The organism is Dyella monticola (genome assembly GCF_003363155.1).
Taxonomy (GTDB): Bacteria; Pseudomonadota; Gammaproteobacteria; order Xanthomonadales; family Rhodanobacteraceae; genus Dyella_B; species Dyella_B monticola.
This window is the reverse complement of the sequence record NZ_QRBE01000020.1, coordinates 1-53,780: the sequence shown is the minus strand read 5'-3', so window position 1 is coordinate 53,780 and position 53,780 is coordinate 1. Positions and strand designations below refer to the sequence as shown.

At 60.7% G+C, this 53,780-nt stretch carries 41 protein-coding genes and 1 pseudogene; 13 read left to right on the top strand and 29 right to left on the bottom strand.

What is annotated here, in order from left to right; translation table 11 throughout:
* From DWU98_RS20640 to phnG, 13 genes are all read right to left on the bottom strand, one after another.
* A partial coding sequence (locus tag DWU98_RS20640; RefSeq protein WP_196239555.1) for an RHS repeat domain-containing protein occupies positions 1–1,731 on the bottom strand: 1,731 nt, incomplete at its 3' end.
* Positions 1,732–2,257: 526 nt separating this feature from the next.
* Positions 2,258–4,525, bottom strand: a complete 2,268-nt coding sequence (locus DWU98_RS20635; RefSeq protein WP_158545143.1) for an RHS repeat protein — start codon at positions 4,523–4,525, stop codon at positions 2,258–2,260.
* Positions 4,526–4,823: 298 nt separating this feature from the next.
* On the bottom strand, positions 4,824–5,150 hold the full coding sequence (locus DWU98_RS20630; protein WP_158545142.1) for an RHS repeat domain-containing protein: 327 nt from the start codon (positions 5,148–5,150) through the stop codon (positions 4,824–4,826).
* Between the two features lie 268 nt (positions 5,151–5,418).
* Positions 5,419–5,766 (bottom strand): XAC0095 family protein, encoded by a 348-nt coding sequence (locus DWU98_RS20625; protein WP_115497475.1) that lies wholly within the window; start codon positions 5,764–5,766, stop codon positions 5,419–5,421.
* Positions 5,767–6,213: 447 nt separating this feature from the next.
* Positions 6,214–8,232, bottom strand: coding sequence for a tetratricopeptide repeat-containing sulfotransferase family protein (locus tag DWU98_RS20620; RefSeq protein ID WP_115497474.1), 2,019 nt, complete (start codon positions 8,230–8,232; stop codon positions 6,214–6,216).
* A 79-nt stretch (positions 8,233–8,311) separates the two neighbouring features.
* The gene (locus DWU98_RS20615; protein WP_115497473.1) at positions 8,312–10,936 is read right to left on the bottom strand and encodes a TonB-dependent receptor; all 2,625 of its coding nucleotides are present in this window, start codon (positions 10,934–10,936) and stop codon (positions 8,312–8,314) included.
* Between the two features lie 460 nt (positions 10,937–11,396).
* On the bottom strand, positions 11,397–12,539 hold the full coding sequence (locus DWU98_RS20610; RefSeq protein WP_115497479.1) for an alpha-D-ribose 1-methylphosphonate 5-triphosphate diphosphatase: 1,143 nt from the start codon (positions 12,537–12,539) through the stop codon (positions 11,397–11,399).
* A 39-nt stretch (positions 12,540–12,578) separates the two neighbouring features.
* Complete coding sequence (gene phnL, locus DWU98_RS20605; protein ID WP_115497472.1) at positions 12,579–13,280, bottom strand: phosphonate C-P lyase system protein PhnL; 702 nt, start codon at positions 13,278–13,280, stop codon at positions 12,579–12,581.
* Positions 13,277–14,047 (bottom strand): phosphonate C-P lyase system protein PhnK, encoded by a 771-nt coding sequence (gene phnK, locus DWU98_RS20600; RefSeq protein ID WP_115497471.1) that lies wholly within the window; start codon positions 14,045–14,047, stop codon positions 13,277–13,279. Before phnK ends, phnL begins: the two co-directional genes overlap by 4 nt.
* Positions 14,044–14,877, bottom strand: a complete 834-nt coding sequence (locus DWU98_RS20595) for an alpha-D-ribose 1-methylphosphonate 5-phosphate C-P-lyase PhnJ (protein WP_115497470.1) — start codon at positions 14,875–14,877, stop codon at positions 14,044–14,046. Before DWU98_RS20595 ends, phnK begins: the two co-directional genes overlap by 4 nt.
* Entirely contained in the window at positions 14,874–15,980 is a 1,107-nt protein-coding gene (locus DWU98_RS20590; protein WP_115497469.1) for a carbon-phosphorus lyase complex subunit, read from the bottom strand. Before DWU98_RS20590 ends, DWU98_RS20595 begins: the two co-directional genes overlap by 4 nt.
* On the bottom strand, positions 15,981–16,694 hold the full coding sequence (phnH, locus tag DWU98_RS20585; RefSeq protein ID WP_115497468.1) for a phosphonate C-P lyase system protein PhnH: 714 nt from the start codon (positions 16,692–16,694) through the stop codon (positions 15,981–15,983).
* Complete coding sequence (gene phnG, locus DWU98_RS20580) at positions 16,691–17,137, bottom strand: phosphonate C-P lyase system protein PhnG (protein WP_115497467.1); 447 nt, start codon at positions 17,135–17,137, stop codon at positions 16,691–16,693. The genes phnH and phnG overlap by 4 nt, the downstream gene beginning before the upstream one ends.
* A gap of 135 nt (positions 17,138–17,272) precedes the next feature.
* Between phnG and phnF the strand changes: the two genes are divergently transcribed.
* From phnF to phnN, 3 genes are read left to right on the top strand one after another with little or no spacing between them, the layout of a single operon-like run.
* Positions 17,273–18,004, top strand: coding sequence for a phosphonate metabolism transcriptional regulator PhnF (gene phnF, locus DWU98_RS20575; protein ID WP_115497466.1), 732 nt, complete (start codon positions 17,273–17,275; stop codon positions 18,002–18,004).
* Positions 18,004–18,660, top strand: coding sequence for a DUF1045 domain-containing protein (locus DWU98_RS20570; protein ID WP_115497465.1), 657 nt, complete (start codon positions 18,004–18,006; stop codon positions 18,658–18,660). The genes phnF and DWU98_RS20570 overlap by 1 nt, the downstream gene beginning before the upstream one ends.
* Positions 18,657–19,205 carry a phosphonate metabolism protein/1,5-bisphosphokinase (PRPP-forming) PhnN gene (gene phnN, locus DWU98_RS20565; protein ID WP_115497464.1) on the top strand — a complete coding sequence of 183 codons (549 nt, stop codon included), beginning with the start codon at positions 18,657–18,659 and terminating at the stop codon, positions 19,203–19,205. Before DWU98_RS20570 ends, phnN begins: the two co-directional genes overlap by 4 nt.
* A 67-nt stretch (positions 19,206–19,272) precedes the next feature.
* Here phnN and DWU98_RS20560 read toward each other — a convergent pair whose 3' ends face one another.
* Both DWU98_RS20560 and DWU98_RS20555 read right to left on the bottom strand, forming a co-directional pair.
* Positions 19,273–20,565, bottom strand: a complete 1,293-nt coding sequence (locus tag DWU98_RS20560) for a DUF5690 family protein (RefSeq protein ID WP_230474973.1) — start codon at positions 20,563–20,565, stop codon at positions 19,273–19,275.
* Between the two features lie 156 nt (positions 20,566–20,721).
* Positions 20,722–30,735, bottom strand: a complete 10,014-nt coding sequence (locus DWU98_RS20555; RefSeq protein WP_115497462.1) for an autotransporter-associated beta strand repeat-containing protein — start codon at positions 30,733–30,735, stop codon at positions 20,722–20,724.
* Between the two features lie 727 nt (positions 30,736–31,462).
* Between DWU98_RS20555 and DWU98_RS20545 the strand changes: the two genes are divergently transcribed.
* Both DWU98_RS20545 and DWU98_RS20540 read left to right on the top strand, forming a co-directional pair.
* Positions 31,463–32,110 carry a dihydrofolate reductase family protein gene (locus tag DWU98_RS20545; RefSeq protein ID WP_115497460.1) on the top strand — a complete coding sequence of 216 codons (648 nt, stop codon included), beginning with the start codon at positions 31,463–31,465 and terminating at the stop codon, positions 32,108–32,110.
* An 816-nt stretch (positions 32,111–32,926) separates the two neighbouring features.
* Positions 32,927–34,207 (top strand): hypothetical protein, encoded by a 1,281-nt coding sequence (locus DWU98_RS20540; protein WP_147293398.1) that lies wholly within the window; start codon positions 32,927–32,929, stop codon positions 34,205–34,207.
* Between the two features lie 214 nt (positions 34,208–34,421).
* Here the strand turns inward: DWU98_RS20540 and DWU98_RS20535 are convergent, their stop codons facing one another.
* From DWU98_RS20535 to DWU98_RS22120, 6 genes and pseudogenes are all read right to left on the bottom strand, one after another.
* On the bottom strand, positions 34,422–36,065 hold the full coding sequence (locus DWU98_RS20535; protein ID WP_230474972.1) for a DUF885 domain-containing protein: 1,644 nt from the start codon (positions 36,063–36,065) through the stop codon (positions 34,422–34,424).
* Positions 36,066–36,394: 329 nt separating this feature from the next.
* Positions 36,395–36,664 carry an XAC0095 family protein gene (locus tag DWU98_RS20530; RefSeq protein ID WP_115497457.1) on the bottom strand — a complete coding sequence of 90 codons (270 nt, stop codon included), beginning with the start codon at positions 36,662–36,664 and terminating at the stop codon, positions 36,395–36,397.
* 534 nt (positions 36,665–37,198) lie between these two features.
* Positions 37,199–37,840, bottom strand: coding sequence for a DUF6348 family protein (locus DWU98_RS20525; protein ID WP_115497456.1), 642 nt, complete (start codon positions 37,838–37,840; stop codon positions 37,199–37,201).
* Between the two features lie 140 nt (positions 37,841–37,980).
* Positions 37,981–38,214, bottom strand: coding sequence for a hypothetical protein (locus DWU98_RS21800; RefSeq protein ID WP_147293397.1), 234 nt, complete (start codon positions 38,212–38,214; stop codon positions 37,981–37,983).
* 783 nt (positions 38,215–38,997) lie between these two features.
* A pseudogene (locus DWU98_RS22610) lies at positions 38,998–39,489 on the bottom strand (transposase); the annotation flags it as partial.
* The gene (locus tag DWU98_RS22120) at positions 39,416–39,616 is read right to left on the bottom strand and encodes a hypothetical protein (protein WP_196239556.1); all 201 of its coding nucleotides are present in this window, start codon (positions 39,614–39,616) and stop codon (positions 39,416–39,418) included. The pseudogene DWU98_RS22610 and the gene DWU98_RS22120, both read right to left, overlap by 74 nt.
* Before the next feature lie 375 nt (positions 39,617–39,991).
* Between DWU98_RS22120 and DWU98_RS20515 the strand changes: the two genes are divergently transcribed.
* Positions 39,992–40,426 carry a VOC family protein gene (locus DWU98_RS20515; protein ID WP_115497454.1) on the top strand — a complete coding sequence of 145 codons (435 nt, stop codon included), beginning with the start codon at positions 39,992–39,994 and terminating at the stop codon, positions 40,424–40,426.
* Between the two features lie 144 nt (positions 40,427–40,570).
* Here DWU98_RS20515 and DWU98_RS20510 read toward each other — a convergent pair whose 3' ends face one another.
* On the bottom strand, positions 40,571–41,872 hold the full coding sequence (locus DWU98_RS20510; RefSeq protein WP_115497453.1) for a hypothetical protein: 1,302 nt from the start codon (positions 41,870–41,872) through the stop codon (positions 40,571–40,573).
* Positions 41,873–42,036: 164 nt separating this feature from the next.
* On the opposite strand from DWU98_RS20510, the gene DWU98_RS20505 reads away from it, so the two are divergent.
* Complete coding sequence (locus DWU98_RS20505; RefSeq protein ID WP_196239554.1) at positions 42,037–42,486, top strand: winged helix-turn-helix transcriptional regulator; 450 nt, start codon at positions 42,037–42,039, stop codon at positions 42,484–42,486.
* A 192-nt stretch (positions 42,487–42,678) separates the two neighbouring features.
* On the opposite strand, the gene DWU98_RS20500 is transcribed toward DWU98_RS20505, so the two are convergent.
* Positions 42,679–43,254 (bottom strand): TetR/AcrR family transcriptional regulator, encoded by a 576-nt coding sequence (locus DWU98_RS20500; RefSeq protein ID WP_115497451.1) that lies wholly within the window; start codon positions 43,252–43,254, stop codon positions 42,679–42,681.
* A gap of 152 nt (positions 43,255–43,406) precedes the next feature.
* On the opposite strand from DWU98_RS20500, the gene DWU98_RS20495 reads away from it, so the two are divergent.
* The 3 genes from DWU98_RS20495 (at position 43,407) to DWU98_RS20485 (ending at position 45,650) form a co-directional block, all read left to right on the top strand.
* Positions 43,407–44,141 (top strand): SDR family NAD(P)-dependent oxidoreductase, encoded by a 735-nt coding sequence (locus DWU98_RS20495; protein WP_115497450.1) that lies wholly within the window; start codon positions 43,407–43,409, stop codon positions 44,139–44,141.
* The gene (locus DWU98_RS20490; protein ID WP_425480254.1) at positions 44,138–44,803 is read left to right on the top strand and encodes an NADPH-dependent F420 reductase; all 666 of its coding nucleotides are present in this window, start codon (positions 44,138–44,140) and stop codon (positions 44,801–44,803) included. The genes DWU98_RS20495 and DWU98_RS20490 overlap by 4 nt, the downstream gene beginning before the upstream one ends.
* Before the next feature lie 313 nt (positions 44,804–45,116).
* A complete protein-coding gene (locus tag DWU98_RS20485) occupies positions 45,117–45,650 on the top strand; it encodes a dihydrofolate reductase family protein (protein ID WP_115497448.1) in 534 nt (177 codons plus the stop codon).
* Positions 45,651–45,723: 73 nt separating this feature from the next.
* Here the strand turns inward: DWU98_RS20485 and DWU98_RS20480 are convergent, their stop codons facing one another.
* The 3 genes from DWU98_RS20480 to DWU98_RS20470 all read right to left on the bottom strand — a co-directional run bounded on the left by DWU98_RS20480 (position 45,724) and on the right by DWU98_RS20470 (position 48,691).
* Positions 45,724–46,710 carry an alpha/beta fold hydrolase gene (locus DWU98_RS20480; protein ID WP_196239553.1) on the bottom strand — a complete coding sequence of 329 codons (987 nt, stop codon included), beginning with the start codon at positions 46,708–46,710 and terminating at the stop codon, positions 45,724–45,726.
* A 179-nt stretch (positions 46,711–46,889) separates the two neighbouring features.
* Complete coding sequence (locus DWU98_RS20475; RefSeq protein WP_115497447.1) at positions 46,890–47,648, bottom strand: isocitrate lyase/PEP mutase family protein; 759 nt, start codon at positions 47,646–47,648, stop codon at positions 46,890–46,892.
* 38 nt (positions 47,649–47,686) lie between these two features.
* On the bottom strand, positions 47,687–48,691 hold the full coding sequence (locus DWU98_RS20470) for an NAD(P)H-binding protein (RefSeq protein WP_115497446.1): 1,005 nt from the start codon (positions 48,689–48,691) through the stop codon (positions 47,687–47,689).
* Positions 48,692–48,788: 97 nt separating this feature from the next.
* On the opposite strand from DWU98_RS20470, the gene DWU98_RS20465 reads away from it, so the two are divergent.
* Together DWU98_RS20465 and DWU98_RS20460 are read left to right on the top strand one after the other, a co-directional pair.
* Positions 48,789–49,418: a TetR/AcrR family transcriptional regulator gene (locus DWU98_RS20465; RefSeq protein ID WP_230474971.1), complete on the top strand. Its 630-nt coding sequence runs from the start codon at positions 48,789–48,791 to the stop codon at positions 49,416–49,418.
* Between the two features lie 83 nt (positions 49,419–49,501).
* Entirely contained in the window at positions 49,502–50,437 is a 936-nt protein-coding gene (locus tag DWU98_RS20460; RefSeq protein ID WP_115497444.1) for an alpha/beta fold hydrolase, read from the top strand.
* A 146-nt stretch (positions 50,438–50,583) separates the two neighbouring features.
* On the opposite strand, the gene DWU98_RS20455 is transcribed toward DWU98_RS20460, so the two are convergent.
* From DWU98_RS20455 to DWU98_RS20445, 3 genes are all read right to left on the bottom strand, one after another.
* Positions 50,584–51,021 (bottom strand): YncE family protein, encoded by a 438-nt coding sequence (locus tag DWU98_RS20455; protein ID WP_115497443.1) that lies wholly within the window; start codon positions 51,019–51,021, stop codon positions 50,584–50,586.
* Complete coding sequence (locus DWU98_RS20450; RefSeq protein ID WP_158545140.1) at positions 51,018–51,440, bottom strand: YncE family protein; 423 nt, start codon at positions 51,438–51,440, stop codon at positions 51,018–51,020. The genes DWU98_RS20455 and DWU98_RS20450 overlap by 4 nt, the downstream gene beginning before the upstream one ends.
* A 79-nt stretch (positions 51,441–51,519) precedes the next feature.
* Positions 51,520–52,623, bottom strand: coding sequence for an FG-GAP repeat domain-containing protein (locus DWU98_RS20445; RefSeq protein WP_115497441.1), 1,104 nt, complete (start codon positions 52,621–52,623; stop codon positions 51,520–51,522).
* A 966-nt stretch (positions 52,624–53,589) separates the two neighbouring features.
* Between DWU98_RS20445 and DWU98_RS22460 the strand changes: the two genes are divergently transcribed.
* A complete protein-coding gene (locus tag DWU98_RS22460; RefSeq protein ID WP_268990251.1) occupies positions 53,590–53,721 on the top strand; it encodes a hypothetical protein in 132 nt (43 codons plus the stop codon).
* The last annotated feature ends 59 nt before the right edge of the window (positions 53,722–53,780 follow it).

Genomic DNA, 53,780 nt, shown 5'->3' with positions numbered 1-53,780 from the left:
GTCATAGCCGTAGCTGGTGGTGACACCGTCGGCATCGGTGATCGACGACACCGCCCCGTAGGGGGTGTAGCCGAAGGAGGTTTGCGCCCCGCCGACGGTGCGCGTGGATAGCCATCCGCGCGGGGTATAGGTGAGATCGGTGTTGATGCCGTTGGCGTCGGTGAGGCGCGTGATGCGGCCATCGGCGTCATAGGAGGCGATGGTGGTGACGTGGCCGGACGGATCGGTGACGGTGTGCAGGTCGCCGGCTTGGTAGCAGGCGGCACCGGGGGTGCCGCAGTTCGTGGCACTGCTGGCCATGTAATAGCTGTAGGTGGTGGTTTGCGTCACATCGGTGCGGGGGCCGGTGGCGGTCAGGAGCAAGCCGACAATCGGGCATTGCACGCTGTCGACGGTGGTGCAGTAGGTGTAGGTCGAGCGACGTACGCCGGCCGGCACCGTACCCGAGGCGCTGCAGCTGTAACCCGAGGCGGCACTATTGCTGGGATCGAGGTCGCAACGCGCTAACGTTTGGCCGGTGCTGTTGTAGACCCACTCCGTGTTGCTGATGGTGTTGCTGTTGGCGTCCTGCACCGCACGCGTCAGGGGGACGCGCAGTGTCGTGTTCCAGGTGAAGTTGGTCGTGCGTTGGCTGGTCGATCCCGATGCATCGATTTGTTGATCGAGCAGTCCACTGGCGTCATAGGCAGTCTTGGTGACATTGCCGTTGAAGTCGGTGGCTACAGCGGGATAACCGTTGGCATCCAATGTCTGCGATTGGTATTGCTGGTCACATTCAGTACCGCAGCGGGCACTCATGCTGTTGATGATCGCGACGCCTTGGGGAGCAATGAACGTCGCCGTGGCCTGCTGGCCAAGTGGATAGGTAACGATGGATGCGCTTCCGCTACTGGCGTAGCTGATCGTAAGCAGGCCGGCACCGCTGCCTTCCTGGGTGGAAGTCGCCCGGCCATCGGCCTGGTAGCCAAAGGTGTTATAGCGGGTACCGCTCTCATCGACGGTGCCCGTGAGCTTGCTTTGGTTGCTGCCGGCAGCGCTATAAGCCGACTCATCATAGAGGTACTGGCGCTGCTTGCTATCCGGGTAGGTGACGCTGATCAGGTTACCGGACGAATCATAGCCATAGCTCAGTACTCCACCGTCCGGCTCGGTCACCGATGCCAGGTTTAATTGGCTATTGTAACCGAAAGTCAAGCTGCGACCGTAGGCGTCGGTGACTTTCCACAGCAAACCGCCCGGTAACACCGAGCCCGTCGACGACTGTTGCGTGGCGCCATCGGTGTAAGTCAGCGTAAGGAGGGTGTGGGTGCCATCGCTGACCGAAAGCAATGAACCCATGGGCGAATACGTCTCGTACTGCCGCGTGTCTGTGACAAATAGGGTCCAGGACAACACATAGCCGCTACCGTCGTCCGCCTCCGTCAAAACGTTGCTGACATCCGAATCGCTTTGCCAAACTCCATTAACCTTGTTGAACGCCAACTCCTGTCCATTAGGACGTTGAACCGACACCTCTGTCGGCGAGCTCGGACGACCACTGGAGGCGTCAAACCCTGATGCCGTAAACGAAAGATTCCTGTCATAGGTCGTCAGCCAATGCACCCCATCATGACCACCACGCACATTGGGGTCGCTGTTGTAATAACGACTCAGTGCAAGGTCGCCCTGAGCGAAATCGTCTTGTTCTGTATAGGTGTCCCCGGTTGCCAGATTAATCGGATCACCACCCATGGACTTGATGGCCGTGTTAGTGCAAGTACAACCGAGACTATCTTGAGGGCTGTACTTGCCGCAGGACGCCGGCGGATTGGTCCCTGAACAGGGGACCATATATACGACACCAAACACTTGCTCCGTTACGTAGTCTGTTACCTGATACTGATTACGTGCGACCGACACGAAGATTATCGTGGGGTTCACATCCACAGCCGTGCTATTTGGGCTACCTTCTTCATCACAATATGCCCTGGCCACATAGTCCGGAGGCGGAAAGCTGCGATTGAAATATTCGATGGCGGATGGAATATTTGCCTCGCAGGCATGCAACGCTGCTGCGCGACTCGGGTAGACAGCGAACGGGTAAGGTGGTGTAACCGTTTGAGCCCGCACGGACACGCAGGAGACGGCGCACAACACGATGCACACCTTCAGCATCAAAGCGCGGATACGGCTCATTCCCTTTCTCCATCGATAGCGTTTTTCATTCCACTTTTCCCTTCCATCCGATCCGTGACGTTTGATCGACGACATACTGTCGTCAGTTCGTGCCGTTGTAGTTGTCAATGGTCTGCACCAGACGATTGAGCGCGTCGTAGCCCAGTTGGCGTTGGATGCTTAGGCCGTCGCTGCTCTGGATCAGGTTGCCGTTGGCGTCGTAGCTGCCAGCGGCACTGGCGTTGAACACGGTGCGATTCAATCCATCCACGACGGTGGTCAATTGGCCCAAGGTGTTGAAGGTGCGGGTGAGCTGTTTGTGCAGCGTGCCCGAGGCGTCGTAGACCTGTTCGGCGGTTTTATCGCCCGCCGCATCGAGCGTGTATTGGATGTAATTACCGAGGGCGTCGCTGATCTTCACCAGCCGATGGGCGGTGTCATAGCCGTAAGTGGTGGTGATGCCGTCGGCATCGGTGATGGACGACACCGCGCCGTAGGGGGTGTAGCCGAAGGCCGTTTGCGCCCCGCCGACGGTGCGCGTGGAAAGCCAGCCGCGCGGGGTATAGGTGAGATCGGTGTTGATGCCGTTGGCGTCGGTGAGGCGCGTGATGCGGCCATCGGCGTCGTAGGAGGCGATGGTGGTGACGTGGCCGGACGGATCGGTGACGGTGTGCAGGTCGCCGCCTTGGTAGCAGGCGGCGCCGGGTGTGCCGCAGTTCGTGGCACTGCTGGCCATGTAATAGCTGTAGGTGGTGGTTTGCGTGACATCGGTGCGCGGGCCAGTCACCGTCAGCAACAAGCCGACAATCGGGCATTGCACGGTGTCGATGGTGGTGCAGTAGGTGTAGGTCGAACGGCGCACGCCGGCTGGCACTGTGCCACCCACACTGCAGCTGTAACCGGAGGAGGCGCTGTTACTCGGATCGATGTCGCAACGTGCCAGTGTTTGGCCGGTGGTGTTATAGACCCATTGCGTATTGCTGACGGTGTTGCCGGAAGCGTCCTGGACCACACGCGTCAGGGGGACGCGCAGTGTCGTGTTCCAGGTGAAGTTCGTCGTGCGTTGGCTGGTCGACCCCGATGCATCGATCTGTTGGTCGAGCAGTCCATTGACGTCATAGGCAGTCTTGGTGACATTGCCGTTGAAGTCGGTGGCCGTTGCCGGATAGCCGTTGGCATCCAATGTCTGCAATTGGTATTGCTGGTCACATTCAGTACCGCAGCGTGCGCTCATCGTGCTGACAATAGCCGTGCCTTGCGGCGCAATAAAGGTAGCCGTGGCTTGTTGACCGAGTGGATAAGTGACGGTTGCAGCACTGCCATTGCTGGCGTAACTAATAGTGTGTAGATTCGCGCCGCTGCCTTCCTGAGTAGAGATAGCGCGGCCGTCCGCCTGATAACCAAATGTCGTGTAGCGCGTGTTGCTCTCGTCCACAATGCCGGTGAGCTTGCTTTGGTTACTGCCCGCCGCACTGTACGCGAGCTCGTCATAGAGATACTGACGCTCCTTGCCATCCGGGTATGTGACGCTAATTAAGTTTCCTGAACTGTCATAGCCGTACGTCAGCACCCCACCGTCGGGTTCCGTTACCGTCGTTAGGTTCTGCTGCCCGTCGTAACCGTAAGTCAGGCTACGACCATAAGCATCGATGACTTGCCAAAGCAAACCCACAGGCAATGCTGAACCGCTGGAGGAGAGCTGCGCTCCATTGGTGTAGGTCAGCGTAAGCACGACATGCGTGCCGTCGCTGACTGAAAGCAGCGCGCCCATGGGCGAATAGGTTTCGTATTGCCGCGTGGCGGCCACAAACAACGTCCAGGACAACACGTAGCCGCTGCTATTGTCCGTTTCCATGAGTACATTGCTGACGTCCGAATCGCCGTGCCAGACACCGCTAACCTTGTTGAAAGTCAACTCCTGACCATCCGGGCGCTGCACCGTCACCTGCGTTGGTGAACTTGGAAGGCCCGTGGGACCATTGAACCCAGACGATGTAAAGGAGAGACTTCGGTCGTACGTCGTCAGCCACTGCAGCCCATCATGCGCACCACGCACATTGGGATCACTATTGTAATAACGACTTAGCGACAGCTCACCCTGAGCGAAGTCGTCTTGTTCAGCGTTGGTGTTTCCCGTCGCCGCGTTGATAGGCTCACCGACGTTGGACGGATTGGCTGTTTTAGTGCAGCCGCAGCCCAGATTCTTGATTGGCGTGTAGTTGACGCATGGCGCAGACGTGGGGCGACCGGGAGTCGAGCAGTTGTAGGTGATGAAATACTCAACACCCTCTACACTTAATTGTAGATAGCTATTTGTCTGATAAATATTGCGCGCGGGCAGAAAAAAGACCGCGAAGCCGTTTACGGCCATCAGCAGATTGTTGTCAGCTACGGGACTCTCGGCACACCACTGCTCAACCGCCTGGTCAGGAGGAAGAAAGGAGTATTCGGTGTATTGCTGGACGCCCCATGGTAAATTTCCCTCGCAGGCGTGCCAGCCCGCAGCGCGACTTGAATAGGGACCGGGAGGATAAGGTGCCGATGTAGCTTGCGCATCAGCTGTTAAAATGACACCCAAACCCAGCACGCTGGTGCATAGCATCAACAGAACACGTCGAACAAAGCTCATTCCCTATCCCCTGTTACCAGCTGCATATTCAACTTCCCTATCAGTTCGTGCCGTTGTAGTTGTCGATCGTCTGCACCAGACGATTGAGCGCGTCGTAGCCCAGCTGGCATTGAATGCCTAAGCCGTCGCTGCTCTGGATCAGATTGCCGTTGGCGTCGTAGCTGGTGCTCGCGTTGGCATTGAAGACCGTGGTGTCCAGACCATCGACCACCGTGGTCGGCTTCCCGAGCATGTTCGAGGTGCGCGTGGGCTGCTTGTGCAGCGTGCCGCCGGTTTCGTAGCTGTAGGTACTTGTCACGCCATCCGGATCGATAACGGTTTGCGAGGCGCCGCAGGGCGTGTAACCGGTCGCCGTCCGTGCCCTCACCCACCTGCGAGCAATTTGTGCGCGCACATGGAAGCGCAGCCCTTGAGGGGCAGCGTGGCTCGGGCGAACAAGGGAGGCTCCAGCGAATGAACGCGGCGATATCGACTCAACGAAGTCCACTTTCGTTTCCCCTATCAAAAAATCTGCGTCAATGCGCCCTGTCATAGAGCAGCGTGCACATCGCCTTCACGCTGCCGTAAGGTTGCACAAGGTTTCGTGATGACTTTGTGATGGCTGCGGCCCGCTTGGTGAATGGAATCCAACGTCTCTACTCCTCACTTGCCCGCATGCTCAAATCAGATGTACACCCCTTGACGAATATCTGTTGACTCACGCGTTGCGGACGCCCGTCAGTGCTTCGGTGGTTGGCCCACATGTTCCGCGTAATATCCACCGCTTCCAGAACGCGGCTGAGTTGCGCGCTCAAATCGATAAAAAACTCACCGATCAACACGCGCGGCAATAGTAGAACGGCGTTGCTGTCACCCGGCGTGGATGCAGTACCCGCAAGTTGACCCATAAGCTGAAGCTTATCGCGGATCGTTTGCAGAGCTTCATAGCCGTTCTGGGACAGCAGATAGCCCGGCGGGTTGATCAGGTCATGCACGTTATTCATGGGCGTACTCCATGGCGTTAAGTCACGCCACGTATTGCACGTGGCGTGAAGGGCTGTTGCAGGAAAAATCCTGCATGTAAAAGCGGAAGGATCCGATTCCGTTTCTACGAAAGCCCTGAGTGGCCCGACGCCGCGCCGTAGGCGGGGCGGTGAAGCGGTGTAAATCTCGGCATGGTGGGAACACGCGGGTGCGTGCGTGCCGTATGATCGGGAGTAACCATGATCAACTCTCTCTCGCTTTAGTTGGTTGTGGCCAGCGGATCGTCTGAGCTGTTACTCCGGCGATCCGCGCTTCACTCATGTCGGGTGTGCCGTGTTCATCGAAGACGGATGGGCACACCCGACCACGCCACCATCGCACATCTGCGGCGTGCAAATCTGTGAGTGCAGGCGGATTTAGTTGTGACGGTAACGCTGATGCGTGCTTAAGGTCTCGCACGCGCCGCGCTATCGCGGATCGCGATAGCGCTCCAACGCATCGGCGAGTGTTTGCTTGAGCGGGCCGAGGTGCGCGGCGTAGTGCGTCCACTGGTCGATGCCATCTCGGAAGATGGGGCGGCGCACTTGTTCGGAACTGGCGGTGCGCACGCTGCGCTCGGTTTTGTGAAATTGCAGGCAACCGGGCTCAAATGGCAGGCCGCAGAAATCGAGAATGCGCCGCACGTTACCTTCCAGATCGTCCACGACGTCTTCGTGATGCACGCGCAGCACGCGACCGGGTAGCACGCGGTTCCAGTGCTGCATGAGATCAAGATAGGTGCGGTAGTAACGCGCGATGTCGTCGATGCTGTAGGTGAACTCCTGACCGGTGGCGAAGAGTTGTTTGAGGTTGCTGAAACAGCAGGCCATGGGTTCGCGGCGTGCGTCGATGATCTTCGCGTTCGGCAGCATCAGGTGAATCAATCCAAGGTGCCGGAAATTGTTCGGCATTTTGTCGATGAAATAGGGTTTGCCGCTGCGATAGATGCGCGTGTCGTGCAGGTATTTTTCACCGAGCGTGCGGAAGTCGTCCGGCTGCATGTCGGCCAGTACGCCCGGATAACGGGGATCGTCGAGATTGGGGTCGCGTCCTTGCAGGTCGAGCACGATGCGCGGGATGTCGGCCAGTTCCTGCGTACCTTCGACCTGCGAGTGGGAGGCGAGAATTTGTTCCAGCAGTGTGGAACCGGCGCGCGGCAGGCCGACGATGAAAATGGGGTCTGCGCTCGCGTCGCCCACGTCGGCGCGCTCTGCCATAAACGCGCGCGTGCAAATGTCGATTTGCCTGCGCGTATTGGTTTCGATGATCTCCGGGCGGTAGCGGCTCTCCGAACGCTTCAGCGCGTTGCCTTGTTCGTAGTAATGCCATGACTGGGCGTAATCGCCGCGATCTTCAAACGCCTTGCCGAGCGCGAAACACAGATGATAGCGATCGCCCAGCGATATGGCCGGCGATGCTTCTTCGGCCTGCATGCGGGCCACTTCATCGTCGGCGAAACGGTAGGTCTTGAGGTTGGCCAGGCTCCAGTAGGCGTCGCCGAAGTCGGGGCGTGCTGCAGTGGCGGCACGGTAGGCGTCAATGGCCTCGGCCTGCTTGCCCTGTGTCTTAAGCGAATGGGCCATCGACAAATGCACATCCGCCGCGCCGGGCAGTTCCTTCAGCAGCGCGCGGTACAGCGCAATGGCGCGATCGTGCTCGCCCAGGCCGACGCTGGCGCTGGCATACAAGGTGCGGTAATCAGGATGATGCGGATCGGCGGCCAGCAGTTGTTCGATCTGCTCGCAGGCGCGCTGGTACAGGTGTCGTTCGAACAACACGCAGGCATAGTCGTAACGCGCGGCGCGGTAGTCCGGCGCAATTTTCAGCACGGCGTCGAGCAGGATTTCGGCATCGTCGAGCACTTCGCGCGCCAGGCCGATACGCGCGAGCAGGCGCATGCCTTCCACATCGTTACCGACTTTCAGCAGATAGGGGCGGATGATCTGTTCGGCGGAATCGAATTCGCCATCGGAAAAATGACTAGTCGCTCGCACTACCTCCGGCGCGAGGCGGCCCAGCGTGGCCACGTGCGATGCGGCGGTGGCGGCGGTGGTGGCATCGCCGATCATGCGGTAGAGGCCTTGCAGCAGGTTCCAGCTGGAAGGCAACGCCGGGTTGAGGTTGACGGCGCGCAGCAACGCATCGATGGCGCGTGGCGCATCGCGCATCACTACATAGCAATGCCCGCGTTCCTCGTGCAGACGGCTGTACTGGGGGCGTTGCTGTTCCAATTGTGTCAGCGTTTTCAGTGCGGCGTCGATCTGCCCGAGATAGCGCTGGCTGCGGGCGATCACATACAGCACTTCGTAATGATCGGGCGCACTGACCAACAACGCTTCGGCCGCGTGCAGGGCATCCGCATACTGGCCCTCCGCTTGCAGTTGGCGTATGCGCCGGATGTCCTGCTCCGAGGCGTGGTTGGCGGAATCGGCTGCCACGGTATTCATGAGTGATCAACGACCTTAAAAAAGAGGGTGGGCACACGGCCCACCCTAAGTCTACGAGCCCGCCCGCGGAGTGGGCAGGTTAGAACTTGAAGCCGACCTTCAGGCCAAGCACGCGCGGACGGATCGGCACTTCGGATTCGATGAACTGGGCCGAGGAGGTGAACACGCTGGCGTGGTTGTTGGTGAGGTTGGTGCCGTACAGCGAAACGTCCCAGTTGTCCTTGGTGACGCCCACCGATGCGTCGACGGTGGTGTAGCCGGCCTGCAGGTAACGCAGCTCCACCGTGGTGATGTCGGTAACGCCAGCGCCACTCGGATAGGTGGCCGGCTGGTTGTACATCGAACCGGTGCGGTTGAAGCCGGCCTGGGCGAACGCCTTGAAGCCGCCGTTGAAGGTCCAGTCGTAACGCAAGCGCATGTTGTACTGCGAACGCGGCGAGAAGGCCGGCACACTGCCCACGGTGCCGAACGGATTGGCGAAGGACGAGACATCGCCCACGGCGCCGGTTTCGATAATGCAGGTGTTGTAGCCGGCCGAACCTGGAATATTGTTGATCAGGCACGGCGAGTTGGTCTGCTTGGCGTGGTTGAGCGAACCTGCACCAATCAGCGACAGACCATCGGTAAGCTTCGCCTGGAACTGCAGTTCGCCACCATCCACTTTGTAGTTGGGGCCGTTGACCGCGAAGGTCGTGTTGCCCAGCACCAGCGGGTTGAAGAACTGCATCTGCACGTTGTCCCAACGCATGTCGTAGAACGAACCGTTGAGCAGCAGGCGATCATCGAAGAAGGTGGTCTTGAAGCCGATTTCGTTGTTGGTGAGGGTATCGGGTGCGTAGTTGATCGGCTTCTGGTACTGCGCCTCGCCATCGAGCTTGGCCACGCCGGAGGTCGTGCGGTTGAAGCCGCCCGGACGGAAGCCCTGCGAGAAGGTGTAATACACCATCATGTCCGGCGTGATGTGCCACATCAGGTTCGCACGGCTCTTAAAGCCGTGGTACGACTGGTGGTAGTTCATCACCGTGTCGTCGCCCACGTAGGTACCGTTGGGGACATTCACCATGTTGCCTTCGGTGTAGAACTCGGTACCCGTTTCCCATTCGGAGTAATGGTAATAACGCGTACCGGCGGTGGCGGTCAGCACATCCGGGATGATGTCATAGGACATCGACGCAAACGCCGCTTCCTGCTTGTAGCCGCGCTCGGCGTTCTCGCCGAAGGCGGTGTTGTCGGCAAGATTGACGCCCGGCGAGGACTGCGCATTGGCCACGCAGGGATAACCCCCGGCGAGTGCGCTGGCAAGATTTTCCGGCGTACACGACGGAATGGTCTTGTAGTCGAAGCGCATGTGGTCGTCGATGTTGAAGTCTTCGTAATACAGACCGCCGATGACGCGGAAGCGATAGTCTTCCGGCGTACTCAGGCGCAGCTCGTGGCTCTGGTGCGTGCTGGCCACGGTGTCGTTCCAGTAACCCACCGGCGAATAGCAGATCGGCTTGCCCGCGCTGGACAGGCCTGCCGAGGTGCCGGTGCACTGGTAATACATGCCACCGGCGCTGCGCGAGTAGCCGGTGTAATCCTGCTGCTCGCTGACGTGGCGCGTGGTGTAGCCACCGGTGTAGACCAGCGACAGGTCGCCGATCTGGCCGTTCAAGGTCCAGGCGCTGTTGGCGGAGTGATCGTTGTTCCACGCCGGCACGAAGGAGGTGATCTGATTGGTGCCGAGCGTCTGGCCGTCGATGCCAATGGGGTAGGTCGAGGATTGGCCCTTGGCGTCCAGATCCTGGTAGCTCTCGGCGATCAGGAAATTCCAGTCGTCGTTGATCTTCCACAACCCGGACAGGCGCGCACCCTGCGTATCGACCGGATTCCAGTTGTTCTGCGCCACGCTGTAGTTGTTGGCGACCGGCGTCGCGCCAGCGGCCACGTACGGCGCCATCGCACCGCCGCCGTCGGTCGGCTGACGGGTATAGGTGCTCGGCACGTTGTCGATATAACCGCCATCGTGCTCGTTGTAGATCACGCCGCGCACGGCGAACGTACCCGGGATGATCGGCAGGTTGATCATCGCGTTGGCCGAATTGTTCGGCGCGCCACCGTCGGTGACGCTGGTGCTGGCTTCGGCGCTGCCGCTGACCTTCTCCAGATTCGGCTTGTTGGTGATGTAGCGGATCGCACCCGCTTCGGCGCCACCGCCGAACAGCGTGCCCTGCGGGCCTTCAAGCACTTCCACGCGCTCCATGTCGACCATGTAGACATCGAGGTTGCGCGCCGGGAACTGCATGGACTGATCGTCCAGATAGACGGCCACGTTCGGGAACGGCGCGATGGTCGCGCTGGACTGGTTGCCCAGGAAGCCAGTGCTCAGCCCGCGCATGTAGATGTTGCCCTGGCCCGGGCCGTTCGCGGCGAAGGTCACGTTGGGCAGGTATTTGATCAGGTCGTCGAACGACACAATGTTCAACTGCTGCAGCGTGTTGCCGGTGAATGCCTGCAGGGTGATCGGTACGTCTTGCATGTCTTCGGCGGTGTGCTGCGCCGTCACCGTGACGATACCGAGCGTTGCCGCGTTGGATGCGTTCGCCGGTTGCGTTGCCGCTGCAGGTTGCGTAGCCGGCGCAGGCGGGGTGGTGGTGGTGTCCGCGTAGGCGTAATTCACCGCGAGCGCGGCCAACACCGCGCAGGTGATTGGATTGATCTTCAAGATGCTATCCCCAAAGGTTGTAGTCGCCGGACGGCGCCGGCATGAATGCCTGGTACTGCGACCCTTGAAAGGCTAGACAACCGCGATGAAACGCTTATGACGTGGCCTAGCTAAGTTGGATAGCTGTCTATACGTGTTATCGATTGCTTTGTTCGTCGCCGATTATGTATGTGGCAGTGCGATGTATTTTGGACGTATGAACGATGACATGCGCGCACGAAATTGCGGTGCGCAGCGATTTGCATCGCGTGATTGCGCAACGTATACGCATGCAAATAAAACGATTAAAACTTTTGAGGTTGGATTGCTTCAACGCTTGTCACAGGCGACGAAAAATGCGCTGTGCCCTGCCCTTCCCCTGCAAAGCGGGGGAGGGTCGGGAGGGGTGATGCTCCTGCTTCGGGTGACGGCTTGACCCCACCTCAGCCCTCCCCTGCTGCACGCAAGGGAGGAAACGTGGTTAAAACGCCCACTGCCCCTTCACCCACACATTGCGCACAATCGGCAAACCACCCACATCGCGCATGCGTACCACATCCGCGCGCATACCCGCCTTGAGCGCACCACGATCATCGAAGCCCAGCGCCTTCGCAGGATTGCGGCTCACCGTCGCCATCGCCTTGGGCATCGACCAACCGGCGTGCTGGTGCAGCATGAAGGCGCCATGCAGCAAGCTCGCCGGCACGTAGTCGGACGACAGCATGTCCAGGCGATCCGTGCGCGCCAGCTCCAGTGCGGCGACGTTGCCCGAGTGCGAGCCGCCGCGCACGACGTTGGGTGCGCCCATCACGGTGCTGAGTCCACGCGCGTGCGCGGCATCGGCCGCTTCCTGCGTCGTGGGAAATTCCGAAATCGTCACGCCGATGCTCCGCGCGTGATCCACTTGCTGCGCGTCGGTATCGTCATGACTGGCCAGCACCATGTCGCGACCGTGGATCATCGCCAGCACCGCGTTTTCGTGCCTGGTGCTGTAGTGAGCCTGTTGCTCGGTACGGCGCTTCACGACCTCGGTGAATTCGTCTTCCGTCCAGGTCATGTGGTTCTTACTGTAGTACTTGCGGTATTGCTCGATGTCGCGGTACTGGCGCTGGCCTGGCGTGTGATCCATCAGCGAGATGAGCCGCACGCTGCGGTGATGCATCAGGGGTTCCAAGGTTTCGAGCAAACGCGGATACGCCAGTTCGCAACGCAAGTGAATCCAGTGATCCGCACGCAATGCGCCGGTGGCTTGGCCTTCGAGAATCGCGTCATAGGTGCTGCGCAAGGTATCGATGCGCACGCTTTCTTCTTCCACGTCGCCCACCGACAGCGCGTCGAACACGGTGGTAATGCCGGCGGCAACGACCTGCGCATCGTGCGTAAGCACTGCCGGGATCGCGGGCCACAGCACGCCGGCGCGGGGCATCAGGTGCTTTTCCAGATTATCGGTGTGCAGCTCGATAAGGCCGGGAATGATGTAATCGCCCTCGCAATCGATGGCGTTCGGCGCCCGGGTCGATCCCTCATCCACCTGTCGGATCACGCCATCGCCCACGATAAGGGTGCCGTGGATGACGCCATCGTCGAGCACGATGCGGGCGTTGGTCAAAACTAAATCGTTCATGGTCATCTCGACGGCAAAGGTGGAAGAGGTGAAACAGAATCAGGCCGCTTCGAGCGCTTGCATCGGAAACAGCCGCGTGGCGACGCGATCGCGCATGTCTTCATCGTGGAAGATACCGAGCACCGCCGAGCCGTCGGCGCGCGCTTCGGCCAGCAGCTGCGCCACGACGTTGCGGTTTTCGACATCCAGCGATGCCGTGGGTTCATCCAGCAGCAGGATCGGGCGTCGCGCGATCAGGCCGCGCGCGATATTGACGCGCTGCTGCTCGCCGCCGGAGAAGGTGCTGGGCGGCAGCGCCCACAAGCGCTCCGGTACATTCAGCCGGCGCAGCAAGTCGCCGGCGCGACGGCGTGCCTCGGGCTCGTCCACGCCCATCTGCAGCAGCGGTTCGGCCACGATATCCAGCGCCGGCACGCGCGGAATCACGCGCAGAAACTGGCTGACATAAGCCAGCGTGCGGCGGCGCACCTCCAGCACTTCGTGCGGCGTCGCTTTGGCAAGATCGATCCAGCGCTCGTCGTGGCGCACATGCACGGCGCCGAAGCTCGGGCGGTAATTGGCATAGATCACGCGTAGCAGCGTGCTTTTGCCGGCGCCGGATGGGCCGGACAACACCACGCATTCGCCCGCATGCAAGCGCAGATCGATGCCACGCAACACGTTGAGGCGCGCACCATGCTGGTGGTGCAATTCAAACGACTTGCTAAGGTCGCGCAGTTCGAGCATCAAGGCGGCGGTCATGTCGTCAGTACCGAAGAAACGAGCAATTGCGTGTACGGGTGTTGCGGGTCGTCGAGTATTTGGTCGGTGAGTCCGGTTTCGACCACACGCCCGCCCTGCATCACGAGTGTGCGCGCGGCAAGCAGGCGCGCCACGGCCAGATCATGCGTCACCATCACGGCGGCAAGGCCCAATTCGTTCACCAGCCTGCGCAGCAGATCCAGAATGCGCGCCTGCACGGAGACATCCAAGCCGGCCGTCGGCTCGTCCATGAACACCAGTCGCGGCTGGGTCACCAGCGTGCGTGCAATTTGCAGACGCTGCTGCATGCCGCCGGAAAAACTGGTCGGCGCATCGTCGATGCGGGAGGGATCGATCTCTACGCGCTCCAACCAACCGCGCGCGATGGCGCGCAGCTGGCTGTAGTTGCGCATGCCCAACGCCATCAGGCGCTCGGCGACATTCGCGCCGGCACTCACGTTGAGACGCAAGCCGTCGCGCGGATTCTGCGTGACGAAGCCCCACTCCTCGCGCGCCAGCCGCCGACGGTCTGCCTCGCTCAACGCTGCAAGATCCAGCCAGCCGCCATTGCGCTGGCGATAGCGCACCGAGCCAGCAGTTGGCGATAGCTGCGCGGCCACCGTATTGAGCAAAGTGGATTTGCCGGAACCCGATTCGCCCACGATGCATAGCAATTCGCCGGGATGCAGCTCGAAGCTCACGTCCTCGCAACCGATGCGCGGCCCGTAATGGCGGCTCACCCCGCGCACCTGCAAGAGGGCACTCATGCCTGCGCCTCCGCACGGCGACCGCTGCAGAAATCCGTGTCCGAGCACACGAACATGCGCGTGCCGCGATCGTCCACGATCACTTCGTCCAGATAACTTTCACCGGAGCCGCACAGTTCGCACTGATGCTCCCAGCGCTGAATCTCGAACGGGTGATCGTCGAAAGCCAGGCTCTCCACGTGCGTGTAAGGCGGAATCGCGTAAAGGCGTTTCTCGCGTCCTGCGCCAAACAGCATCAAGGCAGGCGAGCGATCGAGCTTGGGGTTGTCGAATTTCGGAATCGGCGAAGGCGAGGTCAGAAAACGTCCATCGACCAGCACCGGGTAGTCGTAGCTGGTGGCGATGTGGCCGTATTGGGCAATGTCTTCATACAACTTCACGTGCATCAATCCGTAATCGGCCAGGGCGTGCAAGGTGCGCGTCTCGGCTTCGCGAGGTTCCAGCGTGCGCAGCGGTTCGGGCTCGGGGACCTGGAACACAAGAATCTGATCTTCGCGTAGCGATGTTTCAGGAATGCGGTGACGTGTCTGGATCAGCGTGGCCTCGGCGGTGTGTTCCGTCGTGGCGACCGCCGCAACGCGGCTGAAGAAGCGGCGGATATTCACGGCGTTGGTGGTGTCGTCCGCGCCCTGATCGATCACCTTCAATACGTCGTCAGGACCCAGCAACGCGGCCGTAACCTGGATACCGCCGGTACCCCAGCCGTACGGCAAGGGCATTTCGCGGCTGCCGAACGGCACCTGGTAACCGGGAATCGCCACGGCTTTCAGCAGTGCACGGCGCAGCATGCGTTTGGTGTCTTCATCGAGGAACGCGAAGTTGTACGTCATGCTGTCGGCACCTCGAACGACTCCCGCCCCTGTTGCACAGGGGAGGGGGTAGCGTGCTGCGCCGCGAGTGTTCGCAACAGCGACAATTCCGCCTGGAAATCCACGTAATGCGGTAACTTCAAATGCTGCACGAAACCCGACGCTTCCACGTTGTCCGAATGCGACAGCACAAACTCCTGGTCCTGCGCGGGCGCATCGTCCGGCTCGGCCAGTTCATCGCAACGCAAGGCGCGATCGACCAGGGCCATCGACATCGCCTTGCGCTCGCCTTCGCCCATGCTCAGCCCATAACCGCGCGTGAATTGCGGCGGCACGCCGTTGCCGCCGTGAAACTGATTGATCATCTGGCATTCGGTCAGCACGATCGAACCGATCTCGATCGCGAAGCCCAGTTCTTCCGGACAGACCCGCACATCCACTTCGCCCATGCGGATTTCGCCGGCAAACGGATGGCTCTCGGCATAACCGCGCTGCGTGGAGTACGCCATGCTCAGCAGAAAACCTTCGTCGCCGCGCGACAGGTTCTGCAAACGCGTGGCGCGGTCGGCGGGAAAGGTCAGCGGTTCGCGGGTGAGGTCGACCGGCTCCGGATCGCTGCCCGGCTCGATGCGTTCGATCAACGCTTCGGCATCCAACAGATCGAGTACACGCGGCATGTCTGGCGGCAGTGGTGCATCGGCGGGCGTGACGCTGGCGACCGGCGCATGCTCGAAATCCAGCAGACGCTGCGTGTAGTCGTACGTGGGGCCCAATACCTGGCCGCCCGGAATATCCTTGAAGGTACCCGAGACGCGCCGGCGCACGCGCATAGCCGCCGTATTCAATGGCAACGTGTAGCCAAAACGCGGCAACGTCGTGCGATAGGCGCGCAGCAGGAAAATCGCCTCCAGCATGTCGCCGGCGGCCTGGCGGATGGCCAGCGCGGAAAGGTTTTCGTCGTACAGCGACCCTTCCTGCATCACGCGTGCGACACCCAGGCGCAGCTGTTCGCGGATCTGCGCAAGCTCCAGTTCCGGCACGGCGGTGTCGCCGCGCTGCGCCTGGGCCAGCAATTCCAGCGACCGCGCGATCGCCTGTTCACCGCCTTTTACGGCTACGTACATTCAGCCCTCCAGCAGGCGCGTCGTGCGCGGCAAGGCAAGCACGTGCTGCCCGGCAACGAAAAACAGATCGATACCGAGCGGCAATTGCGCGGCGAGTGCGGCACGTTGGTGCCAGAAATCGGCAGGCAATCCGTCGATGGCAACGGTTTGGGTATCGCGGATGCCAGGGCCAACAAACGTGCCCCCTCCCCTGCTCGCACAGATGTCCGCCCCCGCGAACGTGCTCCCTCCCCTGCTTGCAGGGGGGGGCTGGGGTGGGGTTGCACCATCTTGCGCTGAGGCAAGCACATGCACCCCCCTCCCAGCCTCCGCCTGCACACAGGGTAAGGAGTGAATCGCAGTGGCTTGAACGATCACGCTCGCAGACCGATCCGGATAACGCGGAGCGCCCAACGCGAAGGCCTCCAACGGCGGCATCGACATGGGATCGGTAATCAGCGCGAAATCCGCCTGCTGTGGCTGTTCCACCAACTTCAAGCCAGCATGAAAACGCACATGGTGAACCGCTTCGTCCTCCGGCTGCTGCAACCACACAGAGGTCGTTGCATCGCACAGCGTCAACACAATCGCCATCGCGGCCGGCGCAATCGGCGCCGGCGAGGGTGGCAGAACCGGCAACGCACGCGGCGCAGCCGGGCGCGCCATGGCTTGCAGCAAGGCGCGGAAGGTGCGCTGGCTGTCGAAAACCGGATCGGCAAAGGCGGCCAGCATCATTCGCCCCGCACCACGGTAAAAAATTCCACCTTGCTTGCGGCCGCCTTGCGACTCGCTTCATCGCGGCGACGGTCCAGCGCGCGGCGCAGTGGTTCGATCACGTGCAAGTGCAGCTCGCCGTGCGTGTGGGCGGCCTGCAGCATCGCATCGGCGAGCGCGGCCAATTCCGCATGGCGCGTATTGCTGCCGCGCACCCACGCATGGCCGATATGTCCGCCGGCCTGCACGCTGCAGCGCGTGACGGTGATCTCGCCGAAATTGAACTGCGGCCCAGTGCCCCCGACCCGGCCGCGCAACATGTACAGGCCCGTCTGCGCCGGACGCAGCCAGGCGGTGTCGGCGGGCGGCGCAAAGGCGTCCATCGCCTGCGAGAGCTCGGCCGGATCGGCCTGCGCCAACAGCGACATCCAGTCGGCGCGTGCCAAGTAGGGGGAGGTGTCCATCGGTGTTCCTAGGCTTGTCACAAATGTCTAGTTATCTAGACAGGCTGGGGCGCCCCGAAAGCGCTCTCCGTGGACCATTGCAGCAGCCCAGCGTGCCGCTGCCATGACGACGAATAGACAGGTTGAGGACGTGGTATGAGCGAAATCGAACGCGGGCGTGGCGTGGCGCTGTGGAGCCAGATCAGCGGCATCCTGGCGGCGGAGATTGTCAAAGGACAACCGCGCCAGGGCGAGCAGCTGCCATCGGCGCAGGCGCTGGCCGAGCGGTTCAACGTCAACCGGCATACGGTGCGACGCGCTATCGCCGCACTGGAGGAGCGCAACCTGGTTCGCACCGAACAGGGGCGCGGCACGTTCGTGCAAGAGCAAACGATGGATTACGTCATCAGCCGGCGCACGCGCTTCACGCAGAACATGCGCAATCTCAATGTCGAAGCCGATATGGAATTTGTGGAAGAGGCGCGCGAAATTCCGCCGCCGAAAATTGCCCAGGCATTGGGCCTTGATCGCCATGAATATGCCTATCGCATCGAAACGCTGGATCGCGCCGACGGCCATATCGTCGACTACAGCACCGCGTATTTTCCAGCTGCGCGCTTTCCCGAATTTCCCGCCGTGTATCGCAGGCTGCGATCGGTGACCCGCTCGCTGGCCGAGTTCGGTGTGGCCGACTACGAACGCAAACACACCCGCGTGTCCGCGCGTCTGCCCGATGCCGTCACCGCACGCCTGATGAAACAACCGGCCAATCGCCCCGTGCTTTACGTGCAATCGATCAATGCCGACACGCGCGGCGTGCCGGTGCAATATGGCATAACGCGTTTCTCTGGCGATTGGGTGCAACTTGTGCTGATGGCGGACCATTAATGCGTTATGCCGTGTATTTCTGCCCTGCCCAAGGCAGTGCGCTGGATGTTTTGGGACGCGCATGGTTATCGGCCGGACACCTGCCCGGTGTAGCAGCGGACCGTTTGCGCGCGTTGACGGTCCCCGTGCGCCGCTACGGGTGGCATGCCACGCTTTGCGCGCCGTTTGTGTTGGCCGAAGCGGCAAGCTATGACGATCTGCGCCGGGATGTCGCCGATATCGCGCAGCACGCGCGCGTTATCGAACTTCCCTTGCAGCTGGATCGGCTCGCACATTTTCTGGCGTTGCGACCGTCCGTCGATGAAGCGAGCATCAGGGCATTGTCAGAACGTTGCGTGCGCCGCCTGAATGCGCTGCGCGCAGCGAACACCGAGGCGGCATGGCAGCGGCGTGCAGCGCATCTGGACGACGTGGAGACCGCTTTGTTTCGCGAATTCGGCTATCCGTACGTGCTGGATCGGTATCGCTTCCACATGACCGTGTCCGCGCCCGCCAGCGAAGAGGAAGAGCGAGCGCTGCGCGATTGGTTTCATGCCAGGGTGGAAAGCCCCTTGATCGCACGTATCGACGCATTCACCCTCTGCCGCGAAAACGCACCCGGTGAAGCGTTCCAGCCGATCGATTGGATTCCATTTGGCGCAGGACACGCGACATGAACGCAGGATGCCTGTATTACGTGATGGGCCCCTCCGGTGTGGGCAAGGACAGCGTGCTGGCGTGGGTGCGCGAACACGGTGTGCCACATGGCGTGCTGTGCGCGCATCGCTACATCACTCGACCGGCGCACGCCGGCGGCGAAAATCATGTGGCACTTAGCGAAGCGGAGTTTCACTCGCGCGAACAGCGCGGCTTGTTCGCACTGACGTGGGCAGCGCACGGCTTGCACTACGGTATCGGCAACGAAGTGGCGCACTGGCTGGTGCGTGGCGCCGATGTACTGGTGAATGGATCGCGTACTGCATTTGCGCTGGCGTGCGAACGGTTTCCCGATGTGCGACCGGTGTTGATTACCGCGAGTGCGCAAACCATCGCAAACCGTCTTGCGATACGTGGCCGCGAATCGGAAGCGGAGATCGCTGCGCGGATTGCGCGCTTGAATGCCTATCCGATGCCGCACGACAGCATCGTGATCCATAACGATGGCTGTCTTGCGGAGGCGGGTTCAAGCTTATTACAGGCCATCCGGCCTGGTTATCACTAGAGCGGTTGCCTTCTTCGTAAGGCCCTCTCTTGCCTAGCCGTCATTCCGGCGTAGGCCGGGCGTCAAATCAAGCCGCTGCAGGCATCGCAACAAGCTCCCTCGCCCGCCGCGCCTTCTCATAAAAATAAAACGCCGACACCAAGGTAATAAACATGCCAACACCCGACAGCGTCATTACTGTATCGGCGTAGAACGACGCCCACGAAAGATGCACGCCGCCGAATTCCTTCACCAGGATCACCACCACACTACCCATATAACCGCTGCTGTCGGCGATATACATGATGAACCCAACGTTGCCTGTCACACGAAAGGTCGCCAGCATGCGTTCGAAGAATGTGGCGTTGTACGGTACATAGGCCAGATAAAGCCCGAAGCCGCTGAAACCGATCCAGCTCAGCGGATCGATCATCCCGTGGTTGTGCAGCCACGTGGAGAAAACGGCCACCGCGAAGCCGCCAAAAATCAGCACGTGATTGATCATCAGCGCCTTGAGGTTATCGCGCACGGCCATGGTGAACGCGGTGATGATCAGCACGGCGACGGCAATGGGCGCCTCCGTCTCGGTGAACACCGAGGCATCACCACCGCGGCCCAGGTCGGCCCAGATCTCCGCCGCGAAGTTGTCGCGGAAATCGCGCGTCACCGTCAGCGCCACATACGCCATCACGATCATCGCGATGCCGGGCAGAAAGCGCGCTAGAAACGCGCGCCGCGTCGTGGCATCCATGGGAATGCGCGCGCTGCGCGCGGCGATATCGGCCGCATCCGGAGGGGGCAGATGTTCGAGCACCCATGTCGCCGCGTACAGCGGCACGATGAATAAAAACCCGGCGGTGAATGGCATCCAGAATTCGCTGACGTGCCAGCGCAGCATCAGCCACATGCCCACCGTCTTCACCACGCCCGAGCCCACGATAAAGCTGGCGCACATCAATGCGCCCATGAGCTCGGTGCCGCGACGCCCTTCCAGATAACCGAAGATTACGCCCCACACCATGCCCAGCGGCAAGCCGTTGAGAAACAGAAAGGGAATATTCCACGGCGCGGGAATCAGCGCGAAGCCAAGCAGCGCGATCCACGAAAAACCGATCAACCCCGTTAACGTGCGCGCGCGACGCTGACGCTGAATTTCCGCGATCCAGGTAATGCCGCGCACCTTGCTGAGCATGTAGCCCATCACCTGCGCGATCACCAGCCACACTTTGTAATCGACGCCGGCATAGTGCATGCCTTCGAACGCGGCGGCGGTAAACGGCTTGCGAAACGCATACATCGACGCATAAGCCAGAAATGCCGCGCTGCCGGCCACCACGTTGATCGCCATGGGATGGCGGCGAACACCCGATAGAAACGACACGACAACCATCCCGAAGCAGCCGATACGGCAGTGCGGGAAGGGTGACGGCCCCAGGTTACAGTGGCGTGGCGGCGGCTAGCCGCTCGGGCGGTTTGGTCTACGTCGCGATTTCTTGCTGGATGCAGACTATGGATGCATCGCAGCGGCGCACCTGCATCAGAAGTTCACGTTCACGGACATCCGTGCGCCTTCGTCCTTCGCACTGCCGGCAAACTGGCCGTGATAGCTGGCTTCGACACTGACCTTGCTGTTGATCGCAAAGCGCATGCCGAGGTCCACTACACCGGCGCTTTTCGCCACCGGCACGCCATCGACGACGAACGTGGCATTGCCGCCGCCAGCAAAACTCTGCTGATCGGTCGAACGCAGGTCGCCCCATGCCTGTTGGTAGCCGACCGTGGCGTGCAGCTGTAAGCCCTGGCTCGGTTCGTAGATGCCGCGCAAGCCGGCCGTGCCGTAGTTCACGCTGCTGTCGCTCGCTTGAACATTGAGTGCGGCCGCATCGCCGACCTCGTCCATGGCGCCCTGATGGATCCATGCGCGCGCGACATCGACATACGGCGTCAGGCTGCCTTGTGCGAACGTGAACTGGTAACCGCCATCCAGGTAGGCTTGCGTCAGGCCGTTGCTGCTGTTCGCATCCGTGCTGCCCTGGATGCCGGTGATGCCGATCTGACGATGGCTTTGCGTGTCGTACCAGCTGTGTGCCATACCGCCCTGCAACTGCCAGGCATCCAGGCTCAGCCCGGTGTAGAGGCCGAACACCTTGTCGATGCTGTGTGCATCGCCGCCACCATTGATGTTGCTGTCGGACAACTCGCCGCTGCCTGCCACCGCACCGATGCGCCACGCATCGAGATTGCGATCGGCGCCCACCAGCACGCCGCTGCCGGTGGCACGCACGGCGGCCGCATTGCCGTCGCTGTCGTGATCGCCGCCATGGCCCCAGGTGCTTGCCCACACGCTGCCATCGGCATCGTTTTGCACGAGCTGTCCGGCACCTTGCACCTGCTGCAGATGCGTGCTGATGGCATCGCGCACGAAGTGGCTGTCATCCAGGATCGCCGTGCGCGTACTGGCGAGGCTGCCGCCGCTCAAGTCGTCGAACGCTGCTCGTGCGGGGCTCGCCGCCAGCGTCAGCACGGCGCTGTACACCGCGCTGGATGCGCTGTTGGCGACGGCGTTGCCGGTGTTGATCTGGTTGGCCGTCGTGCCGACCGATCCAAACGCCACAGTGTTGCGCGTCAGCGTCATGGTGACGTTGCTGGCGTCGTAGCTCAGCGTGGGCGTGAGGAACGCAAAGTTGGAGCTCACCCCGCCGAACGTGCCGCTGATGCTGGCGGCGGTGAGGATGGTGTAGCGCGTCGATGGGTTCCAGTTGCTGCCCGCCTCGGTCGAAACCACTGAACCGCCACCCAGCGTCGCGGTGCCGCTTGCGCGGATGAGGTCGCTGCTGCCGGTATCGCTCGCATCGAGCTGGTAGATCGAACCCGCCGCCAGGCTCACATTGCCGTTGACCTGCAGGGTGCCGATGCCTGCAACGCCGGGCGAAACCACACCACCGCTGACAACATTCAGCCCACCGATGCTGCCAGTGCCGATCAGTGCCGCACCACTGCCGACGGTGACATGACTGACCAGACTGCCGGTCACCTCCAGCGCACCCGCAGCGACGTCCGTGCTGCCGGTGTACGTGTCGGCACCGCTCAATACCAAGGTACCCGCGCCGGTCTTCACCAGATCGCCCGCTTGCGTGCCGTTGCTGATCACGCCGGCAAGCGTGGTGGTAAGACCGGCGTCCACGTCGACATCCGGATCGCCGGACAGCGTGATGGCATTGGCGAGCGTGAAGCCGCCCGTTGCATGCAGTGTGGTGCCTGCCGCCATGGCCAGCGTACCGCTGCCGATGGCGGACGCATTGTTCAACGCGAGCGTGCCTTGCTCGATCGACGTGCCGCCGGTGTAGGTATTGACGCCGCTCAGCGTCAGGTTGCCTGAACTCAGCTGCTGCACGCTGCCGCTGCCGCTGATCGCGCCGGCGAAGACAATGTCGTCGGACCGATCGAACGCCAGCTTGCCGTTATCGACCACATTGCCCGCGAGGGAACCGCCGGTACCGCCGTTGCCGAGCTGCAGTGTGCCGGACGTGATCGTGGTGGCGCCGCTATAGGTGTTCGCACCGGCGAACACTTGCGTGCCACCGCTCAAGGTCACACCGCCGCTGCCCGCGATCACGCCACTGAACGTGTCACTCGCTGCCGACAGCGTCAGCGTTTGCGCGCCGAGGATAACGCTGCCATTGCCGCTCAACGAGCGGATCGATGCACCGCTCGTCTGGCTGATGTCGAACACCGCGTTGTCGATAACATGGCTGGCGTCGGCGATGCTGCCCTGAGCCGAGAGCGCCAGCGTGCCGGCGTCGATCTCAGTGTTACCCGTATACGTATTGGCCGCGCTGAGCGTCAACGTGCCATGGCCCATCTGCACCACGTTGCCGGCGCCACTGACGACGCCTGCAAAGTTCATCGCATCGCTGCGATCGAACGCCAGGCTGCCGCTATTGGCGACATTGCCGAGGATCGAACCGCTGTTCCCGCCATTGCCGATCTGCAGCGTACCGCCACTGATCGTGGTACCCCCGGTGTACGTGTTGGCGCCAGCAAGAATCAACGTGCCGTTGTCGGTCTTGTCGATGCCTGCGCTGCCGGCCAGTACGTTGTCGATCTCCGCCACGTAGCTCGCGCCCTGCGTCGTGCCGTCACCCACGCGGATGATCGGTGCGGCGCCGGCGTTCGCCACCAGCGTCAGCGTATCGCCGTTCATCACGTAACCGTTGCTGGCGAACTGCATACCCAGCGCGCTCACGTTGCCTGCGCTGTCGCTGACCGCGACCGTGCCGGCTGTACCGCCGAACACTGCGAAGCCCGGTTGCGGCGACAGCGGTGCACTGAGGTTGCCACCGGCATTGCTGAAGTTCTGCGAGGTTGCCGACCATGTGCCGCTGCCGCCACCCATCTGCGTGGACGACGCCGCGCCGTTGCCGTTCCACATGTTGATGGTCAGACCCGTGGTGTTGACCAGGTTGATCTGATGGTCGCCGGTCAGGTTCTCGATGGTCAGTACGTCGCCCGTGGGAATCGCGCCAAGCGCGATACCGCCGCTGGTCTCGCTCAGCGTTCCGCTGTAGTTGAAGAGGGTATAGATGCCCGGCCCCATGTTGCCGGTGTCGTTGACGTTGAGCGTGACGCCATTGAGCGCAAGATTGCCGTTCACGGTGACGCTGTCGCTGCTGCCGACCGTGCCCAACGCAGCACCAGCCGCGCCGACGTCCATGGTGTAGACGCTGCCTTGCAGCATGCTCAGATTGCCGCCCACGGTGAGCGTGCCGATCGCTGCGCCGCCATTCGCATCACCCGGCGCGAGCGTGGCGCCGCCTTCGATGGTGACATTGCCGCCAAGCGTGCCCTGCCCGGCCAGCGTCGTGCCCGCCGCGGCATCGACATTGCCGCCGAGCGCGCCGTCCACCTGCAACGTGCCGCCCGTGATCTGCGTCGCGCCCGCGAAGGCGCTGCTGTTGCCGGTCAGGCTCAGTACCGCGGCGCCGGAACTGGTCAGCGTGCCGCTGCCGGAGAGCGCGCCGACATAGCTGCCATTGGCCGTCTGCTGGAAGCTGAGCGAGGCGTTGTCGACGATGTCGCCCTGCAGGCTGTTGCTGTCGCCCACCAGCGTACCGGCCGTAATGCTTGTACCGCCGCTGTAGCTGTTGCTGCCGCTGAACGTGATCGTGCCGCTGCCATTCACGCTGAGGCTACCGCTGCCGCTGATCGCGTTGGTCAACGTGCCATCGCTCGATTGCGACAGCACTAGTGAGGCATCGTCGGTGATGGCGCCGTTGCCGAAGCTGCTGGTGGTGCCGCTCAGCGTGCCGGCGTTTATCACGGTGCCGCCGGAATAAGTGTTGCTGTTGCTCAGCGTCAGCGTGCCCGTGCCGTTCTGCACCACGCTACCGCTGCCGCTGATCACGTTGCCGAACACCGCGTTGGTGTCGCTGCGATCGAAGGCCAACGTGCCGTTGTCGAGCACATCGGTAACGACCGAGCCACTGGTGCCACCGTTGCCGAGTTGCAGCGTGCCACCGTTGATGGTGGTGCTGCCGGTGTAGGTGTTGGCGCCGGTCAACACTTCCGTGCCAGCATTCAGCGCAAGGCAACCACCGTTGCCGTTGATCACGCCGCCGAACGTATCGGCGGCCTGGGTGAGCGTCAGCATCTGCCCGCCAAGGTTCACGTTGCCGCTACCGGACAATGAATTGATCGTCGCACCTGCGGCGCTGACATCGAACGTCGCGTTGTCGATCACGCTGCTGGACGCGGCGATGCTGCCGGTGCTGCTGAGCGCGAGTACGCCAGCACTGATGGTGGTGGTGCCGGAATAGGTTTCGGTGTTGGTCAGCGTCAACGTACCGGTACCCAACTGCACCAGGTTGCCGGTGCCGCTGATCGCACCATCGAACGTCACCGCATCCGTGTGCGCAAACGCCAGGTTGGCGTTGTCGACCACGTCGCCCAGCACGGAACCGCTGCTGCCGCCATTGCCGATCTGCAGCGTACCGCCGCTGATGGTAGTGCCGCCGGTGTAGGTGTTGGTGCCGCCGAGGATCAAGGTACCGTTGTCGGTCTTGTTGATGCCCGCGCTGCCGGCCAGCACGTTGTCGATTTCCGCGGTGTAGCTGGCGCCGTTAGACGTGCCATCGCCGACGCGGATCGCCGGTGCATTGCCGCTGCCGTCGGTGACCAGCGTCAACGTGTCGCCGCTCATCACATAACCGTTGACCGCGAACTGCATGCCTGTGGCGGCCACCGCACCGGCACTGTTGTCGATCGTGACCGTGCCAGCCGTGCCGCCAAAAACGGCGAAGCCCGGTTGCGGCACCATCGCCGCGCTGACGTCACCGTTCGCATCGGTCCAGTTTGACGATGTGGCCGACCACGTGCCGCTGCCGCCCCCCATTTGCGTAGCCGACGCCTGACCGTTGCCGTTCCACATGTTGAGCGCCGTACCGCCGGTGTTGACCAGGTTGATCTGGTTGGCCAGCGTCTGGAGGCTCAGCGTATCGCCGGCCGGCACCGTACCCAGCGTGATGCCACCGTTGGTTTCGGTAAGCACGCCGTTGTATTGGAACAGCGTGTAAAGGCCCTGGCCAAAGCTGGCATCGCCGTTGACGTTGAGCGTTGCGCCATTGAGCGTGAGGTTGCCGCCGACGTTGACCTGATCGCCGGTACCCGGCGTGCTGTAACCATTGCCGGGCGCGCTGAAGCCGTAATCCAGCACAGCGCCCTGCGCAACGCTGAGGTTGCCGCCAATGCTCAGTGTGCCGAAACTGCCGTTGGCACCCGGCGCCAGATGCGCGCCGCCGACCACCGTAACATTGCCGCCGATGCTGCCGACACCGCCGAGCGTCGCACCGCTGTTGACCACGACATCGCCGGCCACCTGCGCCCCGGGGTTGGCGCTGTCGCCGATCAGCAACGTGCCGTTGTTGACGGTGGTACCGCCGGTGTAGCTGTTGACGTTATCCAGCGCCAGCGTGCCGCTGCCGTTTTGCGTGACCGAACCGCTGCCGCTGATCGCGTTGGTGAAGGCCACATTATCGGAGCGGTCGAATACCAGCGCGCTGTTGTTGGTGACGTCGGTGGTGATCCAGCCACTGCTGCCGCCATTGCCGAGCTGCAAGCTGCCGCCGCTGATCGTGGTCGTACCGGTGTAGCTGTTATCGGCGGTAAAGAGGGTCGTGCCGGCCAGTACGTCGACCGTGCCGTTGCCGCTGAGGGTCGGCGCGAAGACATAACCGGTATCGGTGTGATTGAACACCAGCGCGCCCGCGCCGTTACCGAAAACGACATTAGACGTATTCAATGTGCCTGCTGCGGCCGCTGCCTCGCCAGCCGCGGCGCCGATATTCAACGTGCCGGTGCTGCCGGCGGCGGCGGCAATCTCCACCGTGGGCGCGCTCACCGATCCGCCGTCGGCGACCGTCAACGTGCCGGTGCCTGCATGGTTGCCGACCGCCACCACGCTTGTTGCGCTGGCGCTGGAGCCGCTGCCAGTCACCACGACAGTACCGTTGGAACCGGCCTGGTCGGCGATCGACAAATAGCCACCGGCGCTGACCGTGCCGCCACCGGAGACAGTCAGCGTGCCCGTGCCGTATTTGCCGACATTGATGCTGTCGGTCGCGCTCAAGCTCGATCCGCTGGCGATGGTTACGCTGCCGACGTCGCCGGCGTTCCAGCCGATTTCGAATTCACCATTACTCGCAACCCGGGCGCCGCTGCTGGCCGTCAGCGTACCGGTACCGCCGTCGCCAATCAGGAACGGCGTGCCGCCGTCCGCTGCCGTGATGGAACTTTGGCCTTGGAGCAGCAGCGTGCCGTTGTCGATCACCGTCGCGGTGTCGTCGATGTGGCCGCCACCACTGAGTGACAGCGTGCCGCCGTTGATGGTGGTGTTGCCGGTGTAGGTGTTGCTGCCGGCGAGCATTTCGGTGCCACTGTTCAACGTCAGGCTGCCGCTGCCTTCGATCCAGCCGACGAGGAGACCGCTGGCCTGGGTGAGGGTCAGCGAACGCGTGCCCAGGTTGACCACACCGTAACCGCTCAACGATTTGATCGACGTGCCGCCGGAGACATTGCTGATGTCGAACGTCGCGTTGTCGATCACGCTGGCGGAATCGGCGATGCTGCCCGAACCACTGAGTTCAAGCGTGCCGCCGCTGATCGTGGTCGTGCCGGTGTAGGTGTTGACGGCGGTGAAGACAGTGGTGCCGGCAAGCACATCGACCACGCCGTTGCCGCTGATCGTCGGCGCAAAGACATAACTGGCATTGGTGAGATTGAACACCAGCGTGCCCGTGCCATTGCCGAAGGAAACGGCATTGGTGTTCAACGTTCCCGCCGCCGCGGCAGGCTGGCCCGCTGCCGCACCGATGTTCACGGTGCCGGCGGAGCCGGCGTCTGCGGCGATCACAAAACTGGTGGCGGTCACCGAGCCGCCGCTGGCAACCGTCAACGTACCCGTGCCGCCGTGATTGCCCACCGCGATGTTCGGCGCATTGAGGCTCGAACCGCTGCCGGTGACCAGGACGGTACCGCTGGATCCACCGCCATCGCCAAGGGAGAAGAACCCGCTGGCGGTGACCCCGCCACCCGCGGACACGATGAGCGAACCGGTGCCAAGCTGGCCGATATTGATGAAGGTGTTGCTCATCAGCTGGCCGCCGCTGGTGACGGTCACCGAACCCTGATCGCCTGCGTTCTGGCCGACGTTCAACTGCCCATTGCTGACGACGGCCCCGCTGTTGCTGACGATCAGCGTACCGTTGCCGTTATCGCCGATCATCACCGGCGTGCCGCCGGCACCGAGCGTGGCGGTGATGTTCGAGCCTGTTCCGTCGACCACCACCATGCCGTTGTCGATCAACGTAGCGATGTTGGCCATGCTGCCGCCGGACGTCACCGACAGCGAGCCGCCGTTGACCGTCGTCGTGCCCGAATAAGTGTCGGCGCCGGTAAGCGTTTCGTTGCCGGCATCGAGCGTCAGTCCGCCGGTGCCGCTGATGGAACCACTGAAGGTATCGTTGGCGTCGGTCAACGTCAGCGTTTGCGCACCGAGGTTGACGGTGCCGTTTCCTGCCAGCGATGTGATGGAAGCGCCGCTGGTATTGCTGATGTCGAACGTGCCGCTATCGACCACATCGCTCGAATGGGCGATGCTGCCGGCGCCGCTGAGCATCAGCGTGCCGCCGTTGATCGCGGTCATGCCGTTGTAACTGTTGTTACCACCAAGCGTCTCGGTGCCGGCCTCCAGCGTCAGGCCGCCGCCGCCATTGATCGCGCCGCTGAAGCTGCCGCTGGCCTGCGTGAGAGTCAGCGTCTGCGTACCGAGGTTGACCGTGCCGGTGCCGCTCAACGAGGTGATCAACGCGCCGCTGGTGGTATTGCTTATGTCGAACGTTGCGTTGTCGATCACGCTGGCGGAACGGGCAATGCTGGCCGAACCACTGAGTTCAAGCGTGCCGCCGCTGATCGTGGTCGTGCCGCTGTAGGTGTTGTCGCCGATAAGGTCGGTGGTACCCGTGCCGATCTGCTGGACCACACCCGAACCCGCGATCACGCTGGCGAAGGGGGCCGTGCCGGTGCCATCGAAGCTCAGCACGCCGTTATCGGTGACATTCCCGAGAATGGCACCGGTCGCGCCACCATTGCCGATCTGCAACGTGCCGGCGTTGATCACCGTGCCGCCCGTGTACGCGTTGGTACCGGTGAGCACCAGCGTGCCACTACCGCTCTTGTCCAGCGCACCGCTGCCGATGATGTCGCCGTTTTCCACCCAGGTCACACCGGCATCGGTAAGCACGGTGCTACTGCCGATGAGCGCCACCTGGCGGCTGGAGCTGGTCGAGGCGGTCATTTCCAGCGTGCCGCCGTCGAGGGTCGCGATGCCCGAACTTGCGCCCAGGCTCGCGTCGCTGGAAATGGCCAGCGTGCCGCTAAACAACACCCATGGCGTTACCGCCGAGGTGCTGCCCGTCAGCGTCCAGGTGCTCGCGCCTTGTTTTTCGTAAAAGTCGAAGCCGCCGACGATGCTGCTCACGTCGAAGGTGGCATTGACGTTGCCATCCAGATCCAGCGTGTTGCTGTTGCCGGGCTGCGCATACACGCTGCCGCTAAAGCTGTAGCCGCTCACCAATGTCAGTACGTCGTCGCGGCCGGTGATGTCCACCGCATAGTTGCGGCTAGCGCCCGCACCATTCAGGCCTCCGCTGATGCTGCCGCTATCGGCCAGCGTGACGTTATTGCCGGATATGGCGACACCCACGCCACCGGCACCGACGCTGCCGCCACTGCCACTGGACGTGCCACCCGCGCCGCCGGTGATGCTGCCCTGATTGGTCAAAAAGGCATAGCTGCCGGACATCACCAAGCCCGTGCCACCCGCGCCACCCCTACCGCTAAGCTGGCCGCCGAGTTCGGTCGTGGCCGCCCCTGCGCCGCCCGCGCCGCCGGTGATGCTGCCCGAATTGCTCAACGAAGAAGCAGCGCCGGACATGGCCACGCCCGCGCCACCTGCGCCACCCGAGCCGCCGCCGACCAGATCGGAGGCGCCGGCGCCGCCTGCACCACCCGTGATCGTTCCGCTATTGACCACGTTCAACACGCTGCCGGAAACGCCCGCGCCGCCGGCGCCACCGCTGCCGCCGTAGCCGCCATCGGTCACCCAACTGCCGCCATTGCCGCCACTGCCACCCGTGATGGTGCCGGCCGAGGACAGGTAGAAGCCACTGCCGGTGACACCGGCGCCACCGCCGCCACCGTTGGCGCCGCGAAACCCGCTGCCACCGATACCGCCATTGCCGCCGGTGATACTGGCGCCTGACGCATTGGTGAGCTTACTTTCCGTCGCGGCATAGATACCCGCGCCGCCGCCGCCGCCGCCGCCGGCATAGGCAGAGGAGTAGTTTTGGCCCTTGTATTTGGAGTTGTAGCCGCCGTTGCCACCCTTGCCGCCGTGGCCACCCACGACGCTGCCGGGGTTGGTGAAACTTGCGCCGACCAACACGGACTGGCCCACGCCACCACCGCCGCCGCCACCACCACCGGTGGCATATGAGTTGAATCCGCCGCCGCCGCCACCGCCGCCGCCAACACCCTGCGTAGTGGCATTGCCGCCCGCTCCCGCTCCGCCCGCGCGTCCGTCATTTCTGCCGGTGCCAACGCTGCCGCCACCGCCGGCGCTGCCGTTGATGCCTTGGCCGGCCGATCCGGCACCGCTTGCCGTTCCACCCGCACCGCCCGCATTGGCGTAAGCGCCCGATGCCACGGCGCCGCTGCCGGCCGTTCCGGCCGTTCCACTTATGTTGCCGGCGCCCCCGTCGCCACCCACCGTGCCGCACAGCACCGTTGCACTGGCCGTGCAGGTCTGCGCCATCGCCGGCGCGGCGATACTCGCCAGTACCAGGCTCACCGCGAGCGCAAGCGCACGCGATTTCAACGCCGGCCTGGCGGCAGCCTCGCCCTCAACGACCCCACCCTTCGGTGCGCTCGCCAATTCCGAGGCCACCTGCATCACGCCCAAAGCGCGGTTGAACACCAGACGATAGATACGATTCACGGCAAAGGTCCCTGTTTTTTAACGTGCGATATGGATGTCGAGTGGCGATCGCGGCGTGCTGCGTAACTGAAACCAAAGCGCGCAGGCATCGATCGGAAAGGCGTTGCGCCGCGCTCTGCGCGGCACTCCATCCAGGCAGAGCGGATGGAGATGAAGAACGGGAGCGCGAGGCGCGGCATGACGTCCGCATCGCCTGCACACATCGGCGGCCACCACGCGCCAGCGCGCGCATGCAGCGCGCGACAGAGGGCACCGGCGTTCGAGCCGCGCGCAGCGGTACGAAAGCGGACGGCTGCGCTTTCACGAGGCACAAACAGGCTTAGCCCAGGCCCAAACAGGCCCAGGGTGATGTGAAACGGACGATGCATGCTTCCCCTGTGCGCAGCCTCGCGAACCGGCGGGCTACGTCAAAATGCGTGTTGTTACGTGATCCAGTTAACAGTTATCAGATGGGAGTGATGCTAACCGCGCTGGACTCGGGGGGACATGTCTGCATGTCTCATGCGTGCGACGCAGGTGCAGGTCAGGCATCCCGGCATCGATAACGCGGTGGGTGCAACGGCACATGGGCCGCGTCCGTCGAGCGCGGCGATCGGCCGTCCTTCACCACAGACGACGTCGAATATCGCGACCCCGCTTCGTCGCTTAACTAATCGGAACCCATGCAAGAATCGCCAAGGGCCACGCCTGTGCGCCCGTATCGTCAAGTCCGCTCGACGGAGGGTCTATGTCCAGGCTGGTAGTAAAAAGCTTCGCTGTATCACTCGACGGCTATGGCGCCGGCCCCGACCAGAGCCTGGAGAACCCGCTCGGCGTGCGCGGCCCGGAACTGATGAACTGGTTTTTCCACACACGCACCTGGCAATCCATGCAGGGTGACGACGGCGGCGAAACCGGTGTCGACGACCAGATCGCCCAACAAGGCTTTGCCGACGTCGGCGCATGGATCATCGGCCGCAACATGTTCGGCCCCGTGCGCGGGCCGTGGCCCGATGACAGCTGGAAAGGCTGGTGGGGCGACGAACCGCCCTATCACGTACCCGTGTTCGTGCTCACCCATCACCCACGCGAGCCGCTGGTGATGAAAGGCGGCACCACATTTTATTTCGTCACCGACGGCATCGACGCCGCCATCAAGCAAGCTACGGCAGCGGCGAATGGCAACGATGTGCGTGTCGGCGGCGGCGCAGCAACCGTACGGCAACTGCTAAGCGCAGCGCGCATCGACGAGATGCACCTTGCTGTATCACCCGTGCTGCTTGGCCGGGGCGAACACCTGTTCCACGGGATCGATATGCACGCGCTTGGTTATCGGTGCGAGAAAGTGGTTGCGGGGGAACGCGCTACGCATGTGTTTTTGTGTAGGGGGGCGTGAGGGTGGGGGTTTCGGGATTGGGGGCAGGGATGGCGAACGTATGGCCGTGACGAGGGCGACGTTCGCACTTCCACGTAACGCAAGACGTGCAATTGATCAACTTCGTAGGGAGTGTTTCTAATTTGGAAAGCACTCCGAGTCCGGAGTTTTTTTGCAGGGCGGTGACAATGGGTGAATTGCGAAGCTGCGGAGGCGTAATACGGCGAAGTCGCGCGTGGAGCGATTCGTTTCGGCCAATCTATATAGGTATATCGAACCAACGACTAGGCATCAGGGCGTCACTTATCGCGGATTGCAGAGCAACATGCTCTTGCCTTCAGGCGAGCTGCCTGTTATTCACAGCCGCCAGGGGTGGCGGGTCCAACTGCATTGTTTGGACACAGCTCAAAGATCAGCATCGCTAGCAAATAAAGCTGATCTTAAAGGGGCGAAAGATATTTTTGCCGAAGCTTGATCGGTATACTTCGGCAACGGCGGTGGCCTCAGGCAAATGCCGACAGTAATCCCGCAGCGGGCAATGCATCTTCGCTGGCATTGGTTCTTAAGGCAGGCAGTTCCTTGCAATCTAGTTGCTGCCGAAGGGCTTCCAAAGGCGAAAGGGAAAGACGTACCGACGTCGACCGAAAACCGGTCAAATGGCATGGACGCTTATGCACGCACTCGACAGCCCGAAAATCGACCATGAGATTTCGAATCCGGTAAAAGACCGGGTTCCTGCCCCCCTTCAACGCCAAAGATCAGGGCATCCCTTCGATAGGGAATGCTTTCGCATGCACGCGGAAACGTGCAAATCGTAACCAAAGGAGAAGACAAGGTATGTCATTCGTACGATCTTTGCTGATAATACTGCTAACCTTATTGCCGGCGCTTTGTTTTGCACAAACCGCCGACCAATACTTTGGCTACTACTACGACGACGCGGCGAGCTACAACAGTGGTGCGAGTGGTTTTTCCGAAAACTACAATCGCATCAATCTGTATCACATCGCCATCTGGTCAGGTAATACTACCGATGCGGGCAGGCAGGGCACTGAAGGTTATCTCCTTAGCCAGCTCCAACTCGCGCGCGCTAATGGTGTAAAAGCCATCGTCACGATTACATCGCTGGTTTTCCAGTACAACTCCGGCCAATGGCAAATCGATCCCAATGCGGGCTCAGTGTGGAACTCATTCGTGAGTCAAATGGTTGCCCAGGGCTACATTGTTCCAGGTAACCCCCAGCTAAGCACGGTGGCCGCTTTCTATCTGATCGACGAGCCGGATGGGGCGGGCTTGACCGACATCAACAATGCGGCCAATCCTGCTATCGCAAATGCTGTCACAGCATTGCGCAACAACAGCGCGACGGCGTCCATCCCAATCGCCTTTATCACTACACCGAATTTCAGCTCTGTGCGACATGCGATCTCTCTAGTCGATTGGGTTGGCTTCGATGACTACGGTGCCTCCACATCGGACTGGAATACCCTTTATGGGGAACTGGTTTCCGACCTCACAGCTGGTCAGCGAACGATCCTCGTACCGAAAGCCACAAACGGAGGGAGCGCCTGCGGTGTCGGCGGTGCGGCCACGCAATACGATAGTCCGTGGACCTTCTACTCGACGCTGACTTCCAGCTCAAGGGTGGCATGGCTAGCGCCCTTTCATTGGTTTAGTGGTTCGGCTACATGTCCTGGCGTCCGCGACATTCCCTCACTTACCACGCCGTATAACGAAATCGGCCAGACAATGAAGGATGTGACCAATCCCGTCATCGGCGAGGTGGACTCCGTTACCTCGAACTCGGATGGCTCCTCAACTATCTGGGGCTGGACTTGCACAACGGGCGTTCCCCAATCCACCAATGTGGATCTTTACCTCGGCGCGCCTTATGGCAGCGGCGGTGTCTGGATCGGGCGCTATCTGGCTAATCAAAGCAGCGAACCGGCGGTGGCCACTGCGTGTCACGTTGCATCCGGAAGTTATCGATTTACCGTTAATGTAAGTGCAGCAACGACGGCTCAGTATGCCGGCAAAAAAATTTATATGTACGGTATTGCTACTTACAACGGCAATAACAATCAGATAGGCAACTCTGGCAATCTTGCGATTCCCTGATTGTTACCACCATCGATAACGTTGAGCGGCTTGCACGTTATTGTGAGGCCGCTCTTGGTCCATCAAGTGGACCAAGGGCGGCATTTTGAGGACGCTTTACCCGCTTTTACCTATAGTCATGGTCGAAAGCTGGCGCCAAATCGAGTTGACCGATAAGTGGATTGCCCCTGCTTTGAGTCGTGCGAAGACGATACTTCATTTCCTTCTCCTGCCACTATGACGCGTCACCGATCGCCGCTTTCGCACTGCGCTGCTCGTCTATCCAGCGATTGACCCGCGTATCGAGCACATCAAGCGGTAGACTTCCCGCACTCAATATCTCGTCATGAAAGGCTCTGATATCGAAGCGGGAGCCAAGCTGCTGTTTCGCGCGTTCGCGTAACGCCAGGATGTTCAATTGGCCGATTTTGTAGCTGAGGCCTTGTGCGGGCCACGCGATATAACGATCTACTTCGGCTTGAATGGTGGGTTCGTCGGCGCAGCCGCTTTCGCGAAAATAGGCGATGGCCTGGTCGCGGGTCCAACCGTCTGCGTGGATGCCGGTGTCGACGACCAAACGGACGGCGCGCAGCAGTTCGGTGTTTAGCCGTCCATAATCGGAGGCGGGGCTTTGGTAGAAGCCGATCTCTTTGCCTAGCGCTTCGGCGTAGACGGCCCAGCCTTCGGCATAGGCGTTGTAGACCAGGTGGAGGCGGAAGGTGGGCAAGCCTCTGAGCTGCTGTTGGAGGGAGATTTGCAGGTGGTGGCCTGGAATGCCTTCGTGGTAGGCGATGGTTTCATCGCTCAGCAATTTGCGATGCGCGTAGTCGGAGGTCGCAACCACCACGCGTGCTGGCCTGCTTCCATCCGGGGTGCCGGGGATGTAATGGCTGATGTTTCCGGGCTGATCCGGCGGCATGGCTTCCACGGTGAGCGGGGCGTTGGGAATCTGCCCGAATAGCTCGGGCAGGCGCGATTGCATTTGGGTGACGTAGTGGCGGAAGTCGTCGACGATCTGTTGCGCGGAGGTGGGAACGTAACGCGGGTCGCTGTTGAGTGCCGCGCGGAAGCTTTTCAGGTCCGGGTATCCGGCTTTATGACTCAGCGCCGTGAGCAGGCCATTGATGCGCGCCACTTCGCGCAGGCCCAGCGCATGAATCTGGGCCGGCGTCATGTCGGTGGTGGTCTGTTCGCGGATGGCGTTCTGATAGAGCGCCATGCCGTTGGGCAGACTGCTCATGCCAATGGTGGTGCGGCCATGCGGTGCGTACTGCGTGGCAATGAAATCCGCAAAGTTTCGGTAGGCGGGTAGAACCTGCTCCTTCACGGTGCGTGTGATCTCGGCGGTCAATTGTTTTTGATCGTTGAAGGAGATCGAAGCGGGATAGGTCTCGGTGGGGGCTAGAAACGGATCGTCTGCAATGATGCTCGCGCATTGCGCCGGCACCTGCTTGAGCAGCACTTGCGGCGGCATCAGGCCATCGCGTTCGCCTTGACGAAGCACCTCGATGGTCTGCGCGAACGCACGCGGAATTTGCTGCAGACGGGAAAGGTAGTCCCGGTAATGCTGCAAGGTATCGAGCGGCACCGCGTTGGGAAGGTCGGCCATATCCCGCTGGATGCCATCCATCTGGGAGATGGGCATCTCGTAGGTTTTGAGCGAATAGTCGCGGAGTCGATCATCCAGCTCGCGCAGGAGAAGTTCGTGCGAAAGACGCTGCTGTTCGGTGAAGCCATCGGTTGAAATCGCGGCGAGCTTCGCACGATAAAACGTATCAACGTTATTGTGCTGTTGAGCACCCTTTAGCGAATAATCATTGAGACGGTTGTTATACCGATAATCGCCATAACCGGTGGCTGTCTCGGGCGATGCTTGCATATCCGCATTCCACTGTTCTTTAAACAGTTCGCTTTGCGCTGCGAGTCTGCGCTGAACCGATGGATTCGACGGGGCGGCCTTCACCAATGCGGGTAGCCCGGAAAGTCCGGCGCACATCACCGCAAGGCTGACACACAAAAGCCGTTGTCGGGTGCATGCGGTGACACCGGGAACGAGCCGCTTGATTACGGCAACGGTCTTTGTCGTCGTCACCCGAACTCCCCTCGGCGTCGCGTTATCGATGAGCCGAATGGTACGGTCGCGGAGAAATCCACCGCCACGTGCCAGGAGTCACGCGATGGGCTCGGCCTTATCCCTCCAGGGCCGTTTCAATGTTTCGACGAAACATCCACGCCCGTCTTGCTGCGACAAACGGCCTGCAGCACATCGCGAAGCTGGAAGCTCATTTCTCCAAAAAGCTGCCCCAGCAACACACGGCGGATAAGCAGCATGGCGCTATCCTCGTCGGTGGCCGGTGGGGTTCCGGCCAGTTGCGCCATCAGCAGAAGTTTGTCGCAGATGACGCATAGATCGTCGAACTGGTCTTGGGATAGTGCGTAGGTTTTGGGGTCAAGCACGTCGTGCAGCGTACTGGTCATGGGCGTACTCCATGGCGTTAAGTCACGCCACGTATTGCACGTGGCGTGAAGGGCTGTTGCAGGAAAAACCCTGCACGTAAAAGCGGAAGGATCCGATTCCGTTTCTACGAAAGCCCTGAGTGGCCCGACGCCGCGCAGTCTGCGGGGCGGTGAAGCGGTGTAAATCTCGGCGTGGTGGGAACACGCGGGTGCGTGCGTGCCGTATGATCGGGAGTAACCATGATCAACTCTCTCTCGCTTTAGTTGGTTGTGGCCAGCGGATCGTTTGGGCTGGTATCCCAGCGATCCGCGCTTCACTCATGTCGGGTGTGCCGTGTTCATCAATCGCCGATGGGCACACCCGACCACGACACCATCGCATATCTGCGGCATGCATATCTGTCAGTGCAGGCGGATTTGGTGGTGACGGGAAAGCTGATAGGTGGTGGCGCGCTTTGGCTACTTCGCGCTGCGAAGAGGCGGGCGACGACTGAGGTTTTCCCATGCGGCACGCTTCGCTTTTTGCGCTCACAGCATCCATGCGGATGCGCAATATCAATAATCCCGAATATCCAACGCAATAAAGCAACGCGCGCTATAACCCTGCTCCGTCGACGCCCACGATAGTTGGCTCAACAAGCGATCGCCACCCGGCCACGGCTGGTTATCCAGCAACGCCTCCGCCATCACCGAACCATCGTCGGCGCGGCGATAGAACAGGCGAATCCAATGCAGTTCGCCGCTCAGTGATTCGTTACGCAGCGCATCGTGCACACCCGACAGCAGGCCGTCAGGTGCAGCCACATCGTCACGCGTGAACGTAAGCGGGCCAACGAATACGTCCCACGTGCGCACACCCAGTTCCCAACTTTGCAGTTGAATGCGCCGATCATCGGTGACATACCAGCACGCGGCCAGCAGTACATACAGGATGTTGCGTTCGAACCCTTTCAGTGCGTCGCGTATACCAACTTCACCCACTCCGTGACCGGCAAAGCTTTCTTCGATGTGACGCTCTTCGCTGATCACCACATCCACGTCCAACCGACCCGGCGCGCCTTCCGCGCCCTCATGCCAACTGCCGCGCACAGCGGGGAAATCGCCGTCCGTCACGAGCCACTCTTCATCCAATTCCAGTGTCACGTCGTGGCGTTCGAACAGATGAAGCAGCTTGGCTTGCACGATGGTGTTGTTCATGGGGTCGCTCTCGGGGAAAGGGTCGGCGTGCTTAGTTACACGACAAAACGTATTCTACCCTCTTGCCCGCGTGCTCACCGGCATCACGCTGCGCGCGTTCGATGCTCGCAAGAAGGCGGATCACATTGGGGCGATCGCGGTTATTCCCTTCCGTGTTTTGCGCGGCGGCGCCCTTCAATAATGGCAGGCGTGGTTAAAACGGCCACCACCAGCGTGGCAAGTATGCCAATAACAATTGCAGGGAGCAGCCACGGCGGAGAATCGGAAAACTTCGGAACAGCAAACGTCACGAGGATGCCGCCCGCGATTACACCACCCAAGCCGCTGCCAGCAGCGACGACGACGCTACGGAAGGTGATATCAGATTTATTCATGCGATGCTTCCTTGCTGTTTGGCGCTAATGCCAGAATTCAGCGGTCGCGGTTTGCGGTCCGCGTGTCCGCGCTCACTTGTTGAGCGCAGCCCCCTAAGGCGCTGACTCTTTGGAACTCTACCTGCCATACGTTCGGCTAACGGTCCGAAGCAGACCAAACTTTGAACCCCTGCCGGTCATTTCGGTTTTGGGGTCGAAAGCGGACCTGACATCCTCTGCAATCGAAATATGTCGTACCAATCTTATCAGCGGGTCTTCAGCATTAAGACTGCTTCCACACACGCGCCCCAGCTATCCAGGTAGAGAAATAAATAAAAGCCCCAGATGCGTGCCTTTTTTGATGAGCCCATCGTAGACAACAAGACTTTCAATCTTCCTATAAATCAACAGGACGACCGTTATCAGTGCCAGAGCGGTTATGACGACGTCGACGTTCACCAAATGCCCTCATTAGTTGTCATCGGCCAACGACTGGATGAATAGATATTTCCCGTTGAGTGCACAATCGAGGGTGGACATCACCCTTGCAGGTTCAACAACTAATCACCCTGCTTTTGCTTTGCTAACTTTCTCTCTGGCCAGGGCCATATGAACAAAGCCAGGGCAATTATGGTCGGACCAAATACCACCGCACACGTTTGCGCGCTAGCGAGGACACCCGCAAGACCAGTGGCAACTTGCGCGACGCCATGAGTCGAACCCGGATACTTCTTGGAAAATGCATCCAACAAGACAGCGAAAACCCATAGAGCGTACGTGGCGTAAGTCGCCCAACCGAAGCGCCTCATTCCCCGGATACGTACGTTTGAGCCAGCCGGCAATCTGTTCCGGCGCCCACTGTTGCTGCAGCTTAGCCGCTACCAGGCGCGCTAGGACGCGATGTCGGGTTAACTTGCTTGCCTTAGAGCGCCGGGCGCAATCCCATGCACGTTGATCAGCGCGGCCAGCCCGGTAGCTATTCTTTCCACCATAGCGTCGGACTTCTCGGCTGATGGTCGATGGCGCTCGGTTCAAACAGGAGGCTACAGCACGGATCGATTGGCCGGCCATCAGCCCCCTCGAAATCTCCTCATGCCCAGCCAACGTCAGCACGCGCTCGGCACGGCACCGCGAGACGGGGCGAATGCCGCCCGTCTCGGCCAGAATCCGGCGCACCGAGGAATGGTGTCGATCAAATAGGCGCGCAATCTTATGAAGCGACTCACCCCGCTGCCAACATTTCCACATCAACGCCTTCTGGGAATCGCTGTAATAAATCTTTGGTCGTCGGGACATCTTGCAACACCCCCACTACTCGCGCAGTCTTTAATGTGTTGCATCGACCGGTTGAATCCGCAACCCGAAGCGGACCTTTTCCGCATTGGCTTTGAAGCAGCAGAAGAGATAAAAAATGATCGACCATGTCTACATCTCCGTCACCGACATCGACAAGTCGCTGGCGTTCTATTCGGGCCGATCGCACCTACTTTGCTCGAGGTTACTACGCAGCTAACGTCGCCGACTTCGATGGAAACCGTATTGAGTTCGTGCACAAAGCGTGGAATCCGAAGCGGTACCCGTAGCCATCGAACAAGAAGGGATCACTTCTATCTCTTTTGTGTGCGCCAGAACCGTAGCCTGTGCCAGCCAACCCTGTCTCCGAGCGACAAAAGCATCACTTACGCTCTCTTCGCTGCGCGGTAGGTAAGACCAACCCACTGGGCTATACGTTCTAGATGCACTGGTCGCTTTCGACCCCTAAGGGACAGCCGATACCACTGATGAGGGACAGAAGGACATGACGCTTAAACGGATGGACAACATCCTCGTAGTTGTCGATGACCTCGAAGCCATGAAGTCGTTCTTCCTCGAACTGGGCCTCGAACTTGAAGGCCAAACGACGGTTGAAGGGCCATCGATCGGGAGCCTGATCGGGCTCAAGGATGTCCGGGCCACCCTCGCGATGATGCGGACCCCCGATGGGCAAGGCATTGAGCTGGACAAGTTCCACACGCCCGACGCAGTTAGGTTTGGGCCCGTGGACGCGCCGGTGAACACGCTTGGGCTGCGTCGCATCATGTTTGCTGTCGACCACATCGAGGCTGTCGTTGCGCGCATGCAGGCTCATGGCGCCGAACTCATCGGCAGGATGCAATATGAGGACTCATACCGACTCGCCTACATCCGGGGGCCCGAAGGGATCATTGTCGGGCTTGCTGAGCAACTCAGCTAAGCATCGGCAGCGGGCATATCGCCCTCAGATTCCCTGCGGCGTTTATTTCGAGACCGACATGACACAGTCACATCGGCTCGAAAGGGTGCTTAGGCGGTTGGTCGTTGTGGTGCGTGCGGTTCAATTACGCTTCGAAAACGCTCGTTAATGCACGAATCGGCCGCCGGGTCCGGATTTCTTCAAAAGTCGTGTGACAGCGTCCGCTGCGGGGAAATTGGATTCCAGGCACATAGGTGCGGCCTCTGCAATCGACTCACCCATGCTTTGCTTCACCGGGGTTGCTAGAAAGGCGTGCATCTCGCCCTGGTGCGGGCCGCTGCATACGATTGCCATGCCTCCGATTTGTCCGCGGTTGTTGATTTTGGCGGCGAAGGTCGCGAACAGGTTGGAACTGGCAGGGAACAGCGTGTTGAGGTCGGTCATCACGCCGTTCTGCCAGATGAAGGCATGAGACCAGTAGAAGTTGGCGTTCCACTCGCCCCCCACGACTTGGCCCTGGTTGTTGTTGCCGAAAGCTATGCCCGCAGCATCTCCCGGCAGCAGTCCAAGCACCGTGGTGAGTTTGGTGGTGCCTGTGCCTTTGACAATCTGCCAAATCGCGCCAGTTTGGGTAGTTCCGTCAGCACTACCGACGGTTCCAACAATTTGGCCTTCGTCGCTGATGTTCTCAGCAAACCCGCCGGTTCCCAGGTCAGAAAGCGCAGACGCAGTGCGGTTTTCCCACAATATGCCGTGAATGGGTCCGCTGCAGTTTCCGGAGTAGCCGACGGCCTGACCACGATCGTTAATCCAAAATGCGAATCCGTCTGGATCATGATCTACCGTAGGAAGAGCGTGGGCGTTGCCGTTTTCCCACAACACCGGCAATTGAACCCGATTATTGATAGTGCCCGTCTGGCATGAGGAGTCCACGGCACCGTTTTCTGCCATTCCAACGATTTGTCCAAGGTTATTAATCGCGCTTGCCTCCCCGTTATTTCCGCCCAGGGTGGGGAGGGCGCTCATATGGAAGGGCTGCCAAAGAAACGGAAGACACGTAAGGTGAGTGCCGAATCCGCAAATGTCTTCGCCGTTCGGGTCTGGGGCAGCCGTTTCGGAATCACCCACTACCTGCGCGAGGTCGTTGATCTCGCCAAAGTTCATCCAGCTGTTCGGGCCGCCGAGCGTGCCGAGATCGACATAGTATCCGTCGACGTTTATCAGTGCGCGCCCGTTTAAAGGTACCCCGGATAACGAATCCCCCTGCCCCGGTAGAAAGTTCCCAGCCATGATCTCCGACCAGCCCTCATCGTTGACGGACATGATCATCGAATAATTGTCATTCTTCGGAACGCCCAGATCGGTAACTTGGTAGCTCACCTGAGCGAAGGCATTGCCAAAGCAAGTCAGAGCAAACACCGTAGCGCAAGGTATCCAGAGATTGCGCAGCTGCTTGAACATGTTCATATTTTTGCCTCCCACGAAGTTTCGGTCCCAATCCCCAGGTTCCTGACAACGCAGCCTTCCACGCGAGCGTCCAGCTGGACTGGAGCTCGATCCGTGACGAGTAGTTCAATATCACAACCAGTTATGTGTTGCAACCAGTTTTGGTATCGTAGAATGGAGCTGGAATGTCCATTCGAGTTGGAAGCAGCGTGCGCACGAGTCATAGATCCGAATGCGTCATCAACCAAACGGTCGAAGTGCTTGGCGATCAATGGACTTTGCTTGTCATCCGCGACATCGTTTTCGTCAATCGAAGGCATTTCCGCGAACTCCTGACCCAATCTTTGGAGGGTGTCGCATCGAATATCCTCGCCGATCGACTTCGAAAGCTTGTGGAACAAGGGATCATTACCAAGTCCGATGACCCGACCCATAAACAGAAAGCGATTTATAGCCTTACGGAGAAAGGCATCGCACTGGTTCCTCTTCTGTTGGAAATGGCTGCATGGGGGCATGAGTATTTGCCCACTTCTAAGTTGCAGGGTCTGGCTCGCACCTTGAAAGAAGGTGGGCCTGAACTGCGCGCAGAATTTATGAATGAACTTCGGAAAGCACATCTTCCGGCATCAGGATGAGCTGCTGAGCTATTGCCGGCTTCACAGACACCGAGTTCAGGTGTGATGGTGAGCCGGCCGGAAGTGGTCAATGGGAACGAGACGGACGTTCAGTCGGGAGTTCAAGCTTGAAGCGGTGAATCTGCTGGTCAGGGCTCACGGGATGAGCATGGCGGTCGACTGTGCTCCCGAGCATCCAATCGCCGACTCGATTCAACACGTTGCCTTGTCATCGTTGCTCGGCGGGCTTGTCAGGATGGCGCTCGCGATTAGGTGAAAGAGATGATCGGCCCGCGGCGCGAACGCGGATTGGCCGACGAGCCAACCGAGCGCCGACATCAGGGCGAACAAGTCGTCTCCATTCATATCGGCGCGCGCCGTTCCTTCGGCCTGAGCACGGAGCAGCAGTCGCGCCCCCACTGAGTGCACCGTCGCGCATGAAGCGTAAAGCGCGGAGTCCGGGTCCTCGTGGGCGCTCGCCATCAACTCGGCAACACCGCGATAGCTATGGACGAATGCCACCCCTTCGCGGAACCAGGACACGAGTGCTTCGCCAGGTGGCTTCGATGTTTCGGCTTCGGCTGCCTTCTGCGCCAGTGCATCCAGATTCGTACACAGCAATGCTTCGAACAAGGCTTCTCGCGTTGGGAAATGACGAAGCAACGTGGCCAACCCGACGTCGGCCCGGCGGGCGATATCGCGCATGGACGCATCGACACCATGCTCGGTGACGACGTCTCGCGCGACGGCAAGTAGGTGGCTGTAATTTTTTCTGGCGTCGGCTCGCATGGATTGCCTTGACAAACGGATCAGTGATCCATATATTCGGATCAGTGGTCCGTTTCTGTAACTCGGGATCTGGATCGGTGATCCACAAGATACAGCGCCCTCGTCCCAATGGGAACAGAGACGTTGTCCGACGCGATAAAAGGTGAAAAGTCATGGGAAAGCTTCAAGGTAAGGTGGCAGTCATCACGGGCGGATCGAGCGGCATGGCCCTGGCAAGCGCCAAGCGGTTCGTCGAGGAAGGCGCCTACGTTTTCATCACAGGCCGGCGGCAGGAGACGCTTGATGAGGCCGTCAAGCTGATTGGCCGAAACGTGACCGGCGTGCGCGGCGACGCGTCCAATCTCGACGACCTCGACCGCCTGTTCGACACAGTCAAGCGGGAAAAAGGCAAGATCGACGTCCTCTACGCGAGCGCGGGCATCGGCGAAGCCGTCCCACTGGGCGAAATTACCGAGCAGCACTTCGACGCGACCTTCGACCTGAATACGCGCGGCACGCTGTTTACGGTTCAGAAGGCGTTGCCGCTGTTCAACGATGGCGGATCGATCTTCATGACCGGGTCTGTTGCGTCGGTGAAAGGGTTTCCTGGTTACGGCGTGTATGCGGCGAGCAAGGCGGCGTTGCGCTCATTCGCACGCACGTGGCTCAACGAACTGAAGGGCAGGAATATCCGGGTGAACGTGCTGAGCCCGGGGCCGATCGCCACACCGATGCAGGATCAGGTTCTCACCGAGGAGGCGAAGCAGATGTTCGAATCCTTGATCCCACGGGGAAAGATGGGCCTTCCTGAGGAAATTGCGGGGGCCGCCCTGTTTCTTGCTTCAGACGATTCGAACTTCGTCAATGGCGTCGACTTGTCTGTCGACGGCGGCTTCTCGGCCATCTGATATCGCGCCGAAAAGCGCGTGGTTGCCTGGCCCTCCGGGCAACCCACTTCAACACCGATCGGAAAGGCAACATGAGCTACGCAATTATAGGTTTCGGTGCGATCGGCCAGGCACTGGCCCGCATGTTCGCCCGCAAGGGCATCGAAGTGGCGGTAGCAAGCAGGCATCCGCCTGAAGCGCTCGCGCCGCAGGCAACCGCGATCGGCCCGACGATCGTTCCCAAGACTTTGAAGGACGCGCTCGAGGCCGACATCGTTCTACTGGCTGTCCCGTACTGGCAGCACCAAGAGGTCGCAAAGACACGTGCAAGCTGGAAGGGCAAGATCGTGATCGATGTAACGAACACGCTCGACGATTTGGGCGCACTTCCTTCCTCTTCGGTCATAGCCCGGGCCCTGCCCGGCGCTCAGTTGGTCAAAGCGTTTAACCATCTGCCCGCCCGCGTCCTCGCGGAAGACCCGGCCGTCAACGGCGGACGACGGGTTGTGTTCCTGTCCAGCGACGATGAAAGCCCGATCGCAACCGTCGCCGCCCTGGTCGAGCAGCTCGGCTATGCGCCAGTTAATCTCGGCAAGATCGCCGAAGGCGGTCAGCTTGTGCAGGCGCGGAACGGAGTCTGGGGGCCCCTGATCTTCCAGGACCTGTTCAAGAACGGGCAGTAATTGATGCACGACCCTGTGATGTGCGTGCTTGGGCATTCTGGCTTTCCAAGGACTCCGGTCCCAGAAAAAATCCAAAGATGATCGCAAGAAGTGTTCACTTGCATCCGCCCCCTCCTCGCTAAGCAGCGTAAAGATGGATGGCCCAAAGCCCGTAAGCCCTCTTGCAGTCTTATTATTGCCGATGTGCCGAAGAGCAAATTTTTCCCGGCACCTTGTCGAGCTCCGCGTTCGCCACTCGTCGTCGTAGTGAATAGACCCGTTCTAAGGCACTCGCGCCACGACGATCCTGAAGACTCTTAAGCGGAGATTTTCCATGGCAAAGCTTGTGTTCGGATTGATGCAGTCCCTGGATGGCTATGTCGACCATCAGGAATTGGGGCCTCCCGGGCCATCGGTCTCTCGCCACTTCATCGAGCACGTGCGCAACCTGACGGGTCTGGTGTACGGGCGCCGTACGTACGAGATCATGCGTTACTGGGACGATGACCAGCCTGATTGGGACACGGGAGATCACGACTTTGCAGCGGTGTGGCGAAGCCTGCCAAAGTGGGTCGTGTCGCGCTCGCTGACATCAGTCGGCCCCAACGCCTTCGTTGTTGCCGATGGCATCGAGGCGGCGATACGGGAACTGAAGGCCGCGCGCGCCGGGGAGATTGATGTCGCCGGCCCGGACCTGGCACGAAGCCTGACCGACCTTGGTCTTATCGACGAATATCGACTCTACCTCCGCCCTGTCGTGCTTGGTCATGGCAAGCCCTTCTTCGCGGGCCCTCGGCCGCCGCTGCGCCTGGTGGCCAGCGATGTAATCGGCGAGGACGTGATCAGATTGACGTACGCGCCTGCATAATGGCGCGACGCGAAAACGGACGTTTTGAATCAACGCCGCGTTGGCTTCCCGGTGACTCTGGGAATATGGCCGTCTATACAGACCAAAGCGTGCGCGCTTCCTCTGCGATGACGTCAGGAAACTCCTCCGGGAAAAACAGTTTTGCGCCTTCAATTCGACGCACGCCCTGTGAACGCGGCAGCGCATGGTCGAGGTAAGCTGCATCGGCCTGCGAGAAAATGGTGTCGCCTGTGCCCCAGATAATGCGCGCAGGTACTTGGCTTTGCTTGAGCAACGATGCCGTGCCGGCCAGTGGATTGGGTGCGAGGCCCACCGCGTAAGCGTTGGTCAGTGCTTTGCGCTGCGGCGATTGGACCAACGGACGCAGATACATATCGATGGTTTCATCGGCAAGGCGCTGCGGATAGGTGAAGGTCATGCCACCGAGGCCTTTGTCCGAGCGCGCCAGCGTCTTGTCGGCGACCCATGGAGCAAGCCATTCGTCGGCAAATCGGCCCTTCTTTGCCAATTCGATGACCGGAACGACCGCCGGCGGCGGACAGTCGCTTTCCACGTCGCAGTTAGTGAGCAGCACCGTGCGCACGCGATCAGGATGATGCGTAAGAAAGAGCTGCGCGACCGCACCCCCGCTGTCACTGGCGATGAGATCGACATCGCGAATGGAAAGCGCGTCCAAGAATGCCGTGAGCATCTGAACCTGAGTGGCCGGCGTGATGTTTACGCCTTGGGCGACGTGGGTGTACCCCAGGCCGAGCGAATCGGGTGCGATACAACGGCGATGCGGTGACAAGCGATCAAGCGCGCCACGCCACTGAAAGCTGTTGAGCGGAAAACCGTGGAGGAAGAGCGCCGCCGGTCCGCTGCCGCGATCGGCATAGGCGATATCGCCAAAACGCGTGCCGATAAAGCGCCGTGATGCATGCCAGGTGTTCACACTCTCGCGCGAGTCGCTGGATCCAGAGGCGATCGCGTCATGCATGCCACGACGAGGTGTGCAGCCGGCAACCATGCCGGCGGCCAATGCACTCACGCTCAAACCGAGAAATTGTCTGCGCTGCATCGTAATGTCCTTGTAAAGCGCTGCTCAGTAACGGTAATGATCCAATGCAACGGGGATTATCAGCGACGCTATTCGGCGCCGTGCATGCATGATGCTGGAAGCGTCGCTTTCTTACTGTTTCGCCGGCCCAGCCCCGCCGATCTACCCATACGCCTGGGATGACGTCACGCCCATCTGCGCTACCGGCAGATTTCGCTTGCAACATCGCCCACAGCCTGCATCGCCATCAAGTAGGCACCCGGTCCGTAACTGATGCGTGCGACACCGGCGTTCGCCAACTCGCGTGCATGGGCGAGCCCTGGCCTCACCATCACATTCAACGGAAGCTGCACCGTGCTGCACAGTTCTCGTATGGCCGATAAGTCGATGAGACCCGGCACGAAGAAGCCCGATGCGCCAGCACGTGCATAAGCGGCCGCGCGCTCCTTGGCTTCCAGTATGCCTTCGGGTGGCTTGATGCCGGTACCAAGAAATAGATCGGTGCGTGCATTGATGAACAGCGACACACCATGCGCGTCGGCCATGGCCCGAATCGCTGCGATGCGCGCGCACTGCGTTTCAATACTATGTAAACCGCCTCCGTTTACGATGCGGTCCTCCAGGTTGATGCCGACAATGCCGTGATCCATTAGCCGCGCAACGTTTGCAGCGCAGACATGTGGATCCTCGCTATACCCGCCCTCGACATCCACGGTCACGGGGATGTCGAGGGCGGCAGCGATGCGAGCAATGATTTGCTCAACGAACGAAAACGGTATTAATTCGCCATCATCGTATCCCTGCGCGGCGGCAACGGCCCAACTGCTCGTCGCGATAACAGGTGCGCCTGCGCCCTGAATCGCCTTTGCGCTACCGGCGTCCCATGCGTTGTACAGCACGAGAGGATCGCCTTTTACATGGAGCGAGGCCAACAACTCTGCGAGCTCTTTCTGCTGCATAAAACGTTTCCTTGAATGGCTGGGTGGGACGTTGTGCGTCAAGCCGCACGAAGTTCGAACATCAGATGTTCGGGCCCGAACGAACGGAGGAAGTCTTCGGCATCGAATGCTTCCCCAAGACTCAATGTACCGCTTCGTGCGAAAGAGGGTTGGCGCATGCGTGCGGCCGCTTCGGCAACCAGCGGCGCCGTGACGGCGTAGATATCCTGTCCCCGTGCCACGGCGCGACGTGCGCCGGCCCTATCGTTCACGATGACCTCGATGGCGAATGTCTGTGCCGATCGCCCATGCTTATCGACAGCCATCGGTTGGGGCGTTGCCTGCGCACGCACTTCGTCGAGCGCAGAGGTGTTGAGATAAGCGCGCAGATTGCGCACACGAAGGTGATGGGCGATCGTGATGATCTCGCTGAAGGGCATTTCTTCCATTGCCTGCACACCGTGCGGCGCATCGAACGTCCACGCCGTCTTTGTGGCAGGCATCGTCATGGGTACCAAGCGGCCGTCCGTGACAACGACGCGCGGTACGCTATTGCGCTCGCCCGTTGTCCGGGTTCCCTTGGTCGACCACCAATGATCGAGTGCAATGGCAACGGTCATGTCATCGACAGTGTGTTGGCCGACCAGCGCGCTGGCGAGAAGATCCGCCAGGCCGCCGTAAAAACCGGCTGCGGGGATGATCGCCAATCCCTTTGCTCGCGCATGCTCGTCATAGCGCTCGAAGGTGGAGCGTGCGCTGGCTTGTTCAGCCGTCACATCCAGATAGGCACTCCCCACCCGCAGGGCGGCCTCGATGATCGGGGACGCCGTATCCAGGAAGGGACCGGCGCAGTTGATCACCACGGAGCAATCGGCGAACGCGCCATCGAGGGCTGTCGCATCGTCGAGCGTTGCGATGCGCGCCGACACGCCCGCCGGGATGCGTGACATGTCGCGGCCCACGGCAACCACGGGCAAGCCGCGACGCAAAAGCTCCGCGACGACGAAGGCACCGGTGTGCCCCGTTGCGCCGTACACCGCTACCAGCCCTTTGTTTTTGCCCATTTTTGGCACTCCGCTTGAACGATACAGACCTGTCTGCTCTTCAAACGCTACAGAAAGGTCTGTATCATGTCAACACCACGGCTGGCAGGTGCCTGCGATGACAACCCGTATGCCTGCGAAAACCTCAAGCGCGCGCGCTCCCGAATCGGGGGCCGTGCGCGAACGGATTCTGGAGTGCGCATCGAACCTCTTTTATCGCCAAGGTGTACGCGCCGTTGGCGTTGACCTGGTGGTTGCAGAAGCCGGCGTCGCAAAAACCAGCCTGTATCGGCACTTCCGCACCAAAGACGACCTCATCGTTGCGTTCTTGGAGCGCGAAGACGTCGACTTCTGGACAACGTGGGACGGTGTTGCGGCCCAACACATGGATGATCCTGCCGGCGAACTCGACGCACACATGCGCTGGATCGGCGAGCGCTTGTCACGTTCGAACTACCGGGGTTGTCCGCAGATCAACGTCGCGGCCGAATTCCCCGAACAGGACCATCCAGCCAGACATGTGGCGCGCGCGCACATGCATGGGCTCCGATCGCGCCTGGGTGCCATCGCGAAGCGGCTCGATGTCGCACAGCCCGATGTGCTGGCGGCGCAACTTGCGTTGTTGGTCAATGGCGCCTTCGTCAGCTCGGAACTTCTTGTCGCCGACGATGCAACGCAGATCCTTTTGACGGCCGCGCATGCATTGGTCGATGCCGCGCGGTTGGGGCGTCGACGTGTGCACGCCTGAGTTCCGCCGATGATGGACACCGCTCAGTCGCCTGCATCAGCGGAACGTACGAGCGTACTTATCGATGCCGCTGGAGAACATAAATGAAGAGTCTTTCCCTCATCGCTGCAAGCATGCTGCTGGGAACCTCCGCACATGCAACGCCGCTCCCTTCGACCTCGACCACGACCACCTATCACCGCGTAACGGTCGACGGCGTTGGCATCTTCTATCGTGAAGCCGGCCCTAAAAACGCGCCGACCATCGTGCTGCTACATGGTTTTCCATCCTCGTCGCGGCAATTCGATGCGCTCATTCCGCTGCTCGCCACGCGCTTTCACCTGATCGCTCCGGATTACCCGAGCTTTGGTCAAAGCGACACGCCTGCACCGTCCGCGTACACCTATACGTTCGATCATCTGGCGGAAACGACCAACGACTTGCTGGAGCAACTGGGCGTGGATCGCTACACGCTGTACATGCACGATTACGGCGGCCCGGTGGGTTTTCGGATCATGCTGGCGCATCCGCAGCGGGTGCAGGCCTTGATCATCTCCAACGCCAACGCGTATCAGGAAGGCCTCGGCAAGAAATGGAGCGTGATCGCGCATTACTGGGATAACCCTAAAGCACATCCCGAAGTCCTGGACGCCTTTATCTCGTTCGAAGCGACCGAGAAGCGCCACACGCTGGGAACCGCGCATCCGGAACGCTACAACCCCGACACCTGGACGGACGAATACGCGCATCTGTCGCGCCCAGGCCAACGCGAGATCCAGGGCGAACTGCTCTATGACTATCGCACCAACGTTGCCGCGTATCCGGCCTGGCAAGCATGGCTTCGCCAGCACAAGCCACCGACCCTGGTGGTGTGGGGCAAAAACGATCCCTCGTTTATCGCCGCTGGCGGCGAAGCGTTTAAACGCGACCTGCCGGATGCCGAGATCCACCTGCTTGATGCTGGCCATTTTCCGTGGGACGAAAAGAATGACGAAATCGCTGCGCTTGTTTTGGATTTCATGAGCAGGCAGCGGCTGTAGGTTTCTGTGTTTGATCTCATTGCGTGCTTGCCTACACCGCCTGCGCGCTCATCGAGCGTACAAAAAAACGGCCATCTCGAATCGGATGGCCGTCCATGTTTACCTTCAATGTGTACCACGCGCAGCCAAGGTGGACTGCGAGCTCATCATTGCGGCTGGGTCGCCACCGCAATAGGACCATTCCCTACGTTTATTGCAGCGATCACTTTCCGCGTGATTGGACTTATCACGGAAACGGTATTGGAATTCGTGTTGGTCACATACACCCGACCGGTATTGCGGCTGATTGCGATGGAGTCTGGCGACTCACCGACCGGAACGGTGGCAACAGTGGCATAGCTCAAAGGGTTGATGGCGGAAACGGTATTGTCGTTACCATTGGCCACATACACCGGTGCTCCGATGGCCCCGGTCGCTACGGCGGAGACACCATTCCCCGCCGTTACCGTCGCAGTCACCGTGTTGGTCGCCGCATCGATAACAGACACATTGCTGGGGGAGAAATTGGCGACATACACGCGGGCGCCGAAGGGGCCCGCTGCTATGCCGGCCGGATCGCCCGCGACAGGTACCGTTGCGATCACCGTGTTGGTGCCGGCGTTGTGGCGGTGACGGTGTTAGTCGCGGCATTGATCACGGAAACGGTGTTGTCTCCTTCATTGGCCGTATACACGGCAGCACCATTGGGGCTGACGGCAATGCTCAATGGATTGCTCCCTACAGGCACCGTGGCGCTCACGGTGTTGGTGGCCATATCAACCACGGAAACCGTGTTATCCAGGCAATTGGCTACATAGGCATGGTTGTTGGCGAAAGCGGGAAGCGCCACCCATGCCATCAGCAAGGGCGCGCTGCAGCGAAGCGCCCGCGTGAATCCACGGCGCATCGTTGGCCGCGTCTTGAACACCGATTGTTCATCGGGCGTGGCGCCCGAAGTCGCCAAAACCGAACCCATCCGCAGGCTCAATCCGAGCCTGCCCATCATTCGAGCGTCATTGAACATTTGCTTTCCCTCTGTAGTGTCTGCAACGGTTACCGTTGATATCCGCCTATGCATCGATCTGCGCACAGCCCCGCTTTAACTAGGGCACGATGTCGTTGGCCATCGCGCCAATCACTTTCCAGCCGGATGGAATCGAGAAACTCGGGCAGGTGTAAGGCATGGGTGCCGGGGTGCTTTCATAGCCAGCGCCACCCATCGGCGGACAGACTTCGATTTGCGAGGCGCCGTGCTGATAGATCACGCCGGTCATGTTGGTGCCGCGGCCTTCGATGAGAAAGCCGGCGGAGCTCCACGGCAGGCGATAGCTGCTATCCAGCCACCAGGCGGAGGCTTGCCAGGAGGTTTGCTGGCCGGCGTCGTTGAAGCTTCGATCCATTTCGTACGCGAAAACGGTTGCGTTGGAAGCCATGTAGATCAGGCTCATCAGCGTGCCTTCATAGCCACCGCCGAGCGCGATCAGCGTGCTGCCCGGTCCAAAGGTGCCGAAGCTGTAAGCCGTGAACTGGTTGCTGCCGCTATCCCATATCTGCAGGTCTTGTGCGGCACTGGTCCAGATCACGGAAAGTCGGTTGGTGGGCGTGTAATAGCCGATGGAAATAGGGTAATAGCCGCAGGTAACGCTGGTGGTGACGGTGCCGACGTGCACGCCGTTCTGAATCGTCCAGTAGCTGAATTGGCACGTCGTAGAATTAAACCAAAGCAGATCGTCCTGGCCGTCACCATCGACATCGCCCGCACCCACCAACACCCAGCCGGCGTCGTAAGTGCCGAGCGAGGAGGTGACGAAGCCACCGCTTCCGTTGTTGGTCCATAGCACTAGGTCGTGGGCGCTGCTGGTAAGTACCAGGTCCGCCAACCCATCGCCGTTGAAATCGCCGATGGCGCCGACGAAGTAGCCGGGCGTCACATTGAAAGTATGCGAGCTCAGCTTGGTGACGGTGCCGTTCGCATCATTGGTATCCATGAGCCAATAGCCGACTTGGCTGGTCGCGGTGTCATACAGGAAGATGTCCGACACACCGTTGCCATCGGCGTCGCCGGGGACGTGCAGGCCCGATGGAACGGGTGTTGTTACGCGAAGCGCAGGCAACGAGCCAAAAGAGACATTCTGGGCGTGAGTGGAAGTTGCGCCAAAGACAAGCGCAAGTACACCCATTAAACCTGACCAACGACAGTTACGCATAGCTTTTCTCCTAAGCGATGAGCGTTCCTAACGCTCGTGATCCTACGTTTGACGATCTGCCATCCATGACCTCGCATGTTGTTGCCGTCCTAGTCGTCGCACCGAAATAGCCTTCCATCTGCTTCATGTAGAACAGCCGGTGCTGATGCAGGCTCGCGCTTCGAAAATAAATCACGCGCCTGTGTGAGTCCGGACCACGTCGCTGCGCGGCCACTGGATATCTGTTGTGGAGTCGCCGTTGTACGGGCTTATGTTTTCGCCAAGGGGACTGGCGCCCCGCGGCTGGATGTTCTGCTGAACATGATCGGCTTCTGGTATCGCTGATCCGACGTAACGGTCGATGGCGACGGCGCGCTGACCGAAATCACAGGCCCAGCCCGAGCCTCCAGCGGGCATCCCTGACATTCCCTTCCCCTGTTCCTTCCGTCCGCCTTGCGCGACCTGTGGAATTGGAATGAAGGACTAGTGAAGACTGCGTGAAAACCCACCGCGAGCGGGCGTTATAAAAAATGAGTGCTGCAAAGAACCCGGATACACGGTCGACGCCCACCCGCGAACCAAGGAAGACACGCGCACGCATTTATTTCATCTGTGGCCTGTTGCGGCTCGGCTCGACCTTGCTTGAGGCGCCACAAAAGAGGTCACCCTCTTCGCGTTAGCCAAGCGTGCACGCATAAGCGACAGTGGCTATTGACGTCAAACAGCCACGCGTTCAACGCGTTCGCGCCACGATGAGATAACCCGGCTCACTCATGCTTCGCGTAGGACGCGTAGGCATTCGCCAACGTACCAAAGCACCCGGCACCGACAGATTTCCCGCTGCGCTTTATGCGAAGGTGCGGTAGTCGGGCGTGCCCATCCGAGTGATGACCGCGACACGCCCGACATGATGTGAAGTATCGCGGATCGCCTGAGTTCAGACCTCAAACGACCCGCTGGCCACCACAAACTAAACAGGAGTCAATGATGGTTACGCTTGATCATACGGCACCCGCACGTTCGCGTGCTCCCGCAGAGGTGCATTTCACCTACTTCACCACCGCGCCGACGGCGCGGCGTCAAGCCAAAGTGGGCATTCGTCAAAACGGAAGCAGCTGATTCCGACAAAACGAGCAGGTTTTTTCCTGTAGCCCTACACGCCGCGCGCAATGCGCGGC

Excerpts from the sequence above, each read along its gene's own strand:
- DWU98_RS20465 (WP_230474971.1), top strand. The coding sequence starts at position 48,789 with ATGACAACCCGTATGCCTGCGAAAACCTCAAGCGCGCGCGCTCCCGAA.
- DWU98_RS20495 (WP_115497450.1), top strand. The coding sequence starts at position 43,407 with ATGGGAAAGCTTCAAGGTAAGGTGGCAGTCATCACGGGCGGATCGAGC.
- DWU98_RS20570 (WP_115497465.1), top strand. The coding sequence starts at position 18,004 with ATGCGTTATGCCGTGTATTTCTGCCCTGCCCAAGGCAGTGCGCTGGAT.
- phnL (WP_115497472.1), bottom strand. The coding sequence starts at position 13,280 with ATGACCGCCGCCTTGATGCTCGAACTGCGCGACCTTAGCAAGTCGTTT.
- DWU98_RS20535 (WP_230474972.1), bottom strand. The coding sequence starts at position 36,065 with ATGCAAGCATCGCCCGAGACAGCCACCGGTTATGGCGATTATCGGTAT.
- DWU98_RS20545 (WP_115497460.1), top strand. The coding sequence starts at position 31,463 with ATGTCCAGGCTGGTAGTAAAAAGCTTCGCTGTATCACTCGACGGCTAT.
- DWU98_RS21800 (WP_147293397.1), bottom strand. The coding sequence starts at position 38,214 with ATGAATAAATCTGATATCACCTTCCGTAGCGTCGTCGTCGCTGCTGGC.
- DWU98_RS20485 (WP_115497448.1), top strand. The coding sequence starts at position 45,117 with ATGGCAAAGCTTGTGTTCGGATTGATGCAGTCCCTGGATGGCTATGTC.
- phnG (WP_115497467.1), bottom strand. The coding sequence starts at position 17,137 with ATGGACACCTCCCCCTACTTGGCACGCGCCGACTGGATGTCGCTGTTG.
- DWU98_RS20610 (WP_115497479.1), bottom strand. The coding sequence starts at position 12,539 with ATGAACGATTTAGTTTTGACCAACGCCCGCATCGTGCTCGACGATGGC.
- DWU98_RS20470 (WP_115497446.1), bottom strand. The coding sequence starts at position 48,691 with ATGGGCAAAAACAAAGGGCTGGTAGCGGTGTACGGCGCAACGGGGCAC.
- DWU98_RS22120 (WP_196239556.1), bottom strand. The coding sequence starts at position 39,616 with ATGGTCGATCATTTTTTATCTCTTCTGCTGCTTCAAAGCCAATGCGGA.
- phnK (WP_115497471.1), bottom strand. The coding sequence starts at position 14,047 with ATGAGTGCCCTCTTGCAGGTGCGCGGGGTGAGCCGCCATTACGGGCCG.
- DWU98_RS20510 (WP_115497453.1), bottom strand. The coding sequence starts at position 41,872 with ATGAACATGTTCAAGCAGCTGCGCAATCTCTGGATACCTTGCGCTACG.
- DWU98_RS20460 (WP_115497444.1), top strand. The coding sequence starts at position 49,502 with ATGAAGAGTCTTTCCCTCATCGCTGCAAGCATGCTGCTGGGAACCTCC.
- DWU98_RS20445 (WP_115497441.1), bottom strand. The coding sequence starts at position 52,623 with ATGCGTAACTGTCGTTGGTCAGGTTTAATGGGTGTACTTGCGCTTGTC.
- DWU98_RS22460 (WP_268990251.1), top strand. The coding sequence starts at position 53,590 with ATGGTTACGCTTGATCATACGGCACCCGCACGTTCGCGTGCTCCCGCA.
- DWU98_RS20515 (WP_115497454.1), top strand. The coding sequence starts at position 39,992 with ATGACGCTTAAACGGATGGACAACATCCTCGTAGTTGTCGATGACCTC.
- DWU98_RS20475 (WP_115497447.1), bottom strand. The coding sequence starts at position 47,648 with ATGCAGCAGAAAGAGCTCGCAGAGTTGTTGGCCTCGCTCCATGTAAAA.
- DWU98_RS20530 (WP_115497457.1), bottom strand. The coding sequence starts at position 36,664 with ATGACCAGTACGCTGCACGACGTGCTTGACCCCAAAACCTACGCACTA.
- DWU98_RS20620 (WP_115497474.1), bottom strand. The coding sequence starts at position 8,232 with ATGAATACCGTGGCAGCCGATTCCGCCAACCACGCCTCGGAGCAGGAC.
- DWU98_RS20590 (WP_115497469.1), bottom strand. The coding sequence starts at position 15,980 with ATGTACGTAGCCGTAAAAGGCGGTGAACAGGCGATCGCGCGGTCGCTG.
- DWU98_RS20595 (WP_115497470.1), bottom strand. The coding sequence starts at position 14,877 with ATGACGTACAACTTCGCGTTCCTCGATGAAGACACCAAACGCATGCTG.
- DWU98_RS20625 (WP_115497475.1), bottom strand. The coding sequence starts at position 5,766 with ATGAATAACGTGCATGACCTGATCAACCCGCCGGGCTATCTGCTGTCC.
- DWU98_RS20525 (WP_115497456.1), bottom strand. The coding sequence starts at position 37,840 with ATGAACAACACCATCGTGCAAGCCAAGCTGCTTCATCTGTTCGAACGC.
- phnN (WP_115497464.1), top strand. The coding sequence starts at position 18,657 with ATGAACGCAGGATGCCTGTATTACGTGATGGGCCCCTCCGGTGTGGGC.
- DWU98_RS20480 (WP_196239553.1), bottom strand. The coding sequence starts at position 46,710 with ATGCAGCGCAGACAATTTCTCGGTTTGAGCGTGAGTGCATTGGCCGCC.
- DWU98_RS20450 (WP_158545140.1), bottom strand. The coding sequence starts at position 51,440 with ATGTTCAATGACGCTCGAATGATGGGCAGGCTCGGATTGAGCCTGCGG.
- phnH (WP_115497468.1), bottom strand. The coding sequence starts at position 16,694 with ATGATGCTGGCCGCCTTTGCCGATCCGGTTTTCGACAGCCAGCGCACC.
- DWU98_RS20540 (WP_147293398.1), top strand. The coding sequence starts at position 32,927 with ATGTCATTCGTACGATCTTTGCTGATAATACTGCTAACCTTATTGCCG.
- DWU98_RS20500 (WP_115497451.1), bottom strand. The coding sequence starts at position 43,254 with ATGCGAGCCGACGCCAGAAAAAATTACAGCCACCTACTTGCCGTCGCG.
- phnF (WP_115497466.1), top strand. The coding sequence starts at position 17,273 with ATGAGCGAAATCGAACGCGGGCGTGGCGTGGCGCTGTGGAGCCAGATC.
- DWU98_RS20505 (WP_196239554.1), top strand. The coding sequence starts at position 42,037 with ATGTCCATTCGAGTTGGAAGCAGCGTGCGCACGAGTCATAGATCCGAA.
- DWU98_RS20635 (WP_158545143.1), bottom strand. The coding sequence starts at position 4,525 with ATGGCCGTAAACGGCTTCGCGGTCTTTTTTCTGCCCGCGCGCAATATT.